Source organism: Pseudomonas sp. HMSC076A11, assembly GCF_001810205.1.
Lineage (GTDB): Bacteria > Pseudomonadota > Gammaproteobacteria > Pseudomonadales > Pseudomonadaceae > Pseudomonas > Pseudomonas aeruginosa.
Genome location: NZ_KV800303.1, coordinates 39,021 through 94,150 on the forward strand (window position 1 = coordinate 39,021; position 55,130 = coordinate 94,150).

Below are 55,130 nucleotides of genomic sequence, written 5' to 3' on the forward strand. Positions count from 1 at the left end.
ACGCCAGAACGGCGAGGTACGCGATCATGGCGAACTCTTCACCTGCCTCGCTGAGCCGCTGGAAGACTGCGTGCTGCATTGGGACGGGGTGCTGGCGCCGGGTGAACTGCCTCTGCGCAAGCTGACCTGCCAGTTGAGCTTCTGCGAAGAGGTCGGCGGCGACGTCTACCGGGTCGGCCTGCGCGCGCCGGCCGGCAAGCCGCCACGCTATCACGCCGGGCAGTACCTGTTGCTGGAGCGTGACGGCGGCGACAGCGCGGCGTTTTCCCTGGCCTCCGCGCCGCATGCGGGACGCGACCTTGAGTTGCACATCCTGGCCAAGGAAGACAGTGCCGTCGCGCTGATCGCGCAATTGCAGCGCGAGCGCCTGGCACGGATCCAGCTGCCGTTCGGCGACGCGCACCTGGCGGAACTGCCCGACGGTCCGCTGGTGCTGATCGCGGCGGGAACCGGCATGTCGCAGATGCACAGCCTGATCGAGCACTGCCGCGCCGCCGGCTTCGCCCATCCTGTACATCTCTACTGGGGCGTTCGGCGTCCGGAGGATTTCTACCGACTGCCGCACTGGACGGAGTGGGAAGGCCTGCCGAACCTGTTCCTGCACCGGGTGGTCAGCGACCTCTGTGGCTGGGAGGGGCGTTGCGGCTTGCTGCACGAGGCGGTGCGCGAGGATTTCGCCGACCTGTCGAGCCTGCATGTGTATGCCAGCGGCTCGCCGGCGATGGTCTACGCGACCCTGGATGCCCTGGTCGAAGCAGGGATGGATGCGCACCAGATGCGCGCCGACGTGTTCGCCTACGCGCCGCGGGACTGAACGCGGCTCCGGCCTGGCGCCGGAGCCGCCGCGTCATCAGCCGGCTTGCTGCGGCGCGGCCTGGACCGCGGGTTTGCGCAGGGTCAGGCAGAGGAACAGGATGGCCAGCAGGCAGGCGCCGATCAGCAGCTTGAAGCCACCGTCCCAGCCGAAGTGATCCACCGTGTAGCCGACCAGGGCGTTGGCCGCCACCGAGCCGCCGAGGTAGCCGAACAGACCGGTGAAGCCTGCGGCGGTGCCGGCCGCTTTCTTCGGCGCCAGCTCCAGGGCCTGCAAGCCGATCAGCATCACCGGGCCGTAGATCAGGAAGCCGATCATGATCAGCGCGGCCATGTCGATCGCCGGGTTGCCGGCCGGGTTCAGCCAGTAGATCAGGGTGCCGACGGTCACCAGGATCATGAACACCACGCCGGTGGCGCCGCGATTGCCCTTGAACAGCTTGTCCGACAGCCAGCCGCAGAGCAGGGTGCCGGGAATCCCCGCCCATTCGTAGAAGAAGTACGCCCAGGACGACTTGTCGACGTTGAAGTGCTTGGCCTCCTTGAGGTAGGTCGGCGCCCAGTCGAGCACACCGTAGCGCAGCAGGTAGACGAACACGTTGGCCAGGGCGATGTACCAGAGCAGCTTGTTGCGCAGCACGTAGGTGACGAAGATCTCCTTGGTCGACAGCTCGCGCTCGTGGTGTTCGTCGTAGCCTTCGGGGTAGTCGTCCTTGTGCTTCTCGATCGGCGGCAGGCCGCAGGATTGCGGGGGGTCGCGCATGGCGAAATAGGCGAACACGGCTACGCCCACGGCGACGATGGCCGGCACGTAGAAGGCCGAGCGCCAGTCGCCGAACAGCGCCAGGCCGAGCAGGAACAGCGGGCCGATCAGGCCGCCGCCGACGTTGTGGGCGACGTTCCACACCGAGACCACGCTGCCGCGCTCCTTCTGCGACCACCAGTGGACCATGGTCCGTCCGCTCGGCGGCCAGCCCATGCCCTGGGCCCAGCCGTTGATGAAGAGCAGGACGAACATGATGGCGACGCTGGAGGTAGCCCAGTGCGCGAATCCGAAAATGAACATCACCGCCGCCGACACCAACAGGCCGAACGGCAGGAAGACCCGTGGGTTGGAACGATCCGAGACCAGGCCCATGATGAATTTCGACAGGCCGTAGGCGATGGCGATGGCCGACATCGCGACGCCCAGTTGACCGCGGCTGTAGCCGTCCTCGATGAGGTAGGGCATGGCCAGGGAGAAGTTCTTGCGCAGCAGGTAGTAACCCGCGTAGCCGATGAAGATACCGGCGAAGATCTGCCAGCGCAGGCGCCGGTAGGTGCTGTCCACCTCGGCATCGGGCAGTGGCGCCTGGTGTGGCGCGGGACGAAAGATTCCGAACATCGCGAGCTCCGCTTGTTGTTGTGTCGCGCCTTTTTACGCGGTTGCGAACACTACATTTTTCGTAAATGAAAAAATAGCGGAAATGTTACAGGTTGAGTGCATTGGTCGGAAATAAGAAAGCCCCGGTCGGAAACCGGGGCCTTCATAGGGAAAAACATCTGACAGCGTGGGCCTCGGCCGGTGTATCGCTCCGGCCCGCCATGCCTTTCTCCGCACGGGCGGGAGGCAATACTCGCCGCCTTCGTGGCTCAGCGAACCTCCACCACCACCTTGCCGACCGCCCTGCGCTGGCCGAGGGCGTCGATAGCGTCGCCGGCCCGTTCCAGCGGGAAGCGCTGCGACACCAGCGGCTTCAGTTTGCCTTCGGCGTGCCAGGCGAACAGCTGGCGGAAGTTGTCAGCGTTGTCCTGCGGCTGGCGTTGGGCGAACGATCCCCAGAACACGCCGACCAGCGAGGCGCCCTTGAGCAGGGTCAGGTTGGCCGGCAGCGAAGGGATGCTGCCGCTGGCGAAGCCGACCACCAGCATCCGTCCGTTCCAGGCGATGCTGCGGAAGGCCTCCTCGAACAGTTCGCCGCCCACCGGATCGTAGATCACATCGACGCCCTGGCCGCCGGTCAAGGCCTTGAGCTGCTCGCGCAGGCTACCTTCGCTGTAGTTGATCAGTTCGTCGGCGCCGGCGGCCTTGGCCACGGCGAGCTTGTCGGGGGTACTGGCGGCAGCGATCACCCGGGCGCCCATGGCCTTGCCGATCTCCACGGCAGCCAGCCCGACCCCGCCGGAAGCGCCGAGCACCAGCAGGGTCTCGCCGGGTTGCAGATTGGCGCGCTGTTTCAGGGCGTGCATTGAGGTGCCGTAGGTCATGCCGAAGGCGGCGGCGCTGGCGAAGTCCATGCCTTCGGGAATCGGCATCACGTTATAGCCGGGCACCTTGACCTGCTCGGCGAAGCTGCCCCAGCCGGTCAGGGCCATGACCCGGTCGCCGGGCCTGACGTGGGCGACCTTTTCGCCGACCGCGGCGACCACCCCGGCCGCCTCGCCGCCCGGGGAGAAGGGGAAGGGCGGCTTGAACTGGTACTTGCCCTCGATGATCAGGGTGTCTGGGAAGTTGACCCCTGCGGCGTGCACATCGAGGAGGATTTCGTTCTTCGCCGGGCTCGGGCTGGCGATTTCTTCCAGGACCAGGCTGCTGGCCGGGCCGAAGGCTTTGCAGAGGACGGCTTTCATCGGGGACGCTCCAGTTTGCGGTCCGGCCAGTGTAGGAGGGAGACGCCGGGGGTCAATCAGCATCGCCGCAACTGATGGTTGTCCATAAACCCCGGGCTTGGGCCCGGCCGAGAGTCTGGCTATGCTTGCCGGCATTCGTCGAGGAGATGCGCCCGTGAGAACCCCCATTGCCCTGTCGCTGGCCCTGTGCCTGAGTCTGTTCCCGTCGTTCGCCTCGGCCGAGGAGGCCGCGCCGGAAGGCGAGGGCGCGAACAAGCCGGTCTACGTCGACCTGACCCCGGCGCTGGTCGGCAACTACGGCAGCGGGCCGCGCCTGCAGTACTACAAGGCCGACATCGCCCTGCAGGTGGCCGACAAGGACGCGGCGACCAAGGTCGAGCATCACGAGCCCTTGATCCGCAACCAGTTGATCATGCTGTTCGCCCAGCAGACCGACCAGAGCCTGGGTACGGTCGAGGCCAAGGAAAGCCTGCGCCAGGAGGCGCTGAAGCAGGTCCAGCAGACCCTCGAGCAGGAAGAGGGCAAGCCGCTGGTGACCGACCTGCTGTTCAACAACCTCATCGTCCAGCCCTGAGGTCAACTATCCGTTCTGTCCCGCGCTCCCGGATGCGAGGCACCGGCGATTCTGCTTTCCTGTGAGATTCGGTCGGGCGCGTCTGACGTGCATCAACACCCGCGCGCCGCCCTGGAGGGACAATCGAGCCAGTGAAGTCCGCGGCGGCCGCGCTTTCCAGCGTGAGCGCCATCGCCGCGGCCTGGCCGGACGTGCGAGGAGAAGGGATGAAACAGGAAAGCAAACGGTGGCTGAGCCGTGCCTTGATCGTGGCGGCGCTGCTCGGCGTAGGCGTGCTGGTCTGGCAGGTATCGCGACCGACCGGCCTGGGCGAGGGATTCGCCAGCGGCAACGGACGCATCGAGGCCACCGAGGTGGACGTGGCGGCCAAGCTTCCCGGGCGGGTCGCCGAGATCAAGGTCGACGAGGGCGACTTCGTCAAGGCCGGCGAAATCGTCGCGCGGATGGATACTCAGGTGCTCGAGGCGCAGTTGGCCCAGGCCCAGGCCCAGGTGCGCCAGGCGGAGAACGCCAAGCTCACCGCGACCTCGCTGGTGGCCCAGCGCGAGAGCGAGAAGAGCACTGCCCAGGCCGTGGTGGCGCAGCGCCAGGCCGAGCTGACAGCGGCGCAGAAGCGCTTCACCCGTACCGAGGCGCTGGTCAAGCGCAATGCCCTGCCGCAACAGCAACTCGATGACGATCGGGCGACCCTGCAGAGCGCCCAGGCGGCGTTGTCCGCGGCACGCTCGCAAGTGATTTCGGCGCAGGCGGCGATCGAGGCCGGGCGTTCCCAGGTAATCGAGGCGCAGTCGGCCATCGAGGCGGCCAAGGCCAGCGTCGCCCGGCTCCAGGCGGATATCGACGACAGCCTGCTCAAGGCGCCGCGCAACGGCCGCGTGCAGTACCGCGTGGCACAGCCGGGGGAAGTGCTGCCGGCCGGTGGCAAGCTCCTCAACATGGTCGACCTGGCCGACGTCTACATGACTTTCTTCCTGCCATCCATGCAGGCCGGCAGGGTCGGACTGGGCCAGGAAGTGCGCTTGGTGATCGACGCGGTGCCGGACTACGTGATCCCGGCCAAGGTTTCCTATGTCGCCAGTGTCGCCCAGTTCACCCCGAAAACGGTGGAAACCGCCAACGAGCGGGAGAAGCTGATGTTCCGGGTCAAGGCGCGGCTCGATCCGGCGCTGCTGGAAAAATACATCACCTACGTCAAGACCGGCGTGCCCGGAATGGCCTACCTGCGACTGGACCCTGAGGTCGAGTGGCCGGCCAACCTGCAGATCAAGGTTCCGCAATGACCGCTGGCGGGAGCGGCGTGGCGAGCCTCCGGGGCGTTTCGCTGCGCTACGGCGAGACGCGTGCGGTTGACGACGTCAGCCTGGATATCCCGGCCAACCGCATGGTCGGCCTGATCGGTCCGGACGGGGTCGGCAAGTCCAGCCTGCTGGCGCTGCTGGCCGGCGCACGGAAGATGCAGGATGGCGAGATCCGCGTGCTCGATGGCGACATGCGCGACCGCCGCCACCGCCGGGCGGTCTGCCCGCGCATCGCCTACATGCCCCAGGGGCTGGGCAAGAACCTCTACCCGACGCTCTCGGTGTTCGAGAACGTCGACTTCTTCGGTCGGCTGTTCGGCCACGACAAGGCCGAGCGCGAGCGGCGCATCGCCGATCTGCTGCAAAGCACCGGATTGGCGCCGTTCGCCGAGCGTCCTGCGGGCAAGCTGTCCGGCGGCATGAAGCAGAAGCTCGGGCTGTGCTGCGCGCTGATCCACGATCCCGACCTGCTGATCCTCGACGAGCCGACCACCGGCGTCGACCCGCTGTCGCGCAACCAGTTCTGGGAGCTGATCGGCCGTATCCGCGCGGGCCGCGAAGGCATGAGCGTGCTGGTCGCCACCGCTTACATGGAGGAAGCCGAGCGCTTCGACTGGCTGGTGGCGATGGACGACGGAAAGGTCCTGGCCACCGGTACGCCGCAGGAGTTGCGCGAGCGTACCGGGACGCAGAGCCTCGAGTCGGCGTTCATCGCCCTGCTGCCGGAAAGCAAGCGCGCCGGCCACCATCGATTGGTGATCCCGCCGCGACCGCAGAGCGAAGGCGCGCCGCGGATCGCCATCGAGGCCGAGGGCCTGACCTGTCGTTTCGGCGACTTCGTCGCGGTCGATCACGTCAGCTTCCGTATCGAGCGTGGGGAGATCTTCGGCTTCCTCGGCTCCAACGGCTGCGGCAAGTCCACCACCATGAAGATGCTCACCGGCCTGCTGCCGGCGAGCGAAGGCACGTGCGCGCTGTTCGGCCAGCCGGTGGACGCCAGCGACATGGCGACCCGACGCCGGGTCGGCTACATGTCCCAGGCCTTTTCCCTGTATGCCGAGCTGAGCGTGCGGCAGAACCTGGTGTTGCACGCCCGGCTGTTCCACCTGCCGGCGGATGGCATCCCGGCACGGGTCGGCGAAATGCTCCGGCGCTTCGACCTGGAGAAGGTGGCCGACGAGCTGCCCAACGACCTGCCGCTGGGCATTCGCCAGCGTCTGTCGCTGGCGGTGGCGGTGATCCACAAGCCGGAAATCCTGATCCTCGACGAGCCCACTTCGGGGGTCGACCCGGTGGCTCGCGACGGCTTCTGGGAACTGATGGTCGAGCTGTCGCGCCGCGACGGGGTGACCATCTTCATTTCCACCCACTTCATGAACGAGGCCCAGCGCTGCGATCGCATCTCGCTGATGCATGCCGGCAAGGTACTGGCCAGCGATACTCCCGATGAGCTGGTGCGCCAGCGTGGCCTGCCGACCCTGGAAGCGACCTTCATCGCGTACCTGGAAGAAGCCGCCGGTGCCGCCGCGCCAGCGCAACCGGCCGAGGCGCCGGCCGTCGCGGAGCAGCCCGGCGATGGCCAGGGGCGCCAGGCGCAACGCCAACGCTTCAGCCCCCTGCGGCTGTTCAGCTATGCGCGCCGCGAAGCCATGGAACTGCGCCGCGACCCGATCCGCCTGACCCTGGCCCTGCTCGGCACCGCGCTGCTGATGTTCATCATCGGCTACGGCATCAACATGGACGTCGAGGACCTCTCCTGGGCGGTCCTCGACCGTGACCAGACCACCACCAGCCAGGCCTACGCGCTGAACATCGCCGGCTCGCGCTATTTCGTCGAACATGCGCCGATCACCGACCCGGACGACCTCGACCGGCGCCTGCGCAGCGGCGAGCTGAGCCTGGCGGTGGAGATCCCGCCGAACTTCGGGCGCGATCTCAAGCGTGGCTCCGATCCGGCCATCGGCGTGTGGATCGACGGAGCGATGCCGACCCGTGCCAACACCGTGCTCGGCTACGTGCAGGGCCTGCACACCAGCTACCTGGCGGACCTCTCGCGGCAGGCGGGTGGGGCCGAGGCCAGCGCGGCGGCCAGCACCGAGGTGCGCTATCGCTACAACCCCGACGTGGAAAGCCTGAAGGCGATGGTGCCGGCGGTGATCCCGCTGCTGCTGATCATGATCCCGGCCATGCTCACCGCCCTCGGCGTGGTGCGCGAAAAGGAACTGGGTTCGATCACCAACCTCTATGTCACCCCGGTGACGCGCCTGGAGTTCCTGGTCGGCAAGCAGCTGCCCTACGTCGCCATGGGCATGATCAACTTCCTGCTGATGCTGGTCCTGGCCATCGTGGTATTTCGCGTGCCGCTCAAGGGCAGCTTCCTGGCGTTGACCATCGGCGCTTTCCTCTATGTGGTCACCAGCACTGGCCTCGGGCTGTTCCTCTCGACGTTCATGCGCAGCCAGATCGCCGCTGTATTCGGCGTGGCGATCGCCACCATGATCCCGGCGATCCAGTTCTCCGGGCTGATCCACCCGGTGTCCTCGCTGGAGGGTGCGGCGGCCTGGATCGGCAAGCTCTATCCGACCTCGCATTTCCTGGTGGTCAGCCGCGGCGCCTTTTCCAAATCGCTGGGCCTGTCCGATCTCTGGGCCTACTACCTGCCGCTTGCCGCTTCCATCGTGGTGCTGACCCTGCTCAGCGTGGCCTGCCTGAAGAAGCAGGAGGACTGAGCGATGCGCAGCCTGGCCAACATCTTCAACCTGGGCATCAAGGAGTTCCGCAGTCTCGGCCGCGACTACGCGATGCTGGCACTGATCGTCTGGGCCTTCACCCTGGGCGTCTACAGTTCCGCCACCGGTATTCCGGAAACCTTGCATCACGCGCCGATCGCGGTGGTCGACGAGGACCGCTCGCAGCTCTCGTCGCGTATCGTCAATGCCTTCCAGCCCCCATACTTCCGGCCGCCGGAAATGATCGGGCATGCCGAGATGGATCGCGGCATGGACGTCGGCCTGTATACCTTCACCCTCGATATCCCGCCGGACTTCCAGCGCGACGTGCTCGCCGGGCGCAAGCCCTCGATCCAGGTCAACGTCGACGCGACCCAGACCGGGCAGGCCTTCTCCGGCGCGGGCTACATCCAGAACATCGTCGCCACCGAGGTGCGCGAGTTCGTCAGCCGCTACCGCGCGGAGCCGAGCATGCCGGCGCAGATCGAGGTGCGCATGGAGTTCAACCCGAACCTGACCCAGGCCTGGTTCGGCGGGGTGATGGAAGTGATCAACCAGATCACCATGCTGTCGATCATCCTCACCGGCGCCGCGCTGATCCGCGAGCGCGAGCACGGCACCGTCGAGCACCTGCTGGTGATGCCGCTGTCGGCCTTCGAGATCATGATGGCCAAGGTCTGGTCGATGGGGCTGGTGGTGCTGGTGGCGGCGGGGCTCTCGTTGCAGTGGGTGGTGCGTGGCTGGCTGGACGTGCCGATCAGCGGCTCGGTGGGGCTGTTCCTGCTCGGCGCCGGATTGCATCTGTTCGCCACCACCTCCATGGGCATATTCCTCGGCACGGTGGCGCGCTCGATGCCGCAGCTCGGACTGCTGACCATCCTCGTGCTGTTGCCGCTGAACATCCTTTCGGGCGGCAGCACGCCACGGGAAAGCATGCCGGAACTGGTGCAGAACATCATGCTGGCGGCGCCGACCACGCATTTCGTCAGCCTGGCCCAGGCGATCCTGTTCCGCGGCGCCGGTTTCGACATCGTCTGGCCGCAGTTCGCCGGCATCGTGGCGATCGGTTCGGCGTTCTTCTTCGGCGCGCTCTGGCGTTTCCGCCGGACCATCTCGCAGATGGCCTGAGCGATGGCTTCAGCGTTTCGCCAGCGGCAGGATCGCCTGCCATTCCTCGGCGCTGACCGGCATCACCGAGAGACGGCTGCCCTTCTGCACCAGGGCGAGGTTGGCCAGGGCGTCCTGCGCCTTCAGCCGGGCCAGTGGAACGACCTCGGCGAAGGCTTCGACGAAGCTGACGTCGCGGGCGCTCCAGGGATTCTTCTCGGCGCTGGCCTTGGGGTCGTGGTAAGGGCTGGCGGGATCCAGGGCCGTGGGATCGGGATAGGCTTCGCCCTCGATGCGGGCGATACCGGCGATGCCGGGCTGCGGGCAACTGGAGTGGTAGAAGAAGAACAGGTCGCCGGGGTTCATGCTGCGGATGAAGTTGCGCGCCTGGTAGTTGCGCACGCCATCCCAGCGGGCGGTTCCGAGGCGCTGCAGGTCGCGGATCGAGAGTTCGTCCGGCTCGGATTTCATCAGCCAGTAGGCAGGCATGAACTTTGCTCCTCTTTCGTAGATGTACGTAGGAAACGTCTGCGCGTGACCACCGGTCGCCGGTGTAATTGCGTATGACTTCAGCTTATCGGAAAATGCCGTTTTTCAGCGGGGCAGGGTGCTCAGGCGATAAGATAATCGCAAGGACCGGCCTCGAAAATTGCCTGGAAGGGGGAGGCAATCGATGAAGCGCAAGCCAGACTTGCTGTGGGTTTTGGTCATCATCTTCGGACTTGGGGTCGTCACCACCGGTTATACCCAGAGCCTCTGGGAACGACAGGCCAGTACGCCCGCCCAGGTGACGCAACAGCCGTAAGACTCGCCGGGTATCGCATGGAACGCGGTACCCAGGGTTCTCCCTCCTTCCTAGCGTTTCCCTGCCACATACCAGCCCGCATCGGTCACCGTTCCCGCCAGGGGAATGTCCCAGCTGGCCAGCGCCAGTCGATCCACCTTCTGACATTCATGGGCCAGGCCGATCAGCGTCGGTTTGTGACCATTTTTGCGCCTCGCCAGGTAGGCCAGGCTGCGGTCGTAGAAGCCGCCGCCCATGCCCAGGCGCCCGCCCTGTTCGTCGAACCCCACCAGCGGCAGCAGTACCAGGTCCAGCGCCCAGGCCTTGCGCTGGCGGCCGGCGTCGGCCAGCGGTTCGCTGATGCGGAAGCGGTTGCGGGTCCAGCGTTCGCCGCTGCCGACCCGCTGGAATACCATGCGCGTCCGCGGCCAGGGCGCCAGCACCGGCAGGTAGGTGGCCTTGCCGCGCTTCTGCGCCGCACGCAGCAGCGGACGCGGGTCGATCTCGCCGTCGTTGGGCAGGTACAGGGCGATATGGCGGGCACGGCGGAAAAGGGGATGCTGCGCCAGTTGTCGATAGAGGGCGCGGGCGGCGAGGCGTTGCTGCAGGGGGGAGAGCGCGCGGCGCGCCTGGCGGAGCTTGCGGCGCAGGGCCGGGCGGCTGAGGTCTTGCGATTCGATCATGTGGAAAGGTAGCTCCCCGGTCGTGCCGCTGTCGGGTTAGCCCTTGAACCCGAAAGTTCAAGGTGGCGGTTGCAGTAGACCTTAAGGCTTTCCGTCGTGCGGACATGCACACCGGTCCAACTGGCAACCTCCGTTGTTGCAGTTATCGGCTCAGGGACATCACCGACTGGCCAACACACCAGGGAGCGGAGGCCAGTATACCCGAATTGGCCGCGCCCGGGTCAGGCTTCGCCGGCATCGGCCGGATTCGCCAGGGCGCGGTCGACGCGATCGAGCAGTTCGCGCACGCGCTCGCGGGTCGAGCTGCTTTCCTGGTCCAGGCGCTCCTTGCGGTGCAGCAGGTCGTGGGTGATGTTGAGGGCGGCCATCACGGCAACCCGGTCGGCGCCGATGACTTTGCCGCTGGAGCGGATCTCGCGCATCTTGCCGTCCAGGTAACGGGCGGCGCTTTCCAGGTTGGCGCGCTCGTCGTCCGGGCAATTGATGCAGTATTCCTTGTCGAGAATCTGCACGGTGAGGGTATTCGACTGGCTCATGTGTCCTGCTCCAAGGCTTTCAGACGCAAAATCATCGCTTCGACCTTGTGTCTCGCCATTTCGTTCTTTTCGATCAGATGAGCGCGCTCTTCGCGCCAGGACTTTTCGTTCGCCCGCAGCAGCCGGTTCTCCGCCTTGAGCTGTTCCAGCTTCTGGAGCAGCTGGTCGAACTTGGCCGTCAACAATTGCAGATCGGCGTCTTCCATGGGCTCTCGCTTGGGAATTGGGGTGATTGGACAACTATATAGGATCGTCCCCGGTCGGGGCCAATGCCCCGGCCGGGCCGGCGCGCCGGCAACCGGTCGCATGGTCTTGCCGGGGCGGGCGGTGCTAGGATAACCATCTTCATTTCACGTGTAGCGCCCCAATGGCGCCCAGCCGTCAGGGTCCCGAGATGTCCACTCAGAATTCCGCCTACAGCGCCTTTTCCTCCCTTCTCGCCGAGGCGGCCATGCCGGTCTCGCCGGCCGAACTGCACGGCCATCTGCTGGGTCGGGTCTGCGCCGGCGCCGGCTTCGACGAGGCCGCCTGGCAACACGCTGCCGCCGAACTGCTCGGCGGCGCGCCGGGCGAACGACTCAAGGCCGCGTTGTCCGGCCTGCTCGGCATGGTCCGGCAGGACTTTTCCGCCGGCGAGGTCGCCGTCGTCATGCTCCTGCCCGACGACGAAACCCCGCTCGCCCAGCGCACCGAGGCGCTCGGCCAATGGTGCCAGGGTTTCCTCGCCGGCTTCGGCCTCACCGCCCGCGAAGGCAGCCTGACCGGCGAAGCCGAGGAAGTGCTGCAGGACATGGCCGCCATCGCCCAGGTCCAGGGCCAGCTGGAAGACAGCGAGGACGGCGAGACGGACTATATGGAAGTCATGGAATACCTGCGGGTCGCTCCGCTGCTGCTGTTCGCCGAGTGCGGCAAGCCGCTGGAGCCCGCTCCCAAGCCTTCACTGCACTGAGGTTTCTGCATGATCCGTATCCCCAAGTCGGAGTACGCCCGTCGGCGCAAGGCGCTGATGGCGCAGATGGAACCCAACAGCATCGCCATCCTGCCGGCGGCGCCGATGTACATCCGCAATCGCGACGTCGAGCACGTCTACCGCCAGGACAGCGACTTCCAGTACCTCACCGGCTTCCCCGAGCCGGAGGCGGTGATGGCGCTGATTCCCGGCCGTGCCCACGGCGAATACGTGCTGTTCTGCCGCGAGCGGGATCCGGAGCGTGAACTGTGGGACGGCCTGCGCGCCGGCCAGGACGGTGCGATCGGCCAGTACGGCGCCGACGACGCCTTTCCCATCGGCGATATCGACGACATCCTGCCCGGCCTGATCGAAGGCCGCGACCGGGTCTACTACGCCCTTGGCGCCAATCCCGACTTCGACCGCCGGCTGATGGACTGGATCAACGTGATCCGCTCCAAGGCCCGCCAGGGCGCGCAGCCGCCGAACGAGTTCGTTGCCCTCGACCACCTGCTGCACGACCAGCGGCTGTACAAGAGCGCCAACGAAGTGAAGGTCATGCGCTACGCCGCCGAGGTCTCCGCCCGGGCGCACATCCGGGCGATGGAGGTGTGCCGGCCGGGGCTGTTCGAGTACCACCTGGAAGCCGAGCTGGAATACGAGTTCCGCAAGGGCGGGGCGAAAATGCCGGCCTACGGCTCGATCGTCGCCGCCGGACGCAACGCCTGCATCCTGCACTACCGCGAGAACGATGCGGCGATCAAGGACGGCGACCTGATCCTGATCGATGCCGGCTGCGAGATCGACTGCTACGCCAGCGACATCACCCGTACCTTCCCCGCCAATGGCCGCTTCAGCCCCGAGCAGAAGGCGATCTACGAACTGGTGCTGGAAGCCAACATGGCGGCGTTCGACTACATCGCCCCCGGTCGCCACTGGAACGAGGCCCATGAGGCCACCGTACGGGTCATCACCGCCGGGCTGGTGCGCCTGGGCCTGCTAGAGGGCGACGTCGACGAGCTGATCGCCCACGAGGCCTACAAGGCTTTCTACATGCACCGCGCCGGCCACTGGCTGGGGATGGACGTGCACGACGTCGGCGAGTACCGCGTCGGCGGCGAATGGCGGGTGCTCGAACCGGGCATGGCGATGACCGTCGAGCCGGGCATCTACATCGCCCCGGACAATACCTCGGTGGCGAAGAAGTGGCGCGGTATCGGCGTACGCATCGAGGACGACGTGGTGGTCACCCGCAATGGCTGCGAAGTGCTGACCAACGGCGTGCCGAAGACCGTCGCCGAGATCGAGGCGCTGATGGCCGCGGCCAAGAGCGAGGCAGCCTGAGGTGACGATGAGCAAGGTCAACCTGGCGATCATCGGCGGGGGCCTGGTCGGCGCCTCGCTGGCGCTGGCCCTGCAGGCCGGCGCTCGGGAGCGCGGCTGGTCGATCGTGCTGATCGAACCCTTCGCCCCCGGCAATGCCTACCAGCCCAGCTACGACGCCCGCTCTTCGGCGCTGTCCTACGGCAGCCGGCAGATCTACGAGCGACTCGGCCTGTGGCCGGCGATCGCCGAGCGCGCCGAGCCGATCCTGCATATCCATGTTTCCGACCGCGGCCGCTTCGGCGCCACCCGCCTGACCGCCATCGAGGAAGGCGTGCCGGCGCTGGGCTACGTGGTGGAGAACGCCTGGCTCGGCCAGTGCCTGTGGAAGGCGCTCGACCCCGAGGTGGTGCGCTGGCACTGCCCGGCCGAAGTGAAGACCCTGGAAGCCCGGGAGGGCGGTTACCGGCTTACCCTCGACGACGAGACGCAACTCGATTGCGAGCTGGCGATCCTCGCCGATGGCGGTCGTTCCGGGCTGCGCGAACAACTTGGCATCGCCGTGGAGCAGACGCCGTACCGGCAGACTGCGCTGATCGCCAACGTATCGCCCTCCGAGGCGCACCTCGGGCAGGCCTTCGAGCGCTTCACCCCCAGCGGTCCGATGGCCCTGCTGCCGTTGCCGGAGAACCGTTGCGCGCTGATCTGGACCCGCCCAGGCAAGGACGCCGAACGTCTGCGTGGCCTCGATGACGCGGCCTTCCTCGGCGAGCTGCAGGCTGCCTTCGGCTACCGCCTCGGCGCCTTCCGCCAGGTCGGCGCACGGCACTGCTACCCCTTGCACCTGGTCGAGGCCCGCGAGCAGGTGCGTCCGCACCTGGTGGTGCTGGGCAACGCTGCGCACAGTCTGCACCCCATCGCCGGCCAGGGCTTCAACCTGTCGTTGCGCGACACCCTGGCGCTGGTCGACGCCCTGCTCCACGACGACGCGCCGCTGGGCGAGTTCGCCGTGCTGCAGCGCTACCTCGATGGGCAGCGCCTGGACCAGCAGATGACCGTCGGCTTCTCCGACCGGGTGACCCGGCTGTTCTCCAACGACCGCGCGCTGCTCGGCGCCGGGCGCAACCTCGGCCTGCTCGGGCTCGACTTGCTGCCGCCGGCCAAGCGCTGGTTCGCCCGCCAGGCCATGGGCCTCGGCGCGCGGCCGCTGTAGCGCCATGCCGGTCTGGTCGAGGGCGCGCAAGGCCCGCCTGCTGCGCTTCGCCATGAACCTCTACCCGCCCTTCCTGGGGGCGGGCATCCGTGTGCGGCACATCGCCGGCGATTTCCGCGAGGTTCGGGTGCGCATGGGCCTGAACCGGCTCAATCGCAACTATGTAGGCACCCAGTTCGGTGGCAGCCTCTACGCGATGACCGACCCGTTCTTCATGTTGATGCTGATGGAGAACCTGGGCCGCGACTACGTGGTCTGGGACAAGGCGGCCAACATCGAGTTCGTCAGCCCGGGCAAGGGCCCGGTGCATGCGCATTTCAGCATCGACCAGAAGCTGCTCGACGAGGTCCGTGAGCGGACCGCTGGCGGCGAGAAGTACCTGCCCCGGCTGCACGCCGAAGTGCGCGACGACGCTGGCACCCTGGTGGCGCGGGTTCAGAAAACCCTGTACGTGCGGCTCAAGCCGCGCCTGCGGAACGCGGCCTGAAGAGGGCCCACGAGTGGAGAACGAGGATATGCACGCGGATCTGGTCATCGTCGGCGCCGGCATGGTCGGTAGCGCCCTGGCCCTGGCCCTGGAGGGCAGCGGCCTGGAGGTGCTGCTGGTGGACGGCGGCTCGCTCGACGTGGCGCCGTTCAAGCCGGAGGCGCCCTACGAGCCGCGGGTCAGCGCGCTGTCCGAAGCCAGCCGGCGGATTCTCCAGCGCCTGCATGCCTGGGACGGCATCGTCGCGCGCCGCGCCGAGCCCTATCGCGAGATGCAGGTGTGGGATGGCTCCGGCACCGGGCGGATCGGCTTCAGCGCCGCCAGCGTGCACGCCGAGGTACTCGGCCATATCGTCGAGAACCGGGTGGTGCAGGACGCCCTGCTGGAACGCCTGCACGATTCCACCACCGGCCTGCTGGCCAATGCGCGCCTGGAACAGATGCGCCACTCCGGCGACGACTGGCTGCTGACCCTGGCCGACGGTCGCCAGCTGCGTGCGCCGCTGGTGGTCGCCGCCGACGGCGCCAACTCGGCGGTACGCCGCCTGGCCGGCTGCGCCACCCGCGAATGGGATTACCTGCACCACGCCATCGTCACCAGCGTGCGCTGCGAGAACGCGCACCGCGCAACCGCCTGGCAGCGCTTCACCGACGACGGTCCGCTGGCCTTCCTGCCCCTGCCGGACCGCGGCGACGAGCACTGGTGCTCGATCGTCTGGTCGACCACCCCGGAACAGGCAGAACGCCTGATGGCGTTGGACGAGGATGGCTTCCGCGCCGCCCTCGGCGAAGCCTTCGAACAGCGCCTGGGCGCCATCCTGCATGCCGACCGGCGCCTGTGCATCCCGCTGCGCCAGCGGCACGCCAAGCGTTACGTCGAGCCGGGCCTGGCGCTGGTCGGCGACGCTGCGCACACCATCCACCCGCTGGCCGGACAGGGCGTGAACCTGGGCTTCCTCGATGCGGCGGTGCTGTCCGAGGTCCTGTTGCACGCCCTGGAGCGCGGCGAACGGCTTGCCGACGAACGCGTGCTGAGTCGCTTCGAGCGGCGGCGGATGCCGCACAACCTGGGCATGATGACGGCGATGGAAGGCTTCGAGCGCCTGTTCCAGGCCGACCGGTTGCCGCTGCGCTGGCTGCGCAACGCCGGCCTGCGCCTGGTCGACGGCCATCACGAGGCGAAGGCGCTGTTCGTCCGCCAGGCGCTTGGCCTCAGCGGCGACCTGCCGTCGCTGGCACGAGTCTGAGCGGGGCGGCCCCCCTGACGGGAGGGCCGCCAGTCCTCAGAACAGCGCCGCGCAGTCACGCATGACCTGCGCCTTGTTGCGCAGGTAGAGCCCGAACAGGTTGCGCGCGGCTTCTTCGTTCACCTCGATTTCCATCGCCTCGACGAAGGCGTTCACCGCCGCCGTGGCGTGGGCGAAGTGATTGCTCTCGGTGCCGCCGGTGTGCACCGTTACCCAGGCCACGGTGGCGCGGGCGCGTTCGGCGGGTACGCCCATGTCGCGGCTGAACCATTCCTTGTACAGCGGGTGGATGTACTCCACCTCGCCGTGGGTATAGACCTCGTGTACCAGCGTGGTCAGCAGTCCCTGCATCAGGTCGCGCTCACGCAGGCGCTGGCGGTCGGTCCAGTCCTTGAACGCCTGCGCCGAAGGCAGGCAGTTCTCGCGCAGCAGCCAGCGGTCGTCGCCGCAAAGGGTGGTGGCCATGGTGTAGAAAAGATCGGCATGCACGGTGTTGCCGAGGGCGCCGAGGTCTTCGTCGGTGATCCGTTGCAGGCTGCCGCAGGCTCGATAGAGCTGGTCTGCCGCTGCCGAACCCTGTTCCGAACGGGCCAGCAGGGTCAGGCGATTGGCCAGTCCGGAAACGCTGGCCGCCGAGTTGTTGGTCTTCGACCAGCTGGCGAAGAACTTGCGCAGCGGCTCGACCGCCTGGCGCCGGGCGGTGACCCGGGCGAAGGCGTCCTCGATGTCCAGCAACGACGCCGTCTCGTCCCAGAAGGCCCGGAACAGTGCGTGGCGCAGGGTTCCGGCGGGCATGTCGTTGAGGACCGGCTCGATGACGCCGAGCAGCTTGCTGTGGGGGGTGATGACATGGTTCATGGCTAACCTCCTGTCGGTTCTTGTTGTTCTTGCGATGGTTACGGTCTTCCTTGCGACGCGCGCAGGGCCGCGCGTTCGGCCTGTGGTGCGGACCAGCCGTAGCGGGTCAGAAGCAACGGCAGCAACTGGGCCAGGAGGATCAGGCCCAGGCAGCCCGGCCAGCCCCAGCGCTCCCAGAATGGCGCCGGCAGTACCGCGCCGAGGCTGCCGCCGGCGTAGTAGCAGGTCAGGTAGAGGCCGACGGCACCGGCCTTGTCGGTCCCGGCGTTGCTGGCGGTGAAAGCGTTGACCGTGGACTGTGCGAGGAACACGCCGGTGGCGCTGAGAGCCAGGCCGACGAGAATCGTCGGCAGGCCCGGCGCCAGGGTCAGCAGCGAGCCGCACACGCCCAGCAGCGATGCGCCCAGCAGCAACTGGCGGTGCGGGCGGGTGCGGGCCAGGCGGCCGCTGGCGGGAATCACCAGCAGGGCGAGGAGGAACACCGCGTAGATCGAGCCGAGCTGAGCGGTGTCCAGGCTGTACGGCTGACGGCTGAGATGGATGCCGATATAGGTGAACATGGCGACCTGGGAAAAGAGGACACAGAACCCCACCGCGTAGGACGACAGCAGCGGAGCCCGGAACAGTTCACGGGATACTAAGGGGCGTTTCCCGAGTGCGGGCGCGTGCCTGCCAGAATTGGCAGGGAGCAGCGCACGGATGGCGACAGCGATGAGCAGGGTCAGCCCGGCGAGGATCCGGAAGGCGACGCGCCAATCCCACTCCTCGGTCAGCAGGCCGGTGAGGAAGCGTCCGGCGAAGCCGCCGAGGATGGTCCCGGCGACATAGAGGCTGGTCAGCTCGATGACCGCGCCGCCGCTCCAGCGCTCGCCGATGTAGGCCACGCTGCTGGCGAACAGCAGGGGAATCAGCATCCCTTCGGCGAAGCGCCAGAGCAGGAAGGCGGCGAAGCTGCCGGCATGGGCGGCCAGCAGCATGGGCACGCAGAGCAGGCTGGCGGCGAAGGCGATCACCCGGCTGCGCTCGCGGCCGCCGCTGAGCCGGCCGACGAAGGGCGCGGCGAGGGCCACCGCCAGGGTGGTGGCGGTGATGCTCCAGTTCGATTGATGGGCGCTGATGTGGAAGCTCGCCGCCAGTTCGTCGAAGATGCCCTGGGTGGTATAGAGATTGAGGAACGCAGCGCAACCGCAGAGAAACAGCGCGAGGCGGGGGAAACCCTGGGACGAATTCATGGAACGCTCTGCCTGGACGAGAAACCCCCTGTTATAGGGGCGCTCCCGACGGGCTGGCCAATACCGATTCAGGACCGATCGATACCGAGGAACCGCATGCTCGACCTACGCCGCCTGCGCTGCTTCGCAGCCGTTGCCGAAACCCTGCATTTCGGCCGCGCCGCCCAGCGCCTGCACATGGCGCAGCCGCCCTTGACCCGGCAGATATCCGCGCTGGAGGAAGAGCTGGGCTTTCGCCTGTTCGACCGCTCCAGCCGGGCGGTGACCCTCACCGCCGAGGGCAGCCTGTTCCTGCCTTACGCACGCGCCCTGCTGGACCAACTGGAGCGCACCGCCGGCTTCGCCCGCAAGCTGGCGCAGGGGCTGGCCGGCCACCTGACCCTCGGCTACGCCAGCTCCATCGCTCTGTCGGACCTGTTCACCGAGGCGATCCGACTGTTCCGCGAGCGCCATCCGGAGGTGCAACTGGAGCTGCTCGAAGGCGCTTCGGCGGCGCAATGGGCGCAGATCGCCGAAGGCGGCATCGATGTGGGGCTGGGGCGCCTGCCGCCGCCGGAAGGCCAGGTCGGCATCGAGGTGCTGGCCCTGGGCGGCGAGCCGCTGGTGGTGGCCGTGCCCAACGGCGATCCGCTGGCGCGGCAAGAGCGGATCGACCTGTACGATCTGCGTGATCGGCCGCTGATCCTGTTTCCACTGGACTACGGCTCCGGCCTCAACGAACTGATCGAGCGCCTCTACCGGAAGGTCGGGCTGGCGCTGACGAGGGGACCGGCCGGACGCCAGATCACCTCGATCATCGCCCTGGTCGCGGCCGGCCAGGGCGTTGCCCTGGTGCCGCGTTGCAGCACTGCGCTGGCCCGGGCCGGAGTCGTCTATCGCCCGCTGGCCGAGCCCGAGGCGCTGGCCGATTTCCTCGTCTTCACCCGCCGCCATGGCCGCAGCGCCGCGGTGGAGGCGTTCCTCGCCATCCTCGGTGGCTTGGACGCAGGCGAAACACCCCGACACATTTAGTCGCGCGGGTTCGCAAGCGAGATTTCTTATCATTCGTGCCTACGTTCCGCTGACGAGGCTGTTCTTCATGCAGGCAAGCAAAGCTCTACTCGCCGCCCTGGCCCTGGGCATCACCGGCCTGGCCCAGGCCGCCGACGAAGTGGTGGTGTATTCCTCGCGCATCGACGAGCTGATCAAGCCGGTGTTCGATGCCTACACCAGCAAGACCGGCGTGAAGGTCAAGTTCATCACCGACAAGGAAGCGCCGCTGATGGCGCGGATCAAGGCCGAAGGCGCTAACACCCCGGCCGACCTGCTGCTCACCGTGGACGCCGGCAACCTCTGGCAGGCCGAGCAGATGGGCCTGCTGCAACCGTTCAAGTCGGCCACCATCGAACGGAACATTCCCTCGCAGTATCGTTCCAGCACCGATAGCTGGACCGGACTGTCGCTGCGCGCGCGGACCATCGTCTACTCCACCGAGCGGGTCAAGCCGGAAGAGCTGAGCACCTACGAAGCCCTGGCCGACAAGCAATGGGAAGGCCGCCTGTGCCTGCGCACGGCGAAGAAGGTCTACAACCAGTCGCTGACCGGGACCCTGATCGAGACCCACGGGGCGCAGAAGACCGAGGAAATCCTCCAGGGCTGGGTGAACAACCTGGCCACCGACGTATTCGCCGACGACAACGCGGTGATCCAGGCGGTGGACGCCGGCCAGTGCGACGTCGGCATCGTCAATACCTACTACTACGGGCGCCTGCACAAGCAGAACCCGAACCTGCGGGTCAAGCTGTTCTGGCCGAACCAGGCCGACCGCGGCGTCCACGTCAACCTGTCGGGCATCGGCCTGACTCGCCACGCGCCGCATCCCGAGGCAGCCAAGGCGCTGGTGGAATGGATGACCGGGCCCGACGCCCAGGCGCTGTTCGCCGGGATCAACCAGGAATTCCCGGCCAACCCGCAGGTCGCGCCGTCAGCCGAAGTCGCCAGCTGGGGCAGCTTCAAGGCCGACAGCATCCCGGTGGAAGTTGCCGGCAAGCGCCAGGCCGAGGCGATTCGCCTGATGGACCGCGCCGGCTGGAACTGACCGCCGGTTATACTCGACGCCCCGGCTCGTCCGAGCGGGGCGTCGTTCGTTCCGCACCGAGGATTTCGTGGCCCATCCCGCTCCCCGCCGCTGGTACCCCATCACCTTCACCGTTGCCGCGCTGGTGCTGCTGCCGCTCAGCGTGCTGCTGCTGAGCTGGCTGGAGATCGACCGGGAAATCTGGAGCCACCTGTGGGATACCCAGTTGCCGCGCCTGCTCGGCAACACCCTGACCCTGGTGCTCGGCGTCGGCATCGGCGTGACTCTGCTCGGGGTCAGCCTGGCCTGGCTCACCAGCCTCTGCGAATTCCCCGGGCGGCGCTGGCTGGACTGGGCGCTGATGTTGCCGTTCGCGATCCCGGCCTACGTCCTGGCGTTCGTCTTCGTCGGCCTGCTGGATTTCGCCGGACCGGTGCAGAGCCTGCTGCGCGAGTGGTTCGGCAGCGGCCTGCGGTTGCCGCGCGTACGTTCCACCGGCGGGGTGATCCTGGTCCTGGTGCTGGTGTTCTATCCCTATGTCTACCTGCTCGCGCGCAGCGCCTTCATCGCCCAGGGCAAGGGCCTGATGGAAGCCGCGCGGGTCCTCGGCCTGTCGCCCTGGCAGGCGTTCCTGCGGGTCGCCCTGCCGATGGCGCGGCCGGCGATCGGCGCCGGCCTGGCGCTGGCGGTGATGGAAACCCTGGCCGACTTCGGCGCGGTATCGGTGTTCAACTTCGACACCTTCACCACCGCCATCTACAAGACCTGGTACGGCTTCTACAGCCTCTCCAGCGCCGCCCAGCTGGCCAGCCTGTTGTTGCTCGGGGTATGCCTGGTGCTGCTCGGCGAGCGCCACACGCGAGGCCGAGCCAAGGCCGCCAGCGAGCGTCCGCGCGGCGCGCCGCTGTACCGCCTGCGCGGCGCCAGGGCGCTGGCGGCGAGCGCCTGGTGCGGGCTGGTGTTCCTCTGCGCCTTCGTGATTCCCGTGGCGCAACTGGTTGTCTGGTTCTGGCGCCAGGGCCGTTTCGACCTCGACGAGCGCTACTGGGACCTGATCGGCCATACCCTGACGCTGGGCGGCATCGCCGCGCTGGCGACGGTCGCCGTGGCCCTGCTGCTGGCCTTCGCCGTGCGCCTGGCGCCGACCCGCGCTATCCGCGGCGCGGTGGGCCTGGGCAACCTCGGTTATGCGCTGCCGGGCTCGGTCCTGGCGGTCTCGATCATGCTGGCCTTCAGCTGGCTGGACAATCACTGGGTGATCCCGCTTTCCAGCGCCCTCGGCGGTGCCGGCAAGCCGCTGCTGCTGGGCAGTCTGTTCGCCCTGCTGCTGGCCTACCTGATCCGTTTCATGGCGGTGGCCTACGGGCCGCTGGAAAGCGGGCTGGCGCGGATCCGCCCGTCGCTGCCGGAAGCCTCGCGCAGCCTCGGCGTGGGCGGCCCGCTGCTGTTCCTGCGGGTCTACCTGCCGCTGTTGCTGCCGGCCTCGCTGAGCGCCGCGCTGCTGGTCTTCGTCGACGTGCTCAAGGAGATGCCGGCGACCCTGCTGATGCGTCCCTTCGGTTGGGACACCCTGGCCGTACGGATCTTCGAGATGACCAGCGAGGGCGAATGGGCGCGCGCCTCGCTGCCGGCCCTGACCCTGGTGCTGGTCGGCCTGCTACCGGTGGTCGGGTTGATTCGTCGTTCTGCCCATCATTCAGATCGCTGAGCCCAGTATCCATGCAGGTCGTAGGGTCTATGCACGGATCGCGGCACGCTTCCATGGTGTCCTGCTCCGGGGCTTGCGGCTACAATGCGCGCGATTTCGTGCCGGCGGTCCCTGCCGACGGCACCCGCTACGCCCGGAAGGAGAATACCCATGGGATTGCGCACCCCGCTTTACGAGCTGCACGTCGCGCTCGGCGCCAAGATGGTCGATTTCGGCGGTTGGGACATGCCGCTGCACTACGGTTCGCAGGTCGAGGAGCACCATCAGGTTCGGCGTGACTGCGGCGTCTTCGACGTGTCCCACATGACCGTGGTCGACGTCGCCGGCGAGCAGGCCACGGCCTATCTGCAGCATCTCCTGGCGAACGACGTGGCGCGTCTCGGCGAAACCGGCAAGGCGCTCTACAGCGCGATGCTCAACGAAGAGGGCGGGGTGGTCGACGACCTGATCGTCTACCTGACCGAGCACGGCTACCGGGTGGTGGTCAATGCTTCCACCCGCGACAAGGACATCGCCTGGATGCAGGCGCAGGCCGCCGGCTTCAAGGTCGACCTGCAGGAACGCGGCGACCTGGCGATGCTCGCCATCCAGGGCCCCAACGCCCGCGTGCACAGCTCCGAACTGGTGTCCCCGGCACGCGCCGCGCTGATACGCGAACTCAAGCCGTTCCAGGGCCGTGCCGAGGGCGACTGGTTCATCGCCCGCACCGGCTACACCGGCGAGGACGGCCTGGAAATCATGCTGCCGGCCGCCGAGGCGCCGGGTTTCCTCAACGAGCTGGTTGGCGCCGGGATCTCCCCGGCGGGCCTGGGTGCGCGCGATACGCTGCGCCTGGAGGCCGGGCTCAATCTCTACGGCCAGGACATGGACGAAAGCGTTTCCCCGCTTGCCGCCAACATGGGCTGGACCGTAGCCTGGGAGCCGGTTGCGCGGGACTTCGTCGGCCGCCGCGCGCTGGAAGCGCAGAAGTCCGCCGGCGACCAGCCGAAGCTGGTCGGCCTGGTTCTGGAGGAGCGCGGCGTGCTGCGCGCCCACCAGGTGGTGCGGGTAGCTGGCATTGGTGAGGGGGAGATCACCAGCGGCAGCTTTTCGCCTACCCTGAACAAGTCCATCGCGCTGGCCCGCGTGCCGGCCGCCACCGGCGACCGCGCCGAGGTGGAAATCCGCGGCAAGTGGTACCCGGTACGGGTGGTCCAGCCCAGTTTCGTGCGTCACGGCAAGCCCCTGATCTAACCTGGCAATGGCGACCGCCGTCGCCCCCGACTTCGAGGAAAACAAGATGAGCAATATTCCCGCCGAACTGCGTTACGCCCAGAGCCACGAATGGGCTCGCCTGGAAGCCGACGGCAGCGTTACCGTGGGCATTTCCGACCATGCCCAGGAAGCCCTTGGCGATGTGGTCTTCATCGAGCTGCCGGAGCTGGGCAAGACCCTCGCCGCCGGGCAGGAAGCGGGCGTGGTCGAGTCGGTGAAGGCCGCCTCCGACATCTATTCGCCGATCGGCGGCGAAGTCATCGCCATCAACGAAGCCCTGGCCGACACCCCGGAAGACGTCAACAACGACCCGTACGCGTCCTGGTTCTTCAAGCTCAAGCCGAGCAATCCGGCCGAGCTGGACAAGCTGCTCGACGCCGCTGGCTACCAGGCCGCCGTCGACGCGGAAGGCTGAGCCGCCGCGTAGTCGCGACAAAACCCGCTATCCTTGGACAAGGCCTCGATCATTCGAGGCTTTGTTCTTTTTGCAGCGGCGAAATGCGTTTTCGCCGTCGTTGCTTTCTCATTCGATATCCGTTCGGCGACGATCGCTGGCAGGGCGATGCCGCCCCCAACGAGACCGAAGCCATGTCGCAGACGCCGTCCCTCGCCCAGCTCCAGCCCGCCGATGCCTTCCTGCGCCGCCACCTCGGCCCCGATCCGGCGGAACAGCAGGCCATGCTGGACTTCCTCGGAGTTTCCACTCGCGCCGAACTGATCGTGCAGACGGTGCCGCCGGCGATCCGCCTCAACCGGCCGCTGGAACTGCCCGCCGCGCTCGACGAACAGGCCGCCCTGGCGCGCCTGCGCGGCTACGCCGGGCTCAACCAGCGCTGGACCAGCCTGATCGGCATGGGCTACTACGGCACAGTGACGCCGCCGGTGATCCTCCGCAACGTGCTGGAGAATCCCGGCTGGTACACCGCCTATACGCCCTACCAGCCGGAAATCGCCCAGGGCCGCCTGGAAGCGCTGCTGAATTTCCAGCAACTGACCATCGACCTCACCGGACTCGACCTGGCCAGCGCCTCGCTGCTCGACGAAGCCACCGCCGCCGCCGAGGCCATGGCCCTGGCCAGGCGGGTGGCAAAGGCCAGGAGCAACCGGTTCTTCGTCGATGCGCATTGCCATCCGCAGACCGTTTCGGTGTTGCGTACCCGCGCCGAGGCGTTCGGTTTCGAGCTGGTCGTCGACGAGCCGGACAATCTTGCCGCCCACGCGGTGTTCGGCGCCTTGCTGCAATACCCGGACAGTCGCGGCGAGATCCGCGACCTGCGCCCGCTTATCGAGGCGTTGCACGGCCAACAGGCGCTGGCTTGCGTCGCCAGCGACCTGCTCGCCCTGTTGTTGCTGACCCCGCCGGGGGAACTCGGTGCCGACGTGGTGCTCGGCAGCGCCCAGCGCTTTGGCGTACCGATGGGCTACGGCGGGCCGCACGCGGCGTTCTTCGCCACCCGCGAAGGGTACAAGCGGGCAATGCCGGGGCGGATCATCGGCGTTTCCCGCGACGCCCGCGGCAACCCGGCGTTGCGCATGGCCCTGCAAACCCGCGAGCAGCACATCCGTCGGGAAAAGGCCAACTCGAACATCTGCACCGCCCAGGTGCTGCTGGCCAACATTGCTTCGCTGTATGCCGTCTACCATGGGCCACAGGAGCTGAAACGCATCGCCCAACGCGTCCAGCGCCTGACCGCGCTGCTGGCGGCGGGCCTGGAAAGCAAGGGACTGCGGCGGCTCAACCGGCACTTCTTCGACACCCTGACCTACGAGGTCGGCGAGCGTCAGGCGGCGATCCTCGAACGGGCGCGGGCGGCACGGGTCAACCTGCGCGTGGTCGACGACCGGCGGCTGGCCCTGAGCCTCGACGAAACCTGTGACGCGGCGACCCTGGCGACCCTGTTCGAGATCTTCCTCGGCGCCGGCCACGGGCTGGATGTCGCGCACCTGGATGGCGGGGCGGTGGCCGACGGCATCCCGGCGGTCCTGCAACGCACTTCGGCCTACCTGCAGCATCCGGTGTTCAACGCCCACCACAGCGAGACCGAGATGCTTCGCTACCTGCGCCAGCTGGAAGGCAAGGACCTGGCGCTGAACCAGGCGATGATCCCGCTCGGCTCCTGCACCATGAAGCTCAACGCCAGCAGCGAAATGATCCCCATCACCTGGCCGGAATTCGCCGAACTGCATCCGTTCGTGCCGCGCGAGCAGGCCGAGGGCTATCGCCGGATGATCGACGAACTGGAAGCCTGGCTGCGGGCGATCACCGGCTTCGACGCCATCTGCATGCAGCCGAACTCGGGAGCACAGGGCGAATATGCCGGGTTGCTGGCGATCCGCCGCTACCACCAGAGCCGCGGCGATAGCCAGCGCGACATCTGCCTGATCCCCGCATCGGCGCATGGCACCAACCCGGCCTCGGCGATCATGGCCAGCATGCGGGTGGTGATCGTCGAGTGCGATCCCCGCGGCAACGTCGACCTCGACGACCTGCGCCTCAAGGCGGCCGAGGCGGGCGACCGGCTGTCCTGCCTGATGATCACCTATCCCTCGACCCACGGCGTCTACGAAGAGGGGATAGGCGAGATCTGCGAAGTGGTCCACCGCCACGGCGGCCAGGTCTACATGGACGGCGCCAACCTCAACGCCCAGGTCGGCCTGGCGCGACCGGCGGACATCGGCGCGGACGTCTCGCACATGAACCTGCACAAGACCTTCTGCATCCCCCATGGTGGTGGCGGGCCGGGCATGGGGCCGATCGGGGTCAAGCGGCACCTGGCGCCGTTCGTCGCCAACCATCCGGTGATCCGCGTCGAAGGGCCGAACCCGCTGAACGACGCGGTCAGCGCGGCGCCCTGGGGCAGCGCCAGCATCCTGCCGATCAGTTGGATGTACATCGCCATGATGGGCCCGCAGCTGGCCGACGCCAGCGAGGTGGCGATCCTCTCCGCCAACTACCTGGCGAACCGCCTGGACGGGGCGTTCCCGGTGCTCTACCGCGGGCGCAACGAGCGCGTCGCCCACGAATGCATCCTCGACCTGCGACCGCTCAAGGCGCAGACCGGGATAACCGAGGAGGACGTGGCCAAGCGCCTGATGGACTACGGCTTCCACGCCCCGACCATGTCCTTCCCGGTGCCGGGCACGCTGATGGTGGAGCCGACCGAGAGCGAGTCGAAGGCGGAGCTGGATCGCTTCGTCGAGGCGATGCTGAGCATCAGGGCCGAGATCGGCAAGGTGGAGAGCGGCGCCTGGCCGGCGGAGGACAACCCGCTGAAACGGGCGCCGCATACCCTGGCCGACGTCACCGGGATCTGGCAGAGACCCTACGAGATCGCCGAGGCGGTGACCCCGAGCGAACATGCGCGGGCGTTCAAGTACTGGCCGGCGGTTAACCGGGTGGACAACGTCTACGGCGACCGCAACCTGTTCTGCGCCTGCGTGCCGCTGGACGACTACCGCGAGTGACCTCGCCTCCGGGCGGAGGCGAGGTCGCCGTGGCCTACTGCTGGACGGCGGACTGCTCGCCGCCGGCGAGGATCGCGCTGGCCAGTTCCATGTCGCTGGCCTGCAGGTCCGGGTTGTCGTTGCGCAGCTTTTGCAGGGCGGCTTCCAGGTACGGCCCGCGGATCGCGCCGTCGCTGGCGATGTAGCTGCCGGCGTCGTCCTGCGCGGCGACGATCAGCTTGTGGTCGTGGCGGAAGGTCAGGTAGGTGGAGGCCGTGGTGGCACCCGAGGAAATGATGTTGCGCCAGAAGGTATCGGCCATGGCCGAGCCCAGCGGCAGGGCGGCGATGACCAGGGTGGCGGCGGCGAGTTTGACGGAACGCATGGGGGAACTCCTGATAGGGGGCTGCGTGTTACATCAGATCGCGTTTGCCGTCCCGGAGTTCCAGCGGGGATGACCGTCCGGTCGCTTTTTCCGCTGCCGTACAGCCCCCGCCGGCCGGGAGCTACAGCGATTCAGGGCGCGGCAGGCTCGACGTGCAGCAGGGCGCCGTCCTGGCCGGTGACCCGGACCAGGGCGCCGCGCGGCAGGTCGGGACCGCTGACCAGCCACGACGCGTCCTCGACGCGCAGCTCGCCGAGCCCGCCGACGATCGCCCGGTGCAAGGGAAAGGTGCGGCCGAACAGGTCGTCGCCGCGTCGCTGCAACCCTGGCGTTTCCTCGACGCTACCGGCCTTGCGGCGACGGCGTCGATGCAAGGCGGCGACCAGCCCGGAGAGCAGGACGAACAGCCCTACCTGCCAAGGCCAGGCCAGTCCCGGCAGGAGCGCGCCGAGCGCACCGACACAAGCGGCGGTGAGGCCGACCCGCAGCAGATAGCCGCCGGCACCGAAGATTTCCAGGAGCAGGAGGATGGTACCGAAGGCCAGCCAGTCCCAGAAGTCCAGGCGTAGCAGCAGGATTTCCATCGGCCGGCCCTCAGCGCCGGCTCGGCGGCCGGCCGAGCCACATCGAGCCAGGGACGCCGCTCGCGGCTCGCCGCAGGTGCGGTGCGCCGCGGCTGGGGAGCGTCGGCGCGGGGACGGCGGGGGGAACGCTCGTCATCGTCTACATCCTTGTCTGTGGGCCTGGCAGGCCCGTCCGGCGTTGTGCCGTGCAACCGTCGGAACTCCGCCGACGGGATGTGCCGCTACTTCTGTTCGCTCTGCGGGGTCACCCGCAGTACTTCCTCCAGCGTACTGATACCTGCGGCGACCTTCTGCGCGCCGGACAGGCGCAGGCTGCGGGTGCCTTCCTTGTACGCCTGGCGGCGCAGGGCGACCAGGTCGGTGTCGGCGGTGATCAGTTCTTTCAGGCTATCGCTGAGCAGCATGATTTCATAGACGCCGGCGCGCCCGCGATAGCCGGTGTCGCGGCACTCCAGGCAACCCACGGCCTGGTGCGCGCCGCTGGGCGGCGGGGCGCTCCAGGGGCGGGTCAGTTCGTGCCAGTCGCTGTCCGCCAGTTGCATCGGCGCCTTGCAGTGCGGGCAGAGCGTGCGCACCAGGCGCTGGGCCATGACCCCTAGCACCGTGGCGCGGATCAGGTAGTAGGGTACGCCCAGTTCGAGCAGGCGGGTGATCGCCGTGGGGGAGTCGTTGGTGTGCAGGGTGGAGAGCACCAGGTGCCCGGTGAGCGCCGCCTGGATCGCCATCTCGGCGGTCTCCAGGTCGCGGATCTCGCCGACCATGATGATGTCCGGGTCCTGCCGCAGCAGGGCGCGTACGCCGCTGGCGAAGGTCAGGTCGATGTTGTGCTGGACCTGCATCTGGTTGAACGAGGGCTCGATCATCTCGATCGGGTCCTCGATGGTGCAGACGTTCACCTCGTCGGTGGCCAGTTGCTTGAGCGTGGTGTAGAGCGTGGTGGTCTTGCCCGAGCCGGTGGGGCCGGTGACCAGGATGATGCCGTTGGGCTGGCTGGTCATGCTCTGCCAGCGGCGCAGGTCGTCGGCGGAGAAGCCGAGCTGGTCGAAGCTCTTGAGCAGCACCTCGGGGTCGAAGATGCGCATCACCATCTTCTCGCCGAAGGCGGTGGGCAGGGTCGACAGGCGCAGCTCCACCTCGGCGCCGTCCGGGGTCTTGGTCTTGACCCGGCCGTCCTGCGGCTTGCGTTTCTCCGCCACGTTCATCCGTCCCAGCGACTTCAGGCGGCTGACCACCGCCATGGTCACCTGCGGCGGGAACTGGTAGACGTTGTGCAGCACGCCGTCGATACGGAAGCGCACGGTGCCCTGCTCGCGGCGCGGCTCGATGTGGATGTCGCTGGCGCGCTGCTGGAAGGCGTACTGGAACAGCCAGTCGACGATGGTGACGATGTGCGCGTCGTTGGCGTCCGGCTCCTGGTCGGCGGCGCCGAGGTTGAGCAACTGCTCGAAGTTGCCGACGCCGCTGATCTTCTGGTCCGGCGAGGTGGCGCCGCTGACCGAGCGGGCCAGGCGGAAGAACTCGACGGTGTAGCGCTGGATGTCCGCCGGGTTCGCCACCACCCGCTTGATCGGTCGCTTGAGCACATGCACCAGGTTGCTTTCCCAGCCCTGTACGAAGGGCTGGGCGCTGGCGATGGTGACTTCCTCCGGACTCAGCGCGACGGCGAGGATGCCATGGCGCTGGGCGAAGGCGTAGGACATCAGCGGAGTCACCGCGGCGACGTCGATCTTCAGCGGGTCGATGCGCAGGTAGGGCTGGCCGGCGTACTCGGCCAGCCACTGGGTGAGGGTCTCCAGGTCGAGCTTGCGTCCGGGGCGCTTGAGATCCTCGACCTGCTGCGCGGCGAGGAACTCCAGCGGATGCTGCTGGTTGCGCACCGCGCTGCGGCGGATCGCCAGGCACTGTTCGGCCTGCTCCTGCCCGACCCGGCCCTGGGCGACCAGCTCGCGGAGCAGGTCGCCGAGGTCCAGCAGGCGGTCCTGGGCGGCGGTGGCGAACACGGACATGCAGACTCCCTTCGGATGATGGCGGTAGCGGCGAAGCTTATTTCATCAGCGCCTTCCAGGGTTTGAGCGTCAGCACAGTATGGGCCTGCGCGGCGCGGGCAGCCAGGCGCTCGGCATCGACAGGTTGCCGCAGCAGCTCCAGCAACTTGGCCAGTTCGCCGTAGAGGCGGTCGGCTTCCGGCAGGTCGAGCACGCCGCGCGCCAGGCGCAACCAGGTAAGCATGCGCTGCAGGCGCGGCGCTTGGTCGGGGAGCAGCTCGGGATGCTGGTGGGCGCGCGCCAGCGGCGTGGCCTGGGCTTCTTCGGCAAGGCTACGCAGCAGCCACTTGCCCAGCGCGGCAGAGCCCTGGCGGTTGCCGCGCTCGTTGCGCGACTCGGTCCAGGCCTTGGCCAGCAGCCAGCGCGAGGCATTCAGGGAGAACAGGCCCCAGCGGGTCTCGTCGAGTTCGCCGCGGAACAGTTGCGGCGCCTGCTGGCGTAGCGTCTCGTCGTCACGGCCGCGCTCGATGCGCGGCGCCCAGTCGGCAAGGAGAGCGTCCAGCGCTTCGCGCAGCTCGCGACTGCTGGCGCGTGGCACCGCCTGGCCGAGGCTGCCGAGCAGGGTGCGCAGGTCCTGCAGGTGTTGCAGCCAGTCCTCCAGCAGGCGCCAGTGGCCGTTGAAGCGATACTGTTCGGCCAGTCGCTGGCTGCTGCCGAGCAGGTACCAGGCGATGGCGGCGAAGGCACCGTCCAGCGGGGTTTCCGCCAGCAGTTTCTGGGCCGGGGGATCGACCTCGTAGCTGTTCGGGTCGAACAGGCGGTAGCCGCGCTCGGCCTTGCTGATGTCGCAGGGCATCAGCGGCAGGTCGGCGGCCAGTTCCGCGGCCAGCTCCAGCAGCGCGGCGGCATCGCCCTGGCGCAGTTCCAGCTCCAGTTCGCAAATTTCCTCCTGGTTGTCGCCGGCGACCACCTTGCCCAGGTCGAGCGCCGCCTCCACGACTACCCTGGCCTTGCCGCGGCCCCAGGCGATCTCGGCGCGCTGGCGGACGAAGTCGGTGCTGAAGATCGGCTTGAGCTGCTTCTTGTCGAGGTCCTTGAGGGCCGCCGGCCAGCACTTGTCGTCGAGTTTCTTCAGGTCGAGCTTGTTCTTTTCCAGGTACCAGTCCCACTCGTTGCGTTCGGACAACCCGGCCACGCTCTGCCCGCGGCTTTTCAGCGTCTGGATGTACTGCTCGCCGTCGCGGCGCATGCGCAGCGCGACCTTGGCCCGGGCCAGCTCGCGGCCGGGGGTGTCGTAGTACTGGTTGTACAGTTCGCGGCGCTCCCAGCCCGATTTGTTGCGCTTCTTCAGCAACGGGTGCTCCTGCAAGGCTTCCAGGGTGGCGCGGCTGACGCGGAGTTTGATTTCGGTTTCTTTCTGCATGGGGCGATGTCCGGCTCGGGACGCCAGGCGTCCGCGGGTGAAGGTGTTCCAGATCAAAGGCGCGCGGGGTGGGTGGCCTATACTTTTCGGCATTTCCATCAGGGAGGCGTTCCATGCCGACCAATCCGTTCATCAGCCTGTTCGGCCGTTCGCCGATCGGGCCGATGCAGCAGCACATCGCCAAGGCCCACGAATGCGCGGCCGGCCTGTTGCCGTTCTTCCGCGCGGTGATCGCCGAGGACTGGGCGCAGGTCGAACAGGTTCAGCAGGACATGGTGCGACTGGAGCAGGAAGCCGATCGGCTGAAGAAGAACGTCCGGATGCACCTGCCCAAGAGCCTGTTCCTTCCGGTGCCGCGCTCCGATCTGTTGGAGCTGCTCAGTGTACAGGACAAAGTCGCCAATCGCGCCAAGGACATCGCCGGGCTGATGCTCGGCCGGCGCATGCGCATCCCGCTGCCGCTGCAGGGCCAGATGCTCGCCTACGTGCAGCGCTCGGTGGACGCCAGCGCCCAGGCGTTGCGGGTGGTCAACGAACTCAACGAACTGCTCGAGACCGGCTTCGGCGGGCGCGAGACCAGCCTGGTGGAGAGCATGGTGGAGGAACTCGAGGCGATCGAGAACGACACCGACCGCATCCAGGTCGAGGTGCGCCGCGAGCTGTTCCGCCTGGAAAGCGAGCTGCCGCCGGTGGACGTGATGTTCCTCTACCAGATCATCGAATGGATCGGCGATGTCGCCGACCGCGCCCAGCGGGTCGGCAACCGCCTGGAGCAATTGCTGGCGCGGTGAGCGCCGGTCTTCTTTCCGACCCTGCCTGCACACGGATACCGCCCATGTCCCTGATCGCCGACCACGGCTTCGCCTTCCTCGTACTCGCCTGCCTGTTCGGTTTCTTCATGGCCTGGGGCGTCGGCGCCAACGACGTCGCCAACGCCATGGGCACTTCGGTGGGCTCGCGCGCTCTGACCATCCGCCAGGCGATCCTGGTGGCCATGGTCTTCGAGTTCTGCGGTGCCTATTTCGCTGGTGGCGAAGTCACCGAAACGATCAGGAGCGGCATCGTCGACCCGCAGTACATGACCCCCGACCTGCTGGTCTTCGGCATGCTCTCGGCCTTGCTGGCCGCCGGGGTCTGGCTGTTGCTGGCGACGATCAAGGGCTGGCCGGTGTCGACCACCCACTCCATCGTCGGCGCGATCATCGGCTTCGCCTCGGTCGGTGTCTCGGTGCACGCGGTGCACTGGGGCGCGATCGGCCCGATCGTCGCCAGTTGGGTGGTGACGCCGGTGCTGTCCGGGCTGCTCGCCTTCGCCCTGTTCAGGAGCGTGCAGTGGCTGGTACTGCATGCCGAGGACCCGTTCCGCAGCGCGCGCCGCTACGTGCCGCTGTACATGTTCCTGGCGGGCTTCATGGTCGCGCTGATGACCGTCGGCAAGGGCCTGAAGCATGTCGGCCTGGAGCTTTCCGGCCTCCAGACGCTGGGCCTGGCGTTGCTCGCCGGTGGCCTGGTGATGGGCCTGGGCATCGTCCTGCTGTTGCGCATCCGACCCACTGGCGGAGCCGATCCGCGTGGCGGCTTCGCCAGCGTCGAGCGGGTCTTCGCGGTGCTGATGATCTTCACCGCCTGCTCCATGGCTTTCGCCCATGGCGCCAACGACGTGGCCAACGCCATCGGCCCGGTGGCGGCGGTCGTCGCGGTGGTCCAGGCCGGCGGCGACCTGGAACTGGTGACCCGCTCACCGGTGCCGTCCTGGGTACTGCTGCTGGGCGCGGTGGGCATCGTCATCGGCCTGGCTACCTATGGCTACCGGGTGATCGCCACCATCGGCCGGGAGATCACCGAGCTGACCCCCAGCCGCGGCTTCGCCGCCGAGCTGGCGACCGCCTCCACGGTGGTTGGCGCCTCGGCCATCGGCCTGCCGGTGTCCACTACCCATACCCTGGTCGGCGCGGTGCTCGGCATCGGCATGGCGCGCGGCATCGGCGCGCTCAACCTGCGGGTGATCGGCTCGATCTTCCTGTCCTGGGTAGTGACCCTGCCGGCCGGCGCGTTGCTGGCGATCCTGTTCTTCCTGGTCCTGCGCGCGCTGTTCGGTGCCTGAGCGCGGTCTTCGTCGGCTGGCGCAGGCGGAACCGGAACGGACGGTTTTATCCACTGCCGCGATAGGCCATGATGGGGCTTGATCCGTGTGGAGAGTCCCATGCCGTTGCCGTCTCTGAAAGACCAGTTCGGCGCGCTGATCGCCGCGTCTTCCGTCAGTTGCACCCAGCCCGAGCTGGACCAGACCAACCGCCCGGTGGTCGGCCTGCTGGCCTCCTGGCTGGGCGATCTAGGCTTCCGCTGCGAGATCCGGGAAGTCTCGCCGGGCAAGTTCAACCTGCTGGCCAGCTACGGCAGCGGTCCCGGCGGGCTGGTGCTGGCCGGCCACACCGATACCGTGCCCTACGACGAAGCGCTGTGGAGCAGCGATCCGCTGCGCCTGGACGAGCGCGACGGCCGCTGGTACGGCCTCGGCAGTTGCGACATGAAGGGCTTCTTCCCGCTGGCCATCGAGGCCTTGCTGCCGCTGCTCGACCAGCCGTTCCGCCAGCCGCTGATGATCCTCGCCACCTGCGACGAGGAAAGCTCGATGGCCGGCGCCCGTGCCCTCGCCGAAAGCGGGCGACCGCTGGGTCGCGCCACGGTGATCGGCGAGCCGACCAACCTGCGGCCGATCCGCCTGCACAAGGGGGTGATGATGGAGCGCATCGAGATTCTCGGGCAGAGCGGCCATTCGTCCGATCCGAACCTCGGGCGCAGCGCCCTGGAGGCGATGCACGCGACCATCGGCGAGCTGATGGCGCTGCGCGGGGAATGGCAGCAGGCCTGGAACAACCCGCAGTTCAGCGTGCCCCAGCCGACCCTGAACTTCGGTTGCATCCACGGCGGCGACAATCCCAACCGCATCTGCGGCCAGTGTTCGCTGGAATTCGACCTGCGCCCGCTACCCGGCATGCAGCCCGAGCAGTTGCGCGAGGCGATCCGCCAGCGCCTGCGGCCGCTGGCCGAACGGCACCAGGTGAGCATCGACTACCAGCCGCTGTTCCCTGCCGTGCCGCCGTTCGAACAGGCGCAGGACAGCGAACTGGTACGCGTCGCCGAACGCCTGACCGGGCATCGCGCCGAGGCCGTGGCGTTCGGTACCGAGGCGCCGTACTTCCAGCGCCTGGGCAGCGAGACCCTGGTCCTCGGTGCCGGCGACATCGCCTGTGCCCACCAGCCCGACGAGCACCTCGAACTGGCGCGTATCGAACCGATGGTCGGCGTGCTGCGCCGGCTGATCCAGCATTACTGCCTGACGCCCGCCGCCGACTGAAGCGCGGCGTGGCCGGCGACCAGCTCGAAGCCGCCGTTGATGACGAACTGCACGCCCATCGCCACCAGCAGGAAGCCGACCACTCGCGAGATGGCGTCGATCCCGGATTCGCCGAGGAACTTCATGATGCGCCCGGAGCTTTGCAGGGCGATCCAGAAGATCAGCGCGGTGAGCAGGGTGACGGTGATCGCCGCGAGGTGGATGAACAGCGGAATGCTTCCGTAGGTGGATTGCAGCGTCGACGCCGAGCTGACCACCAGGGCGATGGTCCCCGGCCCCGCGGTACCCGGCAGGGCCAGCGGAACGAAGGACAGGTCGCGGAAGTGCGGGGTGATCTTTTCCTCGTCCGACAGCAGGTCGTGCTGGACTTCGGTCTCGTCCGGCGTGGTGGCGGGGAACAGCATGGTGAAGCCGATATAGGCGACGATCAGCCCGCCGGCGATGCGCAGGCCGGGAATGGAGATGCCGAACACCTGCATCACCAGGCTGCCGCCGTAGAAGCTGACCAGCATGATCAGCGCCACGTAGAGGCTGGCCTTGAATATCTGCCGGTTGCGCTCCGCCGGCGGCAGGCTGCCGCCGAGGCCGAGCAGCAGTGAAACGCTGGTCAGCGGGTTGGCTACCGGGAGCACGGCGAGCAGGCCGACCAGGACGTGATGGAAGTATTCGCTCATGGATTTTCCTCGTTCGCGTGGTTGCGCGCCGGACGGCACGGCGAACGAGGCAGCCTAGCGAAAAAGCGCTGCGCGAGTTAACCGGGGTTTTCGGATAGTTTTTTTCAGAAATAGTGGTAAAACGGTTCGGTCCGGCCCCACGCCCCGTACCATGGTCGAATCCCGCCGCTGCGGGGCCGCCGAGGGTTTAAACTCGCGCGTGATCCATCCGTCTCGTTAACCAGAAAGTGAGGAGAAGCCTGTCGATGTTGCTGCGACGACGATAACGGCGCCCTTCGGGCCGTCCCGGCCGCTCACGCTTTGCTCTCGCTCACGAAACGACAGGCTTTCCCCACCATGCCCGACTACGTCAACTGGTTACGTCACGCTTCGCCCTACATCAACTCGCACCGGGACCGCACCTTCGTGGTCATGCTCCCCGGCGAAGGGGTGGAGCATCCCAATTTCGGCAATATCGTCCACGACCTGGTCCTTCTCCACAGCCTCGGCGCGCGCCTGGTGCTGGTGCACGGTTCGCGCCCGCAGATCGAGGCGCGCCTGGCCGCGCGCGGCCTGGCTCCGCGCTATCACCGCGACCTGCGAGTGACCGATGCACCGACCCTGGAATGCGTCATCGACGCCGTGGGTAGCCTGCGCATCGCCATCGAGGCGCGGCTGTCGATGGACATGGCCGCCTCGCCGATGCAGGGCGCGCGCCTGCGGGTCGCTGGCGGCAACCTGGTCACCGCGCGGCCGATCGGCGTGGTCGAGGGTGTCGACTACCACCATACCGGCGAGGTCCGTCGCATCGACCGCAAGGGCATTGGCCGCCTTCTCGACGAGCGCAGCATCGTCCTGCTCTCGCCGCTGGGCTACTCGCCGACCGGGGAAATCTTCAACCTGGCCTGCGAAGACGTGGCCATGCGCGCCGCCATCGACCTGGAAGCGGAAAAGCTGATTCTCTACGGCGCCGAACAGGGCTTGCTGGACGCATCCGGCAAGCTGGTCCGCGAACTGCGCCCGCAGCAGGTGCCCGCGCACCTGCAACGGCTGGGCAACAGCTACCAGGCCGAGCTGCTGGACGCCGCGGCGCAGGCCTGCCGGGCCGGGGTCAAGCGCAGCCATATCGTCAGCTACACCGAGGACGGCGCGCTGCTCAGCGAGCTGTTCACCCGCACCGGCAACGGCACCCTGGTCGCCCAGGAGCAGTTCGAACAGTTGCGCGAGGCGGGCATTGAGGACGTTGGCGGGCTGATCGAGCTGATCCGCCCGCTGGAAGAGCAGGGCATCCTGGTACGCCGTTCCCGCGAGGTGCTGGAACGCGAGATTGAACAGTTCAGCATCGTCGAGCGCGAAGGGCTGATCATCGCCTGCGCCGCGCTCTACCCGATCGCCGATTCCGAGGCGGGCGAGCTGGCCTGTCTGGCGGTCAACCCGGAGTACCGCCACGGCGGGCGTGGCGACGAACTGCTGGAGCGGATCGAGGAGCGCGCGCGCGGACTCGGCCTGAAGACCCTGTTCGTGCTCACCACGCGGACCGCGCACTGGTTCCGCGAGCGCGGCTTCCAGCCCAGCAGCGTAGAGCGGCTACCGGCGGCGCGGGCCTCGCTGTACAACTTCCAGCGCAATTCGCAGGTATTCGAGAAGAGCCTGTGATCCGCCGGCGCGTCCCTGGGCGCAGGGGCGCGCCGGCTTCGCTCAGTTGCTGATCAGGCCGAGGATGCTCGCCTGGTAGGCGGCGACGAAGGTATCGAAGTCGCCATCCTGGTCGCGTTCCAGCTCCGTCTGTTCGGCCAGGGAGTCGCTGGCCATCTTCTCGAAGCGCGCCTGCTCTTCGGCGGCCAGCGGATGCTGGCGGAAATACTCCGCGTGTTCGCGGCTCTGGCGCAGGGAGAACGCTTCGAAGCTCTCGCCGCGCTCGCGCATGACCTTCAGCACCTGCGCCGAAGGCGTCAGTTCCGCATCGGCCACCTTCGCCCGCTGCGCTGCCAGCGCCGCCGCGTGGGCTTCGCCGCCGCGCGCGCGGTCGAGCAGCGCCGCGGTGTCGGCGATTCGTTCGAGCAGCTCGTTGGCCCAGACCTGCAATTCCACCGGCTGGCCGCGACGTTGCAATTGCAGGCCCGGCCGCCTGCCTTCCTTGACCACGGCGAGGAAGTTGTCGGTGGCGTCGCTGCACTCGCCGTTCAGCAGCGGGCTGTCGCTGAACGCGCAGAACAGCAGGAAGGCGTCGAGGAAGCGCGCCTCGTCCAGGTCGATGCCCAGCGGCAGGAACGGGTTGATGTCCAGGCAGCGCACTTCCACGTACTGCACGCCGCGAGCGGCCAGGGCCTGCACCGGACGCTCGCCGGTGTAGGTGACGCGCTTTGGCCGGATGCTCGAGTAGTACTCGTTCTCGATCTGCAGGATGTTGGTGTTCAGCTGCACCCACTCGCCATCCTGCTTGGTGCCGACCTTCTCGTAGGGCGGGTAGGGCGTGCTGACCGCCTGGCGCAGGCTGTCGATGTAGCTCTGCAGGTCGTTGTAGCAGGGCGTCAGGCCGGCCTGGGCGTTGTTCTGGTAGCCCAGGTCGCTCATCCGCAGGCTGGTGGCGTAGGGCAGGTAGAGCGTGTGTTCGTCGAGGCGCTCCAACTGGCTCGGGCGGCCACGCAGGAAGCCGGCGTCGAGGGCCGGCGAGGCGCCGAACAGGTACATCAGCAGCCAGCTGTAGCGGCGGAAATTGCGAATCAGGGCGATGTAGGCGGCGGACTGGTAGTCGCGTTCCGACAGCTCGCTGCCTTCGGCCTGGCGCAGCAGCGGCCAGAGCCTCTCCGGCAGGGAGAAGTTGTAGTGGATGCCGGCGATGCACTGCATGGTCTTGCCGTAGCGCAGCGCCAGGCCCTTGCGGTAGACGTACTTCAGGCGGCCGATCATCGAGCTGCCATAGCGGGCGATCGGGATGCTCTCTTCGTCCGGCAGCTCGCAGGGCATCGATGGGCTCCACAGGTATTCGCCGTCCAGTTTCGAACTGGCGAAGCGGTGGATGCGCTCGAGATCGGCTAGGGTGTCGGCGACGTCGGTTTCCGTGGGCGTGATGAACTCCAGCAAGGCCTCGGAGTAGTCGGTAGTGATCTGCGGATGGGTCAGGGTCGAACCCAGGGCCCGGGGGTGGGGGGTGAGCGCCAGCTTGCCGTCGCTATCGACTCGCAGGCATTCGCGCTCGATGCCATGCAGGCACTCGGTCAGCAGGGGCAGGTTGGCTGCGGCGCCGAGCAGAGCCAGGCGGCGGGAGAGAAGATCGCTCAAGTCGGGATTCCTTGTGATCGCGTCCCAGATCGGTCGCCCCAATATGAGGGTGGACCGAGCGGTCTACAAGAGGGAGGACGTAAATGCGTTTTCGCTTCGTCCGGGGGCCGGTCGCCGCGCCTTCGGCGGGAGCCGTCGAGGCGGGCGCCCGGCACGGATCGGGATCGCCGTTGCGCGCCATTCTGCCGCATGGCGGCCGCGCCGGTTTACAGCTGGGCGAAGGTGCCTTGTCCTTTCGCGACCAGCTTGTCGCCTTGCCGCACCTCGGCTTCCACCACCAGGCTGCGGCGCCCGGCATGGAGTACGCGGGCGACGCAGCGCACCTCGCCGTCGGCGACGGCGCGGATGTAGTTGATCTTGCATTCCAGGGTGACGCTCTGGCGGTCGAAACCATGGGAACTGGAGCAGGCCAGCCCCATGGTCACGTCCATCAGCGAGAACAGCGCGCCGCCGTGCATGACCCCGCCGCGGTTGCGCAGGTGCGCGGCCATCGGCAGGCGTACCTCGGCGACGCCGTCGCCGAGGCTGACCGGGTCCAGGCCGACCAGTTCGCTGTAGGCGCTGATCATCTGCTCGCGGGCGGGCATCTCGCTCATGGACGGCTCCGTCACTTCTTCTTCAGTTGCTTGGCGTTGGCGAACAGCGCGGCCATGGCGTTGTTCGCCGGCGGCGCGCTCTGTCCGCGCGGGGCGCCACGCTCCTGGCGCGGCTGGCCGCTGCCGGTGGGACGCCCGCCGCGCTGGCCTTCGACCTTCTCGCCGGGGGTGTCGCTCATGCGCATGGACAGGCCGACACGGTTGCGCGGGATGTCCACTTCCATGACCTTGACCTTGACGATGTCGCCGGCCTTGACCACTTCGTACGGATCCTTGACGAACTTCTCGGACAGCGCCGAGATGTGCACCAGGCCGTCCTGGTGGACGCCGATGTCGACGAACGCGCCGAAGTTGGTGACGTTGGTCACCACGCCCTCCAGGACCATGCCCGGCTTGAGGTCCTTGAGGCTCTCGACGCCTTCCTGGAATTCTGCGGTCTTGAACTCCGGACGCGGGTCGCGGCCGGGCTTGTCGAGTTCCTTGAGGATGTCGGTGACGGTCGGCAGGCCGAAGGTCTCGTCGGTGAACTTCTTCGGGTCGAGGCGCTTGAGGAACGCCGAGTCGCCGATCAGCGAGCGGATGTCGCGCTCGGTGTCGGCGGCGATGCGCTGCACCAGCGGATAGGTCTCCGGGTGCACCGCCGAGGCGTCCAGCGGGTTGTCGCCGTTCATCACGCGGAGGAAGCCGGCGGCTTGCTCGAAGGTCTTTTCGCCCAGGCGGCTGACTTTCTTCAGCTCGTCGCGGGTGCGGAACGCTCCGTTGGCGTCGCGGTGCGCGACGATGTTCTGCGCCAGCGTCGAGTTGAGGCCGGAGATGCGTGCCAGCAGGGCGGCGGAGGCGGTGTTGACGTCGACGCCGACGGCGTTCACGCAATCCTCGACCACCGCGTCCAGGCTACGCGCCAGCTTCAGCTGGGACACGTCGTGCTGGTACTGGCCGACGCCGATCGACTTGGGCTCGATCTTCACCAGCTCCGCCAGCGGGTCCTGCAGGCGACGGGCGATGGATACGGCGCCGCGCAGGGACACGTCCAGCTCGGGGAACTCCTTCGCCGCCAGTTCGGAGGCGGAATACACCGATGCGCCGGCTTCGCTGACCATGATCTTGGTCAGCTTCATGCCCGGATACTTCTTGATCAGTTCGCCGGCCAGCTTGTCGGTCTCGCGGCTGGCGGTGCCGTTGCCGATGGCGATCAGCTCGACCTGGTGCTTGGCGCACAGCGCGGCGAGCACGGCGAGGGTCTGGTCCCACTGGTTCTTCGGCGCATGTGGGTAGACGGTGGCGGTGTCCAGCAGCTTGCCGGTGGCGTCGACCACCGCGACCTTGACCCCGGTGCGCAGGCCCGGGTCGAGGCCGAGGGTGGCGCGCGGGCCGGCCGGGGCGGCCAGCAGCAGGTCGTGCAGGTTGCGCGCGAACACGCTGATCGCCTCGTCCTCGGCGCCGTCGCGGAGCTCGCCGAACAGGTCGGTTTCCAGGTGGGTATAGAGCTTGACCTTCCAGGTCCACCGCACCACCTCGGCCAGCCACTTGTCGGCGGCGCGGCCCTGGTTGGACAGGCCGAAGCGCTCGGCGATCATGACCTCGCATGGGTGCAGGGTGCCCGGCGCTTCCTCGCCGACCTTCAGCGAGGCGCTGAGGACGCCTTCGTTGCGTCCGCGGAAGATCGCCAGGGCGCGGTGCGACGGGGCGCTTTTCAGCGGCTCATCGTGTTCGAAGTAGTCGCTGAACTTGGCGCCTTCCTGTTCCTTGCCGGGGACCACGCGGGCGGTCAGGGTCGCTTCGTTCTTCATGAACACGCGCAGCTTGTCGAGCAGCGTGGCGTCTTCGGCGAAGCGCTCCATGAGGATGTACTTGGCGCCTTCCAGCACCGCCTTGACGTCGGCGAAGCCTTTCTCGGCGTCGACGAAACGCGCGGCCTCGCTTTCCGGGACCAGGGTCGGGTTGTCGAACAGTGCGTCGGCCAGCGCGCCGAGGCCGGCTTCCAGGGCGATCTGGCCCTTGGTGCGGCGCTTCTGCTTATAAGGCAGGTAGAGGTCTTCGAGACGGGTCTTGGTGTCGGCGAGCTTGATGTCGCGGGCCAGTTCGGGGGTCAGCTTGCCCTGTTCCTCGATGCTGGCGAGGATCGCGCCGCGGCGTTCTTCCAGTTCGCGCAGGTAGCGCAGGCGCTCTTCCAGCATGCGCAACTGGGTATCGTCGAGGCTGCCGGTGACCTCTTTGCGGTAACGGGCGATGAAGGGAACGGTGGAGCCTTCGTCGAGCAGGGCGACGGCAGCGGCGACTTGCTGCGGTTGAACGCGGCCGGAGGGCAGTGCGGAGAGCTCTTCGGCGATACGGGTGTTGATGCTGTCCATTGATCCACCTGGTAAAACGAACGAAAACGGGCCGTGTAGACAACGCCCCGCCGCAAAAGCGCCGCATTATACCTGCCAAGTTTCGCCTTGGAGGGCGGCTGGTCGGGGAAAAATCTGCTAACAATGGACAGTCCGGCCCAGCCGCTACCTGGGCGATAATGCCCGCCTGACTCATTCTGGGAGTTTCTATGTCGAACCCTGCCGCCCTGGCCGAAGGTGAAAAGATCCTCGTCGTCGACGACGACGCCCGCCTGCGCCGCCTGCTCGAACGTTTCCTCGACGAGCAGGGCTACCGCGTCCGCGCGGTGGAGAACACCGAGCAGATGGATCGCCTTCTATCCCGCGAACTGTTCCAGCTGGTTGTGCTCGACCTGATGCTTCCCGGCGAGGACGGCCTCACTGCCTGCCGCCGCCTGCGCGAACAGAACAACCAGGTGCCGATCATCATGCTCACCGCCAAGGGCGACGAGGGCAGCCGCATCCAGGGCCTGGAACTGGGCGCCGACGACTACCTGGCCAAGCCGTTCAACCCGCGCGAACTGCTGGCGCGGATCAAGGCCGTGCTGCGCCGCCAGGCGCCGCTGGTGCCCGGCGCGCCTGCCGGTGCCGACGAGGTGGTGACCTTCGGCGACTACCAGCTGTTCCTCGCCACCCGCGAACTGAAGAAGGGCGACGAGGTACACATGCTGACCACCGGCGAGTTCGCCGTGCTCAAGGCCCTGGTGCAGCACGCCCGCGAACCGCTGACCCGGGACAAGCTGATGAACCTCGCCCGTGGCCGCGAGTGGGATGCCCTGGAGCGTTCCATCGACGTGCAGATCTCGCGCCTGCGCCGGCTGATCGAGCCGGATCCGTCCAAGCCGCGCTATATCCAGACGGTCTGGGGCGTCGGCTACGTGTTCGTGCCGGACGGCAACGCGCGCAAGGCCTGAGTCTCCGCGTGGCCGGTGCAGCGATGCACCGGCCGCGTCGTCTTACCCGCAACAGGCGTCGGCCCCGTCCGCCGGCGCGCAACCGGTCCGATCGATGAAAACGCCGCTCTGGTTCCCGCAAAGCTTCTTCGCCCGCACCCTCTGGCTGGTGCTGATCGTCGTGCTGTTCTCCAAGGCGCTGACCCTGGTCTACCTGCTGATGAACGAGGACGTGATCGTCGACCGCCAGTACAGCCACGGCGCGGCGCTGACCATCCGCGCGTTCTGGGCTGCCGACGAGGAGTCGCGCGCGGCCATCGCCAAGGCTTCCGGCCTGCGCTGGGTGCCGAGCAGCGCCGACCAGCCCGGCGAGCAGCACTGGCCGTACACGGAAATCTTCCAGCGGCAGATGCAGATGGAGCTGGGGCCGGACACCGAGACCCGCCTGCGTATCCACCAGCCGTCGCAGCTCTGGGTGCGCGCACCGAGCCTCGGCGAAGGCTGGCTGGCGGTGCCGCTGTATCCGCATCCCTTGCGTGGCCAACGGATCTGGAGCGTGCTCGGCTGGTTCCTCGGCATCGGCCTGCTCTCCACCGCCGCCGCCTGGATCTTCGTCCGCCAGCTCAGCCAGCCGCTCAAGCGCCTGGTGGTCGCCGCCCGCCAGTTCGGCCAGGGGCGCAGCGTGCACCTGCCGCTGGGACCGGAGACGCCGAGTGAAATGGCCGAGGTGTATCGCGCCTTCAACCAGATGGCCGAGGACATCGAGCAGGGCGGGCGCGAACGCGAATTGATGTTGGCCGGTGTCTCCCACGACCTGCGCACCCCGCTGACACGCCTGCGCCTGTCGCTGGAGTTGCTGCCGGAGAGCGAACGGGAGATGGTCGAGGACATGGTCCGCGACATCGAGGACATGGATGCGATCCTCGACCAGTTCCTCGCCTTCATCCGCGACGGCCGCGACGAGCCGGTGGAGGAGGGCGACCTGACCGACCTGGTGCGCGAGGTGGTGGCACCGTTCAACCAGACTCGCGAGCAGGTGCGCATGGCCTTGCAGCCGGTACCGGCGATGCCGTTGCGGCGGGTGTCGATGAAGCGTCTGCTGGGCAACCTGATCGACAATGCCCTGAACCACGGTGGCGGCTCGGTGGAGGTGGCCAGCTACGTGGCCGGCGAAAGCGCGGCGCCCTACGTGGTGCTGAGTGTGCTCGATCGCGGCCAGGGCATCGATCCCGCGGAAGTGGACAGCATCTTCAATCCCTTCATCCGCGGCGACAAGGCGCGTGGCGGCAAGGGCACCGGCCTCGGCCTGGCGATCGTCAAGCGCATCGCCGCCCAGCACGGCGGCAGCGTCGAACTGCGCAACCGCGATGGCGGCGGCCTGGAGGCGCGGGTCTGCCTGCCGCTGGGGTTGCTGCTGCCGCGCGGCGCGGCCTGATACCCGGCGGGTTTGCGCCGTTCCAGCGGCACTTCCCGCCCCCTCTCGCGCTTACGGAGAGGGGCGCGCCCCGTCCCTACCAGCGCAACCGGTTTCCCTCGAGCACCGCGGTCTTCCCGTAAGGCCAGGCCCGGTTCTGCGCACCATGCCCGCTGGGCAGGTGGTGGTAGAGCGGCACCTCGATGGCGGCGGCGTATTCGCCGAAGATCCGCTCCAGGCTGTGGGCGACTTCCTTGCGCGGGCAATCGGTGAACGAGCCCAGGCAGATCGCGCCGAGCTGGCGCGCGTCGATGCTTTCGAGCAATTGCCAGAGGCTGCGCTCCAGGCGGTAGTAGGGTTCGCCGACGTCCTCCAGGACCAGGATCGACCCCGCCGGGGCGTGCAGGCCGCCGAGGGTGCCGGCCATGCAGGCCAGGGCGGTGAGGTTGCCGCCGATCAGCGCGCCTTCGACGCGTTGCTTGTGTCCGCCGAGGTGCTGCACCGGGAGTTCATGGTCGATTCCGGCCAGCAAGCGGCTGACCGAGGCCAGAGAGGCTAGCCGCTCCTGCTGCTCGCGGGGGGCGCTCAGCGGCGACAGACCGAGTCCGGTGGCCACCGGGCCGTGGATCGCAGGCAGGCCGTGGCGGTGGAAAGCGCTGAGCAACACCGAGATGTCGGAGAAACCGATCAGTGGCCGCGGCGAGGCCGCCTGCAGGCGCCCCCAGTCCAGGCCCGGCAGCAACTGGCCGCAGCCGTAGCCGCCGCGCAGGCACCAGACCGCGGTGATGTCCGGCATGTCGAAGGCGTTGTGCAGGTCTTCCAGGCGCTGCTCGACGGTCCCGGCGAGGTAGCGGTAGCGGGCTTCGACGTGGCGGCCGAGATGGTAGTCCACGCCGTGCACTTCCAGTTGCCGCAGGGTCGCCTCCAGCACGTCGGTGGCGATGGCCGAGGCTGGCGCGATCAGCGCCACCCGGCCGTCGATGGGCTGCCAGGTCTGGTCGGAGGAGGGACGAGGGGTCATGCGGCGATTCCATGAAGCGTCAGGAAAGGATTCGAGTGCCGGAAGAGCCCGGGGTTCGGCGGGGTTTCCGGCATCGGTTGCGGCGGTGCTTCATTCAAGCGTGGCATGGACCTTCTGTCGAGGCCGGGATCGCCAGCGTAATGCGGTGCGTCCGATGCGCTGGGACAACGCATGCGTTGTCTGGTCCGGCTCACCCCTTTCCCTTCGTCCTGGCCAGGTGGGGGCCGCCGTTCTTTTCCAGGTACTGGATGATGATCCCGGCGATGTCCTTGCCGGTGGTGGATTCGATACCTTCCAGGCCCGGCGAGGAGTTCACCTCCATTACCAGCGGACCATGGTTGGAGCGCAGGATATCCACCCCGGCGACGTTCAGGCCCATCACGCGGGCGGCGCGGATGGCGGTCATGCGTTCTTCCGGGGTGATCTTGATCAGGCTGGCGCTGCCGCCGCGGTGCAGGTTGGAGCGGAACTCGCCGGGCGCTGCCTGGCGCTTCATCGAGGCGATCACCTTGTCGCCGACCACGAAGCAGCGGATGTCGGCGCCGCCGGCTTCCTTTATGTACTCCTGGACCATGATGTTGTGCTTGAGCCCCATGAAAGCCTCGAGCACCGATTCGGCGGCCTTCTCGGTTTCGCAGAGGACCACGCCGATGCCCTGGGTGCCCTCCAGCAGCTTGATCACCAGCGGTGCGCCACCGACCATCTCGATCAGGTCCGGGACATCGTCCGGGGAGTGGGCGAAGCCGGTCACCGGCAGGCCGATGCCCTTGCGCGAGAGCAGTTGCAGCGAGCGCAGCTTGTCCCGCGAGCGAGCGATGGCGACCGACTCGTTGAGCGGGAACACGCCCATCATCTCGAACTGGCGCAATACCGCGCAGCCGTAGAAGGTCACCGAGGCGCCGATGCGCGGGATCACCGCGTCGAAGCCCTCCAGCGGTTGTCCCCGGTAGTGGATCTGCGGCTTGTGGCTGGCGATGTTCATGTAGGCGCGCAGCGTATCGATGACCACCATTTCATGGCCGCGCTCCCGCCCGGCCTCCACCAGGCGACGGGTCGAGTAGAGCCGGGGATTGCGCGACAGCACGGCGATTTTCATTCAGCACCTGTGGATGGGTTGGACCGGCTGGCGGGCAGCGGCGGCGAGGCTGTGGGTTGTCGTCGCGGCAGGCATTGGACCGGCCGTTTCGGGAATGGATGGAGGTTGGACAGGTGCTGCCGGCGAATGGCTCAAACCGGACTCCCGTCGAGCAGGTTGATGCCCGTCGCCGCGGGCAGGGCGGCCGGCGACTCGGGACGATCCTGGACGTAGGCCAGGGCCGGGTTGACCACCAGTTGCCCGGCGATCAGCGCCTTGGAGCCGAGCAGCACGCGATAGCGCATGGACTTGCGGCAGGCCAGGGTGAACTCCACCGGCCACATGCGATCGCCCAGCGCCAGGGTGGTGCGGATCACGTAGCGGGTCTGGGCCTGGCCGTTGGAGCTGCGAATGCTCTTGCGCGCGACCATCGGCGCTTCGCAACGGTGCCGGCGCTGCACCAGCGTGCCGAGGTGGGCGGTGAAGCGCACCCACTTCTCGCCGTCGCGCTCGAAGGGAACGATGTCCGATGCATGCAGGCTGGAGGTGCTGGCGCCGGTGTCGATCTTCGCGCGCAGCCCGACCATGCCCAGTTCGGGAAAGGCGATCCACTCGCGCAGACCGATGACGGAAAGCTGGTCGAATGTCTTCACGGGTAGGCATTCCAGGCGTTTTGCCGGCATTCTAGCAGGGCTATGGGCGGCCGCCAGGCGGCTGCCCGAGGATGCCGAAGACGAACCTAGCGGCTGTCGATGACAGTCGCGAGACAGCGGCGGAACGAATACGGGAAATGCCAGTGAGCGAGAAAGACGACGACAAGGTGCGCCTGGACAAGTGGCTCTGGGCGGCGCGCTTCTTCAAGACCCGGGCGCTGGCCAAGGCCGCGATAGAGGGCGGCAAGGTGCATTGCCGGGGCGAGCGGTGCAAGCCGAGCAAGGAACCCAGGGTAGGGGAGGAGTTGACCATTCGTACGGGCTTCGACGAGCGAACCGTGACCATTCGCGCGCTTTCCGTAGTCCGGCGTGGCGCGCCGGAGGCCCAGGCTCTCTACGAGGAAACCGCGGACAGCGTGGCAAGCCGCGAGCGCGCGGCGGCCATGCGCAAGGCCGGGGCGCTGGGCGTACAGACAGAGGGGCGGCCGAGCAAGAAGCAGCGGCGGCAGATCCACCAGTTGCGCGGCGGCCAGGACTGAGAAGCGCCGGTCTCCCGCAGGGGAGACCGGGATGGCCTCAGGCCGAGTCGCGGACCACGCCGAGGCGGCCGATCAGCGGCAATTTCGCCAGCAGGCGGAACAGCGGTTCGGTCACCTGCACCAGCCAGCCGCTGGCCTTCGCCGCCAGCGGTGTGTAGCAGCCCCAGGCGAGGGCCAGCAGGGCCATCTGCAGGCCGCCGATGTAGTCGTCCTGGCCCCAGTGCGCGCCGGCTACCAGGCGCGGCAGCATGAACAGCACGGCCAGGGTCCAGATCAGCAGGAACTGCCCGGCGCGGCGAGCGAACAGCGACATGAACAGCGCCCAGACCAGCAGCACCGAGGCGTGGTCGCCGGGGAAGCTGCGCTTGGAGCGGTCCTTGATTTCCCACACGCGTTCCCAGTCCGGGAAGTGGTCGCTGAGGTGGATGGCCTTGTCCATCAGCATGGACAGGCTGGCGTGCTGCCAGTGCAGGTGGTGGGCGATCTTCGCGTAGAGCACGCGGATCACCACCAGGATCAGCAGGGTCACGATGAAGCCGAAGGTCAGCCGCCGTACCTGGTTCGCCGGCAGCAGCCAGTCGCCGCGAATCAGCAGGCAGAGCAGGATCACCCCGACCACCGCGTCGAACGGTCGGGTACTGAGCAGGCCCCAGAGTTTCAGCCAGGTTTCGTTGAGGGCGAGGGAGCCGTTGAGCTTGTCGAAGAGCCAGAAGTCGAAGCCGTTCATCAGCTCGCGGGTGGGGCCCCAGAGCCACAGGATCAGCAGCAGGAGCGCCAGAAGATGACAGATGGCGAACTTGCGCCATTGCCAGGCCGCTTGGAACGGAGAGGCATTATCCATAAAATCGTTTCCCCCTATCGGCGCCGGGTCGGCGTACGACTGTCACGAAGCGCGCTTTTATAGGCCTTTGTCACTCACTTGTCATTCCCTCATTCGTAGCGTTGTGTCCCGCATGTCCCATTCAGATCAGAGCCAGCGTTTCCTTTTCGACGATACCGACGTGCGCGGCGAGATGGTCGATCTCGAGCGCAGCTACAGCGAAGTGCTGGCCAAACATCCCTATCCGGAACCGGTCGCGCAGCTGCTCGGGGAGATGCTCGCGGCGGCCTCGCTGCTCTGCGGCACGCTCAAGTTCGACGGCCTGCTGGTATTGCAGGCGCGTTCCAGCGGCGCGGTTCCGCTGTTGATGGTGGAGTGTTCCAGCGACCGCCAGGTGCGTGGCCTGGCCCGCTATTCGGCGGAGTCCATCGGCGCCGACGCCGGCATGCAGGAACTGATGCCCGAAGGCGTGCTGACCCTCACCGTGGACCCGGTCAGGGGCCAGCGCTACCAGGGGATCGTCGCCCTGGAGGGGGTGAACCTGGCGGAATGCCTGTCCAACTACTTCGCCAGCTCGGAACAGCTGCCGACCCGTTTCTGGCTCAACGCCAACGGCCGCCGTGCCCGCGGCCTGCTGCTGCAGCAGCTTCCCGCCGACCGCCTGAAGGACCCCGAGGCCCGCGAGGCCAGTTGGCAGCACCTGACCACCCTGGCCGACACGCTGACCGCCGAAGAGCTGCTGGCGCTGGACAACGAGACCGTCCTGCACCGCCTCTACCACGAGGAAACCGTGCGCCTGTTCGAGCCGCAACCGCTGGTCTTCCATTGCAGTTGCTCGCGGGAACGTTCGGCCAACGCCCTGGTCAGTCTCGGGCAGGCCGACTGCGAGCGGCTGCTCGAGGAGGAAGAAGGCTCGATCAGCATCGACTGCCAGTTCTGCAACCAGCGCTACCTGTTCGACGCCTCCGACGTCGCCCAGTTGTTCGCTGGCGCTGGCAGCCAGGGGCCTTCCGAGACCCGCCACTGACGATTTTTCATCCAGCGGGCTTTTCTGGCATAATCCCGCCACTTTTTTCCTGTAGTGAGTTTTTTGAAGCGCTACGAAGTTTGGAGGACTCGGCCTCTGGCCGACGGGGAACCACATGACGCAAGCCAACAACGCCGTGTACACCGATATCAGCGCCGCCCAACTGGTAGAAGAAGCCATTCGCCGCGGTGAGGGCGAACTGGCCGCCAACGGCTCGCTGGTCGTACGTACCGGCCATCGCACCGGCCGTTCGCCGGTCGACCGTTTCATCGTCGAAGAGCCGAGCACCAAGGACGCGATCGCCTGGGGCAACATCAACCGTCCGTTCCCGGCCGACAAGTTCGATGCGCTGTGGGCCCGCGTGGAAGCGTTCAACAACGCCCAGGACCATTTCGTTTCCCATGTTCATGTAGGTTCCGCCGAGGCTTACTACCTGCCGGTGAAGATGACCACCGCTACCGCCTGGCAGAATCTGTTCGGCCGTTGCCTGTTCATCGAGCCGGAGCAGTACAACCCGGCCGGCAAGGACGAGTGGCAGGTCCTCAATGTCGCCAACTTCGAATGCGTGCCCGAGCGCGACGGCACCAACTCCGACGGTTGCGTGATCCTCAATTTCGCCCAGAAGAAAGTGCTGATCGCAGGCATGCGCTATGCCGGCGAGATGAAGAAAGCCATGTTCTCCGTGCAGAACTTCCTGCTGCCCGAGCGCGACGTGCTGCCGATGCACTGCGCTGCCAACATCGGCGAAGCGGGCGATGTGACCCTGTTCTTCGGCCTGTCCGGCACCGGCAAGACCACCCTGTCCGCCGATGAAAGCCGTTACCTGATCGGTGACGACGAGCACGGCTGGGGCGAGGGCGTGGTGTTCAACGTCGAAGGCGGTTGCTATGCCAAGTGCATCGACCTGTCCGAGAAGAACGAGCCGGTCATCTGGAAAGCCATCAAGTTCGGCGCCGTGCTGGAGAACGTGGTTCTCGACGAAGAGCGCGTGCCCAACTACGCCGATGACAGCCTGACCCAGAACAGCCGCGCCGCCTACCCGCTGGAGCACGTCGAGAAGCGTTCGGAGAAGAACCTCGGCGGCGAGCCCAACGCGGTGATCTTCCTGACCTGCGACCTGACCGGCGTACTGCCGCCGGTATCGATCCTGAACAATGAGCAGGCGGCCTACCACTTCCTGTCCGGCTACACCGCGCTGGTCGGCTCCACCGAGATGGGTTCCGGCGGCGGTATCAAGTCGACCTTCTCCACCTGCTTCGGTGCTCCTTTCTTCCCGCGTCCGGCCGGCGTTTATGCCGAGCTGCTGATCAAGCGCATCAAGGCCTTCGGCTCCAAGGTCTACCTGGTCAACACTGGCTGGACCGGCGGTGGCTACGGCGTCGGCAAGCGCTTCAACATCCCGACCACCCGTGGCGTGATCGCGGCGATCCAGAGCGGCGCGCTGATCGGCGCGGAAACCGAGCACCTGGAGATCATCAACCTGGACGTGCCGAAGGCCGTTCCGGGCGTCGAGACCAATCTGCTCAACCCGCGCAACACCTGGGCTGACAAGGCTGCCTACGACGAGGCGGCGAAGGGCCTGGCCAAGCAGTTCATCGAAAACTTCAAGAAATTCGAGGTTTCCGATGCGATCAAGGCCGCCGGCCCGCAGCTGTAAGCCACGTTTCGGCACCATGAAAAAACCGCCTTCGGGCGGTTTTTTCATGGGCGAACGTCAGGGGTAGGTGACGGTGATCAGGTAGTTGCCGGAGCGGCGACCGCTTCCGGCCAGCTCATAGCGCGCCGAGAAATCCCGTTCACCGATGACCGTATCGCTGGGTTGCAAGTGGCGCACCTCGCCGGTCTTCATCGAACGGATGCTGACATCCGCGGTGCGCGCCTGCATGGGACAGCCACTGAGGTGGAAACTGCCCTTGCTTTCGTCTTGGCGGGGAGCGCTCATCGAGCATGGTGGCTCGACAATGGCGCCGGTGAAGCGGATGACGCCGCTGATGCTGCCGGGGGCGGCGAACAGGTTGCTGGAAGTTCCTACAAGAAGACCGAACAAAGCCAGTTGGCCCATCCTGTTCATGAGCTTACTCCTACGTGAGTTCATCCTTATTTTTCTGCGTTCGTGCGTCCCGGGAGGGGCCCTCTCCCAGGCGCTGGCATTGGAGTGGAATATAGGACAATTCCTTAGGAAAATTCCTTCCTAGGAATAGTCCTAGTCTTAATTCTGTAAGTAGCTGCTGTGGGGCTGCGTCGGATTTATTGAAGTCTGGTTTATCTTCTCGCCAATGCCCTAGAGTGGGCGCCCCTTTGTTCCCTCGCAGTGGATTTCCCCATGCATATCGAAGACGCCGTTCGTAGTCGCCGTGCCATCAAGGGCTACGACTCATCCTTCAGCCTGACTCGCGAAGAGAAGGACCATCTCCTGGACCTGGCGCTGCATGCGCCTTCCGCCTTCAACCTGCAACACGTGCGGCTGGTCGAGGTCAGCGATCCGCAATTGCGCGTGCAGTTGCGTGAAGTGGCCTGGGACCAGGCGCAGGTCACCGACGCGGCGATGCTGGTGGTGGTGTGCGCCCAGCTCGACAGTTGGGAGCGCAACGCGCAGCGGGTCTGGGACGGTGCTCCCGAGGCGGTACAGGCGTTCATGGCAGGCGCCATCGACACCTACTACCGCGGCAAGCCCCAGGTACAGCGCGACGAAGCCATGCGCAGCTGCGGCCTGCTGGCGCAGACCCTGATGCTGGTCGCCCGCGGCCAGGGCCTGGATTCGTGTCCGATGGATGGTTTCGACTTCGATGCCGTGGCCCGGCTGATCAACCTGCCGGACAACCATGTGATCGGCCTGATGGTCGCGGTCGGGAAAAAGGCCGTTGAACCCTGGCCGCGCAGCGGCAAGCTGCCGCGGGAAGAACTGGTCATTCGCGACCGCTTCTGACTGCCCGGATTCCCCTAGTCCGGTCCGGCGGCCCCGACCTGGCGGATCTGTTCGACCAGCCATTGCAGGGCGATGTCGCGTTCGCGCTGGGCCAGAAACACCAGTTCCAGGTGGAACGGGCCGAGGTCGAACGGCAGGTCGAACGATTGCAGGGGCAGCAATCGTTCGAAGTAGTGCGCCAGTTGTCGCGGCAGGACGCCGACCAGGTCGCTGTACGCGGCGATGTGCGCTGCCTGCAGGTAGTTCGGCGTGGTGTAGGCCACTTGCCGCTTGAGCCCCTGGCTGCCCAGCCACTGGTCGACCATCCCCTTGGTCTGCCCGCCGTGCACCCACAGGTGCTGCAGCTCCAGGAAGGTGGCCAGGTCGGGAGCCTGCGCCAGCAGCGGGTGCTGACGCCGGGCGACCAGTTGCAGGATCTCGCTGGCCCAATGGCGGCGCTGGAAGCGCGCCGGGACGTTTTCGAAGCGGCCTAGCACCAGGTCCAGTTCGCCTTTGTCCAGCGCCTCGGCCGGCAAGGTCGGGGTCAGGTGCTGGATGGCGATGGAGATTCCCGGCGCCCGCTCACTCAGGTGGCGCATCAGGGCGGGCATGCAGATCAGTTCGACGTAGTCGGTCACCGCTACGGTGAAGCGCTGCCGGCTGCGCCCCGGATCGAAGCCCTCGCCGTCGCCCAGGCTCTGTTCGATCTGCCGCAGCGCCGCGCGGATCGGCGCTTCCAGCGCCAGCGCCCGGGGCGTCGGCTGCATCGCACGACCGGCGCGGACCAGCAGCGGGTCGTCGAGCAGCTCGCGCAGGCGGTTCAGCGCATTGCTTACTGCCGGCTGGCTCAGCGCCAGGCGCTCCGCCGCGCGCGAGACGTTGCGTTCGCGCAGCAGCGCGTCAAGGACGCGTAGCAGGTTGAGGTCGAAGGTTTGGATATTCACTGCCTGAATTCCAGCTATCACAAGACTAAATTTCAAAAATAGTACGACCTTCCCCTAAGGTAGTGGTCGCTTTTTGTGCGGTCGGACTGCCCCAGGTTTCGTCCACCGTTCCTCCTGCGCTCGCTACAACGAGGACAAGAGCATGAGCCAGAACTTTTCCTTCCGCCAGGCCGCGGTGATCGGCGCCGGCACCATGGGTCGCGGTATCGTCATGTGCCTGGCCAACGCCGGTCTCGACGTGCAGTGGCTGGACAGCAACCCGCAGATGCTCAACCAGGCGCTCGGCGCCGTGGCCGACACCTACGCGCACAACGTGCGCCAGGGGTGCATCGGCGAAGAGGAAGCGGCCGCGCGCCGCGCCCGCATCACGCCGGTCCAGCACCTCGCCGCGATGCGCGAGGCGGACCTGGTGATCGAGGCGGTCTACGAGAACCTGGAACTCAAGCAATCGATCTTCCGCGAGCTGGACGCGGCGCTGAAGCCCTCCGCGGTGCTGGCCAGCAATACCTCCTACCTGGACATCGACGCCATCGCCGCGGTCACCGCGCGTCCGCGTCAGGTGCTCGGCCTGCACTTCTTCAGCCCGGCGCACATCATGCGGCTGCTGGAGATCGTGCGCGGCGCGCAGACCGCGCCGGCGGTGCTGGAGGCGGCCCTGGCGCTGGGCGAGCGGATGGGCAAGGTCAGCGTGGTGGCCGGTAACTGCCACGGCTCATCGGCAACCGCATGCTCGAACCCTACGCCACCGAGGCCCGCCTGATGCTGCTGGAAGGCGCCCTGCCGTACCAGGTGGACCGGGCTCTCCAGGCGTTCGGTTTCGCCATGGGGCCGTTCCGCATGTACGACGTGGTCGGTATCGACCTTGAGTGGCGCGCCCGCGAGTTGGCCGGGGTCGGCCAGGACCAGCCGGCCGTGCAGGTGGACAACCGCCTTTGCGAGATGGGCCGCTTCGGCCAGAAGAGCGGTGCCGGCTACTACCGCTACGCGCCGGGCAGCCGCCAGGCGGAGCACGATACCGAGGTGGATGCCCTGGTGCTCCGGGTTGCCGAGACGCTGGGCTACCCGCGGCGCGATTTCGCCGACGAGGAAATCCTCGAGCGTTGCCTGCTGGCGCTGGTCAACGAGGGCGCGAAGATCCTCGACGAGGGTATCGCCGCCCGTAGTGCCGACATCGACACTGTCTACCTGAACGGCTACGGCTTCCCCGCCGCGGAGGGCGGTCCCATGGCCTGGGCCGATCGCCTCGGCGCGGCCGAGCTGCTGCAACGCTTGCGTTTCCTCGAACAGCGCCACGGCGCGCGCTGGAAGCCGGCGTCCCTGGTCGAGCGCCTGGCCGCCGAGGGCGGAGCCTTCGCCGACCTGCAGGAGGTGCGCTGAGATGGATTACCAGGCCCCCTTGCGCGACATGCGCTTCGTTCTCCATGAACTGTTCGATGTCGGCGCGCATTGCGAACTGCTGGGCAACGGCATCGATCGCGAACTGATCGACGGCGTGCTCGAGGAAGGCGCGCGCTACACCGGCCAGGTGGTGGCGCCGCTCAATCGCAACAGCGACGAGGAAGGCGCGAAGCTGAAGGACGGCGTGGTGACCACCCCCACCGGCTTTCGCGAAGCCTACCGGCAGTACAGCGAGAACGGCTGGGCGAGCATGACCGGACCCACCGAGTACGGCGGCCAGGGCTTCCCGCAGATGGTCTCCGCGTGCTTCCACGAGATGCTGATGGCCGCCAGCCTGTCCTTCCGCGTCTATTCGGGGCTGACCGAGGGCGCCGTGCTGGCCCTGTACAAGCATGGCGTCGAGGCGTTGCGGCGCGACTACCTGGGCAAGCTGGTGAGCGGCGAATGGGCCGGCACCATGTGCCTGACCGAACCCCAGGCCGGCACCGACCTCGCCCTCCTGCGCACCCGCGCCGAGGCGCAGGCCGACGGCAGCTACGCGATCAGCGGCAGCAAGATCTTCATCAGCGGTGGCGAGCAGGACCTCACCGAGAACATCGTCCACCTGGTGCTGGCGCGCCTGGCGGACGCGCCGGCCGGGGTGAAGGGCATCAGTCTGTTCCTGGTGCCGAAGTTCGTCGCCAATCCCGATGGCTCCCTGGGCGAGCGCAACAGCCTGGGGTGCGGTGCCATCGAGCACAAGATGGGGATCAAGGGCGCCTCCACCTGCGTGATGAACTTCGACGGCGCCAGGGGCTGGCTGCTGGGCCAGGCGAACCAGGGCCTGGCCTGCATGTTCACGATGATGAACGACGCGCGCTTCCAGGTCGGCCTGCAGGGCCTGGGTATCGCCGAACGGGCCT

At 67.3% G+C, this 55,130-nt stretch carries 49 protein-coding genes, 1 other RNA gene and 1 pseudogene (1 of these 51 only partly in view); 28 read left to right on the top strand and 23 right to left on the bottom strand.

The window, feature by feature from the left end:
• The coding region (locus HMPREF2716_RS13895; RefSeq protein ID WP_070621936.1) for a CDP-6-deoxy-delta-3,4-glucoseen reductase at positions 1-814 on the top strand (814 nt) is incomplete at its 5' end.
• Between the two features lie 36 nt (positions 815-850).
• Here HMPREF2716_RS13895 and glpT read toward each other — a convergent pair.
• Together glpT and HMPREF2716_RS13905 are read right to left on the bottom strand one after the other, a co-directional pair.
• Positions 851-2,197, bottom strand: a complete 1,347-nt coding sequence (gene glpT / locus HMPREF2716_RS13900; protein ID WP_034085590.1) for a glycerol-3-phosphate transporter — start codon at positions 2,195-2,197, stop codon at positions 851-853.
• Between the two features lie 248 nt (positions 2,198-2,445).
• Positions 2,446-3,423 (bottom strand): NADPH:quinone oxidoreductase family protein, encoded by a 978-nt coding sequence (locus HMPREF2716_RS13905; RefSeq protein WP_003114042.1) that lies wholly within the window; start codon positions 3,421-3,423, stop codon positions 2,446-2,448.
• Positions 3,424-3,577: 154 nt separating this feature from the next.
• Here HMPREF2716_RS13905 and HMPREF2716_RS13910 point away from each other — a divergent pair, with 154 nt between their 5' ends.
• The 4 genes from HMPREF2716_RS13910 (at position 3,578) to HMPREF2716_RS13925 (ending at position 9,152) form a co-directional block, all read left to right on the top strand.
• Entirely contained in the window at positions 3,578-3,997 is a 420-nt protein-coding gene (locus HMPREF2716_RS13910; RefSeq protein WP_003096328.1) for a flagellar basal body-associated protein FliL, read from the top strand.
• A gap of 206 nt (positions 3,998-4,203) precedes the next feature.
• The gene (locus HMPREF2716_RS13915; RefSeq protein WP_003099200.1) at positions 4,204-5,277 is read left to right on the top strand and encodes an HlyD family secretion protein; all 1,074 of its coding nucleotides are present in this window, start codon (positions 4,204-4,206) and stop codon (positions 5,275-5,277) included.
• Entirely contained in the window at positions 5,274-8,024 is a 2,751-nt protein-coding gene (rbbA, locus tag HMPREF2716_RS13920; protein ID WP_033863037.1) for a ribosome-associated ATPase/putative transporter RbbA, read from the top strand. Before HMPREF2716_RS13915 ends, rbbA begins: the two co-directional genes overlap by 4 nt.
• A 3-nt stretch (positions 8,025-8,027) precedes the next feature.
• Positions 8,028-9,152, top strand: a complete 1,125-nt coding sequence (locus tag HMPREF2716_RS13925) for an ABC transporter permease (RefSeq protein ID WP_003110669.1) — start codon at positions 8,028-8,030, stop codon at positions 9,150-9,152.
• 9 nt (positions 9,153-9,161) lie between these two features.
• Here HMPREF2716_RS13925 and HMPREF2716_RS13930 read toward each other — a convergent pair whose 3' ends face one another.
• The 5 genes from HMPREF2716_RS13930 to HMPREF2716_RS13950 form a co-directional block, all read right to left on the bottom strand.
• Positions 9,162-9,620 carry an EVE domain-containing protein gene (locus tag HMPREF2716_RS13930; RefSeq protein ID WP_003096326.1) on the bottom strand — a complete coding sequence of 153 codons (459 nt, stop codon included), beginning with the start codon at positions 9,618-9,620 and terminating at the stop codon, positions 9,162-9,164.
• A gap of 366 nt (positions 9,621-9,986) precedes the next feature.
• Entirely contained in the window at positions 9,987-10,598 is a 612-nt protein-coding gene (locus tag HMPREF2716_RS13935) for a 5-formyltetrahydrofolate cyclo-ligase (protein WP_003096321.1), read from the bottom strand.
• 9 nt (positions 10,599-10,607) lie between these two features.
• A non-coding RNA gene (gene ssrS / locus HMPREF2716_RS13940) (6S RNA) lies at positions 10,608-10,786 on the bottom strand.
• 33 nt (positions 10,787-10,819) lie between these two features.
• Complete coding sequence (locus HMPREF2716_RS13945) at positions 10,820-11,134, bottom strand: cell division protein ZapA (RefSeq protein WP_003096316.1); 315 nt, start codon at positions 11,132-11,134, stop codon at positions 10,820-10,822.
• Positions 11,131-11,340, bottom strand: coding sequence for a TIGR02449 family protein (locus tag HMPREF2716_RS13950; protein WP_003096314.1), 210 nt, complete (start codon positions 11,338-11,340; stop codon positions 11,131-11,133). Before HMPREF2716_RS13950 ends, HMPREF2716_RS13945 begins: the two co-directional genes overlap by 4 nt.
• A 188-nt stretch (positions 11,341-11,528) precedes the next feature.
• Here HMPREF2716_RS13950 and HMPREF2716_RS13955 point away from each other — a divergent pair, with 188 nt between their 5' ends.
• Genes HMPREF2716_RS13955 through HMPREF2716_RS13975 form a run of 5 tightly spaced genes read left to right on the top strand, consistent with a single transcriptional unit; the run spans position 11,529 to position 16,352 of the window.
• On the top strand, positions 11,529-12,083 hold the full coding sequence (locus tag HMPREF2716_RS13955) for a YecA/YgfB family protein (protein ID WP_003099193.1): 555 nt from the start codon (positions 11,529-11,531) through the stop codon (positions 12,081-12,083).
• A 9-nt stretch (positions 12,084-12,092) separates the two neighbouring features.
• Positions 12,093-13,427, top strand: a complete 1,335-nt coding sequence (gene pepP, locus HMPREF2716_RS13960; RefSeq protein ID WP_003096308.1) for a Xaa-Pro aminopeptidase — start codon at positions 12,093-12,095, stop codon at positions 13,425-13,427.
• A gap of 7 nt (positions 13,428-13,434) precedes the next feature.
• Positions 13,435-14,619, top strand: coding sequence for a 2-octaprenyl-6-methoxyphenyl hydroxylase (ubiH, locus tag HMPREF2716_RS13965; RefSeq protein ID WP_003096305.1), 1,185 nt, complete (start codon positions 13,435-13,437; stop codon positions 14,617-14,619).
• A 4-nt stretch (positions 14,620-14,623) separates the two neighbouring features.
• A complete protein-coding gene (locus HMPREF2716_RS13970; protein WP_003099189.1) occupies positions 14,624-15,106 on the top strand; it encodes a hotdog fold domain-containing protein in 483 nt (160 codons plus the stop codon).
• A 28-nt stretch (positions 15,107-15,134) separates the two neighbouring features.
• Positions 15,135-16,352 carry a 2-octaprenyl-3-methyl-6-methoxy-1,4-benzoquinol hydroxylase gene (locus HMPREF2716_RS13975; RefSeq protein ID WP_003120388.1) on the top strand — a complete coding sequence of 406 codons (1,218 nt, stop codon included), beginning with the start codon at positions 15,135-15,137 and terminating at the stop codon, positions 16,350-16,352.
• Between the two features lie 36 nt (positions 16,353-16,388).
• Here HMPREF2716_RS13975 and HMPREF2716_RS13980 read toward each other — a convergent pair whose 3' ends face one another.
• Both HMPREF2716_RS13980 and HMPREF2716_RS13985 read right to left on the bottom strand, forming a co-directional pair.
• Positions 16,389-17,210, bottom strand: a complete 822-nt coding sequence (locus tag HMPREF2716_RS13980; RefSeq protein WP_003118038.1) for a hypothetical protein — start codon at positions 17,208-17,210, stop codon at positions 16,389-16,391.
• 38 nt (positions 17,211-17,248) lie between these two features.
• The gene (locus tag HMPREF2716_RS13985) at positions 17,249-18,442 is read right to left on the bottom strand and encodes an MFS transporter (RefSeq protein WP_003124861.1); all 1,194 of its coding nucleotides are present in this window, start codon (positions 18,440-18,442) and stop codon (positions 17,249-17,251) included.
• A 96-nt stretch (positions 18,443-18,538) separates the two neighbouring features.
• Here HMPREF2716_RS13985 and HMPREF2716_RS13990 point away from each other — a divergent pair, with 96 nt between their 5' ends.
• The 6 genes from HMPREF2716_RS13990 (at position 18,539) to gcvP (ending at position 26,925) form a co-directional block, all read left to right on the top strand.
• Complete coding sequence (locus tag HMPREF2716_RS13990) at positions 18,539-19,453, top strand: LysR family transcriptional regulator (RefSeq protein WP_023518184.1); 915 nt, start codon at positions 18,539-18,541, stop codon at positions 19,451-19,453.
• 67 nt (positions 19,454-19,520) lie between these two features.
• The gene (locus HMPREF2716_RS13995) at positions 19,521-20,519 is read left to right on the top strand and encodes an extracellular solute-binding protein (RefSeq protein WP_003096289.1); all 999 of its coding nucleotides are present in this window, start codon (positions 19,521-19,523) and stop codon (positions 20,517-20,519) included.
• 67 nt (positions 20,520-20,586) lie between these two features.
• On the top strand, positions 20,587-22,206 hold the full coding sequence (locus tag HMPREF2716_RS14000; protein ID WP_003099178.1) for an ABC transporter permease: 1,620 nt from the start codon (positions 20,587-20,589) through the stop codon (positions 22,204-22,206).
• A 150-nt stretch (positions 22,207-22,356) separates the two neighbouring features.
• Positions 22,357-23,439 carry a glycine cleavage system aminomethyltransferase GcvT gene (gene gcvT / locus HMPREF2716_RS14005; protein ID WP_023089728.1) on the top strand — a complete coding sequence of 361 codons (1,083 nt, stop codon included), beginning with the start codon at positions 22,357-22,359 and terminating at the stop codon, positions 23,437-23,439.
• A gap of 46 nt (positions 23,440-23,485) precedes the next feature.
• Entirely contained in the window at positions 23,486-23,875 is a 390-nt protein-coding gene (gene gcvH, locus HMPREF2716_RS14010; RefSeq protein ID WP_003107397.1) for a glycine cleavage system protein GcvH, read from the top strand.
• 173 nt (positions 23,876-24,048) lie between these two features.
• Positions 24,049-26,925, top strand: coding sequence for an aminomethyl-transferring glycine dehydrogenase (gene gcvP / locus HMPREF2716_RS14015; protein ID WP_017148668.1), 2,877 nt, complete (start codon positions 24,049-24,051; stop codon positions 26,923-26,925).
• 34 nt (positions 26,926-26,959) lie between these two features.
• Here the strand turns inward: gcvP and HMPREF2716_RS14020 are convergent, their stop codons facing one another.
• The 4 genes from HMPREF2716_RS14020 to HMPREF2716_RS14035 form a co-directional block, all read right to left on the bottom strand.
• A complete protein-coding gene (locus HMPREF2716_RS14020; protein WP_003096280.1) occupies positions 26,960-27,289 on the bottom strand; it encodes a DUF2388 domain-containing protein in 330 nt (109 codons plus the stop codon).
• 131 nt (positions 27,290-27,420) lie between these two features.
• A complete protein-coding gene (locus HMPREF2716_RS14025; RefSeq protein ID WP_003163052.1) occupies positions 27,421-27,873 on the bottom strand; it encodes an NfeD family protein in 453 nt (150 codons plus the stop codon).
• 221 nt (positions 27,874-28,094) lie between these two features.
• Positions 28,095-29,879 (bottom strand): type IV pilus assembly ATPase TfpB, encoded by a 1,785-nt coding sequence (locus HMPREF2716_RS14030; RefSeq protein ID WP_003096276.1) that lies wholly within the window; start codon positions 29,877-29,879, stop codon positions 28,095-28,097.
• Between the two features lie 37 nt (positions 29,880-29,916).
• Positions 29,917-31,281, bottom strand: a complete 1,365-nt coding sequence (locus HMPREF2716_RS14035) for a CYTH domain-containing protein (protein ID WP_023085852.1) — start codon at positions 31,279-31,281, stop codon at positions 29,917-29,919.
• A gap of 113 nt (positions 31,282-31,394) precedes the next feature.
• Between HMPREF2716_RS14035 and HMPREF2716_RS14040 the strand changes: the two genes are divergently transcribed.
• From HMPREF2716_RS14040 to argE, 3 genes are all read left to right on the top strand, one after another.
• The gene (locus tag HMPREF2716_RS14040; RefSeq protein ID WP_003096272.1) at positions 31,395-32,072 is read left to right on the top strand and encodes a TIGR00153 family protein; all 678 of its coding nucleotides are present in this window, start codon (positions 31,395-31,397) and stop codon (positions 32,070-32,072) included.
• A gap of 44 nt (positions 32,073-32,116) precedes the next feature.
• Positions 32,117-33,385: an inorganic phosphate transporter gene (locus HMPREF2716_RS14045; RefSeq protein ID WP_023107373.1), complete on the top strand. Its 1,269-nt coding sequence runs from the start codon at positions 32,117-32,119 to the stop codon at positions 33,383-33,385.
• 99 nt (positions 33,386-33,484) lie between these two features.
• Positions 33,485-34,639 (top strand): acetylornithine deacetylase, encoded by a 1,155-nt coding sequence (argE, locus tag HMPREF2716_RS14050; RefSeq protein WP_070621928.1) that lies wholly within the window; start codon positions 33,485-33,487, stop codon positions 34,637-34,639.
• Here the strand turns inward: argE and HMPREF2716_RS14055 are convergent.
• Complete coding sequence (locus HMPREF2716_RS14055; protein ID WP_003096266.1) at positions 34,612-35,313, bottom strand: MarC family NAAT transporter; 702 nt, start codon at positions 35,311-35,313, stop codon at positions 34,612-34,614. The two genes, argE and HMPREF2716_RS14055, sit on opposite strands and share 28 nt — an antisense overlap.
• A gap of 336 nt (positions 35,314-35,649) precedes the next feature.
• On the opposite strand from HMPREF2716_RS14055, the gene argA reads away from it, so the two are divergent.
• Positions 35,650-36,948, top strand: coding sequence for an amino-acid N-acetyltransferase (gene argA / locus HMPREF2716_RS14060; protein ID WP_003096265.1), 1,299 nt, complete (start codon positions 35,650-35,652; stop codon positions 36,946-36,948).
• Between the two features lie 42 nt (positions 36,949-36,990).
• On the opposite strand, the gene gshA is transcribed toward argA, so the two are convergent.
• The 3 genes from gshA to HMPREF2716_RS14075 all read right to left on the bottom strand — a co-directional run bounded on the left by gshA (position 36,991) and on the right by HMPREF2716_RS14075 (position 41,521).
• Positions 36,991-38,574: a glutamate--cysteine ligase gene (gene gshA / locus HMPREF2716_RS14065; protein ID WP_003096264.1), complete on the bottom strand. Its 1,584-nt coding sequence runs from the start codon at positions 38,572-38,574 to the stop codon at positions 36,991-36,993.
• Between the two features lie 206 nt (positions 38,575-38,780).
• On the bottom strand, positions 38,781-39,143 hold the full coding sequence (locus HMPREF2716_RS14070; protein ID WP_042115369.1) for a PaaI family thioesterase: 363 nt from the start codon (positions 39,141-39,143) through the stop codon (positions 38,781-38,783).
• A gap of 38 nt (positions 39,144-39,181) precedes the next feature.
• Positions 39,182-41,521, bottom strand: coding sequence for a Tex family protein (locus tag HMPREF2716_RS14075; protein WP_003163050.1), 2,340 nt, complete (start codon positions 41,519-41,521; stop codon positions 39,182-39,184).
• A 188-nt stretch (positions 41,522-41,709) separates the two neighbouring features.
• Between HMPREF2716_RS14075 and amgR the strand changes: the two genes are divergently transcribed.
• On the top strand, positions 41,710-42,453 hold the full coding sequence (gene amgR / locus HMPREF2716_RS14080) for a two-component system response regulator AmgR (RefSeq protein WP_003096259.1): 744 nt from the start codon (positions 41,710-41,712) through the stop codon (positions 42,451-42,453).
• A 94-nt stretch (positions 42,454-42,547) separates the two neighbouring features.
• Complete coding sequence (amgS, locus tag HMPREF2716_RS14085) at positions 42,548-43,867, top strand: two-component system sensor histidine kinase AmgS (RefSeq protein WP_070621929.1); 1,320 nt, start codon at positions 42,548-42,550, stop codon at positions 43,865-43,867.
• Between the two features lie 76 nt (positions 43,868-43,943).
• On the opposite strand, the gene HMPREF2716_RS14090 is transcribed toward amgS, so the two are convergent.
• From HMPREF2716_RS14090 to HMPREF2716_RS14100, 3 genes are all read right to left on the bottom strand, one after another.
• Complete coding sequence (locus HMPREF2716_RS14090) at positions 43,944-44,867, bottom strand: LD-carboxypeptidase (RefSeq protein WP_003109987.1); 924 nt, start codon at positions 44,865-44,867, stop codon at positions 43,944-43,946.
• Between the two features lie 190 nt (positions 44,868-45,057).
• The gene (gene rimK, locus HMPREF2716_RS14095) at positions 45,058-45,963 is read right to left on the bottom strand and encodes a 30S ribosomal protein S6--L-glutamate ligase (protein ID WP_003096254.1); all 906 of its coding nucleotides are present in this window, start codon (positions 45,961-45,963) and stop codon (positions 45,058-45,060) included.
• A gap of 131 nt (positions 45,964-46,094) precedes the next feature.
• The gene (locus HMPREF2716_RS14100; protein WP_121349114.1) at positions 46,095-46,529 is read right to left on the bottom strand and encodes a retropepsin-like aspartic endopeptidase RimB; all 435 of its coding nucleotides are present in this window, start codon (positions 46,527-46,529) and stop codon (positions 46,095-46,097) included.
• A 209-nt stretch (positions 46,530-46,738) separates the two neighbouring features.
• On the opposite strand from HMPREF2716_RS14100, the gene HMPREF2716_RS14105 reads away from it, so the two are divergent.
• On the top strand, positions 46,739-47,134 hold the full coding sequence (locus HMPREF2716_RS14105; RefSeq protein ID WP_003120401.1) for an RNA-binding S4 domain-containing protein: 396 nt from the start codon (positions 46,739-46,741) through the stop codon (positions 47,132-47,134).
• Between the two features lie 37 nt (positions 47,135-47,171).
• On the opposite strand, the gene HMPREF2716_RS14110 is transcribed toward HMPREF2716_RS14105, so the two are convergent.
• Complete coding sequence (locus HMPREF2716_RS14110; RefSeq protein ID WP_003114057.1) at positions 47,172-47,975, bottom strand: phosphatase PAP2 family protein; 804 nt, start codon at positions 47,973-47,975, stop codon at positions 47,172-47,174.
• 112 nt (positions 47,976-48,087) lie between these two features.
• Between HMPREF2716_RS14110 and hslO the strand changes: the two genes are divergently transcribed.
• Both hslO and HMPREF2716_RS14120 read left to right on the top strand, forming a co-directional pair.
• The gene (gene hslO / locus HMPREF2716_RS14115; protein ID WP_003146528.1) at positions 48,088-48,981 is read left to right on the top strand and encodes an Hsp33 family molecular chaperone HslO; all 894 of its coding nucleotides are present in this window, start codon (positions 48,088-48,090) and stop codon (positions 48,979-48,981) included.
• Positions 48,982-49,096: 115 nt separating this feature from the next.
• Positions 49,097-50,638: a phosphoenolpyruvate carboxykinase gene (locus HMPREF2716_RS14120; RefSeq protein WP_003100068.1), complete on the top strand. Its 1,542-nt coding sequence runs from the start codon at positions 49,097-49,099 to the stop codon at positions 50,636-50,638.
• A 57-nt stretch (positions 50,639-50,695) separates the two neighbouring features.
• On the opposite strand, the gene HMPREF2716_RS14125 is transcribed toward HMPREF2716_RS14120, so the two are convergent.
• Positions 50,696-51,052 (bottom strand): fimbrial protein, encoded by a 357-nt coding sequence (locus HMPREF2716_RS14125; protein ID WP_003109981.1) that lies wholly within the window; start codon positions 51,050-51,052, stop codon positions 50,696-50,698.
• 252 nt (positions 51,053-51,304) lie between these two features.
• Here HMPREF2716_RS14125 and HMPREF2716_RS14130 point away from each other — a divergent pair, with 252 nt between their 5' ends.
• Positions 51,305-51,907 carry a nitroreductase family protein gene (locus HMPREF2716_RS14130; protein ID WP_003100063.1) on the top strand — a complete coding sequence of 201 codons (603 nt, stop codon included), beginning with the start codon at positions 51,305-51,307 and terminating at the stop codon, positions 51,905-51,907.
• Between the two features lie 14 nt (positions 51,908-51,921).
• Here HMPREF2716_RS14130 and HMPREF2716_RS14135 read toward each other — a convergent pair whose 3' ends face one another.
• Complete coding sequence (locus tag HMPREF2716_RS14135; RefSeq protein ID WP_023115647.1) at positions 51,922-52,830, bottom strand: LysR family transcriptional regulator; 909 nt, start codon at positions 52,828-52,830, stop codon at positions 51,922-51,924.
• Between the two features lie 142 nt (positions 52,831-52,972).
• Between HMPREF2716_RS14135 and HMPREF2716_RS14140 the strand changes: the two are divergent.
• Positions 52,973-54,207, top strand: a pseudogene (locus tag HMPREF2716_RS14140) (3-hydroxyacyl-CoA dehydrogenase NAD-binding domain-containing protein).
• Position 54,208: 1 nt separating this feature from the next.
• Positions 54,209-55,130 carry the 5' portion of an acyl-CoA dehydrogenase C-terminal domain-containing protein gene (locus tag HMPREF2716_RS14145; RefSeq protein ID WP_023518180.1) on the top strand. Its footprint extends 869 nt past the window's final position, so 922 of the gene's 1,791 nt are visible here — the first part of the coding sequence; its start codon is at positions 54,209-54,211; its stop codon lies beyond the right edge, outside the window.

Excerpts from the sequence above, each read along its gene's own strand:
- HMPREF2716_RS14025 (WP_003163052.1), bottom strand. The coding sequence starts at position 27,873 with ATGGAAATCCTGCTGCTACGCCTGGACTTCTGGGACTGGCTGGCCTTC.
- HMPREF2716_RS13930 (WP_003096326.1), bottom strand. The coding sequence starts at position 9,620 with ATGCCTGCCTACTGGCTGATGAAATCCGAGCCGGACGAACTCTCGATC.
- amgR (WP_003096259.1), top strand. The coding sequence starts at position 41,710 with ATGTCGAACCCTGCCGCCCTGGCCGAAGGTGAAAAGATCCTCGTCGTC.
- HMPREF2716_RS13970 (WP_003099189.1), top strand. The coding sequence starts at position 14,624 with ATGCCGGTCTGGTCGAGGGCGCGCAAGGCCCGCCTGCTGCGCTTCGCC.
- HMPREF2716_RS13975 (WP_003120388.1), top strand. The coding sequence starts at position 15,135 with ATGCACGCGGATCTGGTCATCGTCGGCGCCGGCATGGTCGGTAGCGCC.
- HMPREF2716_RS14125 (WP_003109981.1), bottom strand. The coding sequence starts at position 51,052 with ATGAACAGGATGGGCCAACTGGCTTTGTTCGGTCTTCTTGTAGGAACT.
- HMPREF2716_RS14030 (WP_003096276.1), bottom strand. The coding sequence starts at position 29,879 with ATGTCCGTGTTCGCCACCGCCGCCCAGGACCGCCTGCTGGACCTCGGC.
- HMPREF2716_RS13935 (WP_003096321.1), bottom strand. The coding sequence starts at position 10,598 with ATGATCGAATCGCAAGACCTCAGCCGCCCGGCCCTGCGCCGCAAGCTC.
- glpT (WP_034085590.1), bottom strand. The coding sequence starts at position 2,197 with ATGTTCGGAATCTTTCGTCCCGCGCCACACCAGGCGCCACTGCCCGAT.
- HMPREF2716_RS13945 (WP_003096316.1), bottom strand. The coding sequence starts at position 11,134 with ATGAGCCAGTCGAATACCCTCACCGTGCAGATTCTCGACAAGGAATAC.
- HMPREF2716_RS14110 (WP_003114057.1), bottom strand. The coding sequence starts at position 47,975 with ATGGATAATGCCTCTCCGTTCCAAGCGGCCTGGCAATGGCGCAAGTTC.
- hslO (WP_003146528.1), top strand. The coding sequence starts at position 48,088 with ATGTCCCATTCAGATCAGAGCCAGCGTTTCCTTTTCGACGATACCGAC.
- gcvH (WP_003107397.1), top strand. The coding sequence starts at position 23,486 with ATGAGCAATATTCCCGCCGAACTGCGTTACGCCCAGAGCCACGAATGG.
- HMPREF2716_RS14055 (WP_003096266.1), bottom strand. The coding sequence starts at position 35,313 with ATGAGCGAATACTTCCATCACGTCCTGGTCGGCCTGCTCGCCGTGCTC.
- HMPREF2716_RS14100 (WP_121349114.1), bottom strand. The coding sequence starts at position 46,529 with ATGGTCGGGCTGCGCGCGAAGATCGACACCGGCGCCAGCACCTCCAGC.
- pepP (WP_003096308.1), top strand. The coding sequence starts at position 12,093 with ATGATCCGTATCCCCAAGTCGGAGTACGCCCGTCGGCGCAAGGCGCTG.
- HMPREF2716_RS14020 (WP_003096280.1), bottom strand. The coding sequence starts at position 27,289 with ATGCGTTCCGTCAAACTCGCCGCCGCCACCCTGGTCATCGCCGCCCTG.
- HMPREF2716_RS13925 (WP_003110669.1), top strand. The coding sequence starts at position 8,028 with ATGCGCAGCCTGGCCAACATCTTCAACCTGGGCATCAAGGAGTTCCGC.
- HMPREF2716_RS14090 (WP_003109987.1), bottom strand. The coding sequence starts at position 44,867 with ATGACCCCTCGTCCCTCCTCCGACCAGACCTGGCAGCCCATCGACGGC.
- HMPREF2716_RS14045 (WP_023107373.1), top strand. The coding sequence starts at position 32,117 with ATGTCCCTGATCGCCGACCACGGCTTCGCCTTCCTCGTACTCGCCTGC.
- argE (WP_070621928.1), top strand. The coding sequence starts at position 33,485 with ATGCCGTTGCCGTCTCTGAAAGACCAGTTCGGCGCGCTGATCGCCGCG.
- HMPREF2716_RS13980 (WP_003118038.1), bottom strand. The coding sequence starts at position 17,210 with ATGAACCATGTCATCACCCCCCACAGCAAGCTGCTCGGCGTCATCGAG.
- HMPREF2716_RS13990 (WP_023518184.1), top strand. The coding sequence starts at position 18,539 with ATGCTCGACCTACGCCGCCTGCGCTGCTTCGCAGCCGTTGCCGAAACC.
- HMPREF2716_RS14075 (WP_003163050.1), bottom strand. The coding sequence starts at position 41,521 with ATGGACAGCATCAACACCCGTATCGCCGAAGAGCTCTCCGCACTGCCC.
- gcvT (WP_023089728.1), top strand. The coding sequence starts at position 22,357 with ATGGGATTGCGCACCCCGCTTTACGAGCTGCACGTCGCGCTCGGCGCC.
- HMPREF2716_RS13905 (WP_003114042.1), bottom strand. The coding sequence starts at position 3,423 with ATGAAAGCCGTCCTCTGCAAAGCCTTCGGCCCGGCCAGCAGCCTGGTC.
- HMPREF2716_RS13995 (WP_003096289.1), top strand. The coding sequence starts at position 19,521 with ATGCAGGCAAGCAAAGCTCTACTCGCCGCCCTGGCCCTGGGCATCACC.
- HMPREF2716_RS14035 (WP_023085852.1), bottom strand. The coding sequence starts at position 31,281 with ATGCAGAAAGAAACCGAAATCAAACTCCGCGTCAGCCGCGCCACCCTG.
- argA (WP_003096265.1), top strand. The coding sequence starts at position 35,650 with ATGCCCGACTACGTCAACTGGTTACGTCACGCTTCGCCCTACATCAAC.
- HMPREF2716_RS13950 (WP_003096314.1), bottom strand. The coding sequence starts at position 11,340 with ATGGAAGACGCCGATCTGCAATTGTTGACGGCCAAGTTCGACCAGCTG.
- amgS (WP_070621929.1), top strand. The coding sequence starts at position 42,548 with ATGAAAACGCCGCTCTGGTTCCCGCAAAGCTTCTTCGCCCGCACCCTC.
- HMPREF2716_RS13955 (WP_003099193.1), top strand. The coding sequence starts at position 11,529 with ATGTCCACTCAGAATTCCGCCTACAGCGCCTTTTCCTCCCTTCTCGCC.
- HMPREF2716_RS13985 (WP_003124861.1), bottom strand. The coding sequence starts at position 18,442 with ATGAATTCGTCCCAGGGTTTCCCCCGCCTCGCGCTGTTTCTCTGCGGT.
- rbbA (WP_033863037.1), top strand. The coding sequence starts at position 5,274 with ATGACCGCTGGCGGGAGCGGCGTGGCGAGCCTCCGGGGCGTTTCGCTG.
- gcvP (WP_017148668.1), top strand. The coding sequence starts at position 24,049 with ATGTCGCAGACGCCGTCCCTCGCCCAGCTCCAGCCCGCCGATGCCTTC.
- ubiH (WP_003096305.1), top strand. The coding sequence starts at position 13,435 with ATGAGCAAGGTCAACCTGGCGATCATCGGCGGGGGCCTGGTCGGCGCC.
- HMPREF2716_RS14130 (WP_003100063.1), top strand. The coding sequence starts at position 51,305 with ATGCATATCGAAGACGCCGTTCGTAGTCGCCGTGCCATCAAGGGCTAC.
- HMPREF2716_RS14040 (WP_003096272.1), top strand. The coding sequence starts at position 31,395 with ATGCCGACCAATCCGTTCATCAGCCTGTTCGGCCGTTCGCCGATCGGG.
- HMPREF2716_RS14120 (WP_003100068.1), top strand. The coding sequence starts at position 49,097 with ATGACGCAAGCCAACAACGCCGTGTACACCGATATCAGCGCCGCCCAA.
- rimK (WP_003096254.1), bottom strand. The coding sequence starts at position 45,963 with ATGAAAATCGCCGTGCTGTCGCGCAATCCCCGGCTCTACTCGACCCGT.
- HMPREF2716_RS14070 (WP_042115369.1), bottom strand. The coding sequence starts at position 39,143 with ATGATCAGCGCCTACAGCGAACTGGTCGGCCTGGACCCGGTCAGCCTC.
- HMPREF2716_RS13915 (WP_003099200.1), top strand. The coding sequence starts at position 4,204 with ATGAAACAGGAAAGCAAACGGTGGCTGAGCCGTGCCTTGATCGTGGCG.